The 57,671-nt window shown below is 69.7% G+C and carries 50 protein-coding genes and 1 pseudogene (2 of these 51 only partly in view); 19 read left to right on the top strand and 32 right to left on the bottom strand.

Annotated elements, in window-relative coordinates; translation table 11 throughout:
* A protein-coding gene (dapA, locus tag ACIOEW_RS05545) for a 4-hydroxy-tetrahydrodipicolinate synthase (protein ID WP_401961443.1) crosses the window boundary here: on the top strand, positions 1-420 show its final stretch. The gene continues 474 nt to the left of window position 1, outside the view; the window shows 420 of its 894 coding nt (coding positions 475-894); its start codon lies off the left edge, out of view; it ends in the stop codon at positions 418-420.
* Between the two features lie 154 nt (positions 421-574).
* Here dapA and dapD read toward each other — a convergent pair whose 3' ends face one another.
* The 3 genes from dapD to ACIOEW_RS05530 form a co-directional block, all read right to left on the bottom strand.
* Positions 575-1,564, bottom strand: a complete 990-nt coding sequence (dapD, locus tag ACIOEW_RS05540) for a 2,3,4,5-tetrahydropyridine-2,6-dicarboxylate N-succinyltransferase (RefSeq protein ID WP_362546790.1) — start codon at positions 1,562-1,564, stop codon at positions 575-577.
* Between the two features lie 166 nt (positions 1,565-1,730).
* Positions 1,731-2,267, bottom strand: a complete 537-nt coding sequence (locus ACIOEW_RS05535) for a TetR family transcriptional regulator (protein WP_362546787.1) — start codon at positions 2,265-2,267, stop codon at positions 1,731-1,733.
* Positions 2,267-2,587: a multidrug efflux SMR transporter gene (locus tag ACIOEW_RS05530; RefSeq protein WP_148015904.1), complete on the bottom strand. Its 321-nt coding sequence runs from the start codon at positions 2,585-2,587 to the stop codon at positions 2,267-2,269. Before ACIOEW_RS05530 ends, ACIOEW_RS05535 begins: the two co-directional genes overlap by 1 nt.
* Positions 2,588-2,794: 207 nt before the next feature.
* On the opposite strand from ACIOEW_RS05530, the gene ACIOEW_RS05525 reads away from it, so the two are divergent.
* Positions 2,795-3,814, top strand: coding sequence for a hypothetical protein (locus tag ACIOEW_RS05525; protein ID WP_401961575.1), 1,020 nt, complete (start codon positions 2,795-2,797; stop codon positions 3,812-3,814).
* Positions 3,815-4,013: 199 nt separating this feature from the next.
* Positions 4,014-6,230, top strand: coding sequence for a protein kinase (locus tag ACIOEW_RS05520; RefSeq protein WP_401961439.1), 2,217 nt, complete (start codon positions 4,014-4,016; stop codon positions 6,228-6,230).
* Positions 6,231-6,411: 181 nt separating this feature from the next.
* Here ACIOEW_RS05520 and ACIOEW_RS05515 read toward each other — a convergent pair whose 3' ends face one another.
* Positions 6,412-8,880 (bottom strand): hypothetical protein, encoded by a 2,469-nt coding sequence (locus ACIOEW_RS05515; RefSeq protein WP_401961436.1) that lies wholly within the window; start codon positions 8,878-8,880, stop codon positions 6,412-6,414.
* Between the two features lie 170 nt (positions 8,881-9,050).
* A complete protein-coding gene (locus tag ACIOEW_RS05510) occupies positions 9,051-9,776 on the bottom strand; it encodes a DUF6333 family protein (protein ID WP_401961434.1) in 726 nt (241 codons plus the stop codon).
* A 344-nt stretch (positions 9,777-10,120) separates the two neighbouring features.
* On the opposite strand from ACIOEW_RS05510, the pseudogene ACIOEW_RS05505 reads away from it, so the two are divergent.
* The 3 genes and pseudogenes from ACIOEW_RS05505 to ACIOEW_RS05495 all read left to right on the top strand — a co-directional run.
* Positions 10,121-10,435, top strand: a pseudogene (locus tag ACIOEW_RS05505) (alpha/beta hydrolase); the annotation flags it as partial.
* Between the two features lie 6 nt (positions 10,436-10,441).
* Positions 10,442-10,660 carry a hypothetical protein gene (locus ACIOEW_RS05500; RefSeq protein WP_401961432.1) on the top strand — a complete coding sequence of 73 codons (219 nt, stop codon included), beginning with the start codon at positions 10,442-10,444 and terminating at the stop codon, positions 10,658-10,660.
* Positions 10,661-10,733: 73 nt separating this feature from the next.
* Positions 10,734-11,174 (top strand): hypothetical protein, encoded by a 441-nt coding sequence (locus tag ACIOEW_RS05495; protein ID WP_401961430.1) that lies wholly within the window; start codon positions 10,734-10,736, stop codon positions 11,172-11,174.
* Positions 11,175-11,637: 463 nt separating this feature from the next.
* On the opposite strand, the gene ACIOEW_RS05490 is transcribed toward ACIOEW_RS05495, so the two are convergent.
* From ACIOEW_RS05490 to ACIOEW_RS05450, 9 genes are all read right to left on the bottom strand, one after another.
* Positions 11,638-13,032 (bottom strand): DUF3616 domain-containing protein, encoded by a 1,395-nt coding sequence (locus tag ACIOEW_RS05490; RefSeq protein WP_401961428.1) that lies wholly within the window; start codon positions 13,030-13,032, stop codon positions 11,638-11,640.
* 149 nt (positions 13,033-13,181) lie between these two features.
* On the bottom strand, positions 13,182-13,520 hold the full coding sequence (locus tag ACIOEW_RS05485) for a metal-sulfur cluster assembly factor (RefSeq protein ID WP_056783575.1): 339 nt from the start codon (positions 13,518-13,520) through the stop codon (positions 13,182-13,184).
* Complete coding sequence (gene sufU / locus ACIOEW_RS05480; protein WP_024492621.1) at positions 13,517-13,972, bottom strand: Fe-S cluster assembly sulfur transfer protein SufU; 456 nt, start codon at positions 13,970-13,972, stop codon at positions 13,517-13,519. The genes ACIOEW_RS05485 and sufU overlap by 4 nt, the downstream gene beginning before the upstream one ends.
* Positions 13,973-13,993: 21 nt before the next feature.
* On the bottom strand, positions 13,994-15,262 hold the full coding sequence (locus tag ACIOEW_RS05475; RefSeq protein WP_350988841.1) for a cysteine desulfurase: 1,269 nt from the start codon (positions 15,260-15,262) through the stop codon (positions 13,994-13,996).
* Positions 15,259-16,023: a Fe-S cluster assembly ATPase SufC gene (gene sufC / locus ACIOEW_RS05470; protein ID WP_362546765.1), complete on the bottom strand. Its 765-nt coding sequence runs from the start codon at positions 16,021-16,023 to the stop codon at positions 15,259-15,261. Before sufC ends, ACIOEW_RS05475 begins: the two co-directional genes overlap by 4 nt.
* A 7-nt stretch (positions 16,024-16,030) precedes the next feature.
* Positions 16,031-16,348: a bifunctional 3-phenylpropionate/cinnamic acid dioxygenase ferredoxin subunit gene (locus ACIOEW_RS05465; protein ID WP_136328637.1), complete on the bottom strand. Its 318-nt coding sequence runs from the start codon at positions 16,346-16,348 to the stop codon at positions 16,031-16,033.
* On the bottom strand, positions 16,348-17,529 hold the full coding sequence (gene sufD, locus ACIOEW_RS05460; RefSeq protein WP_362546762.1) for a Fe-S cluster assembly protein SufD: 1,182 nt from the start codon (positions 17,527-17,529) through the stop codon (positions 16,348-16,350). The genes ACIOEW_RS05465 and sufD overlap by 1 nt, the downstream gene beginning before the upstream one ends.
* 62 nt (positions 17,530-17,591) lie before the next feature.
* On the bottom strand, positions 17,592-19,013 hold the full coding sequence (sufB, locus tag ACIOEW_RS05455; RefSeq protein WP_326735542.1) for a Fe-S cluster assembly protein SufB: 1,422 nt from the start codon (positions 19,011-19,013) through the stop codon (positions 17,592-17,594).
* Entirely contained in the window at positions 19,010-19,750 is a 741-nt protein-coding gene (locus tag ACIOEW_RS05450; RefSeq protein WP_362546759.1) for a metalloregulator ArsR/SmtB family transcription factor, read from the bottom strand. Before ACIOEW_RS05450 ends, sufB begins: the two co-directional genes overlap by 4 nt.
* A gap of 136 nt (positions 19,751-19,886) precedes the next feature.
* Between ACIOEW_RS05450 and ACIOEW_RS05445 the strand changes: the two genes are divergently transcribed.
* The 3 genes from ACIOEW_RS05445 (at position 19,887) to ACIOEW_RS05435 (ending at position 22,687) form a co-directional block, all read left to right on the top strand.
* Entirely contained in the window at positions 19,887-20,834 is a 948-nt protein-coding gene (locus ACIOEW_RS05445; RefSeq protein ID WP_401961425.1) for an ABC transporter ATP-binding protein, read from the top strand.
* Positions 20,831-21,598 carry an ABC transporter permease gene (locus tag ACIOEW_RS05440; protein ID WP_362546753.1) on the top strand — a complete coding sequence of 256 codons (768 nt, stop codon included), beginning with the start codon at positions 20,831-20,833 and terminating at the stop codon, positions 21,596-21,598. Before ACIOEW_RS05445 ends, ACIOEW_RS05440 begins: the two co-directional genes overlap by 4 nt.
* 75 nt (positions 21,599-21,673) lie before the next feature.
* Positions 21,674-22,687 carry a heme A synthase gene (locus ACIOEW_RS05435; RefSeq protein ID WP_401961423.1) on the top strand — a complete coding sequence of 338 codons (1,014 nt, stop codon included), beginning with the start codon at positions 21,674-21,676 and terminating at the stop codon, positions 22,685-22,687.
* Positions 22,688-22,781: 94 nt separating this feature from the next.
* On the opposite strand, the gene ACIOEW_RS05430 is transcribed toward ACIOEW_RS05435, so the two are convergent.
* Both ACIOEW_RS05430 and ACIOEW_RS05425 read right to left on the bottom strand, forming a co-directional pair.
* Positions 22,782-23,138: a hypothetical protein gene (locus tag ACIOEW_RS05430; protein ID WP_362546747.1), complete on the bottom strand. Its 357-nt coding sequence runs from the start codon at positions 23,136-23,138 to the stop codon at positions 22,782-22,784.
* 94 nt (positions 23,139-23,232) lie between these two features.
* Positions 23,233-24,186: a heme o synthase gene (locus ACIOEW_RS05425; protein ID WP_401961421.1), complete on the bottom strand. Its 954-nt coding sequence runs from the start codon at positions 24,184-24,186 to the stop codon at positions 23,233-23,235.
* A 467-nt stretch (positions 24,187-24,653) separates the two neighbouring features.
* Between ACIOEW_RS05425 and tkt the strand changes: the two genes are divergently transcribed.
* The 6 genes from tkt (at position 24,654) to ACIOEW_RS05395 (ending at position 31,666) form a co-directional block, all read left to right on the top strand.
* Complete coding sequence (gene tkt / locus ACIOEW_RS05420) at positions 24,654-26,741, top strand: transketolase (RefSeq protein WP_362546743.1); 2,088 nt, start codon at positions 24,654-24,656, stop codon at positions 26,739-26,741.
* 34 nt (positions 26,742-26,775) lie between these two features.
* A complete protein-coding gene (tal, locus tag ACIOEW_RS05415; RefSeq protein ID WP_401961418.1) occupies positions 26,776-27,894 on the top strand; it encodes a transaldolase in 1,119 nt (372 codons plus the stop codon).
* 5 nt (positions 27,895-27,899) lie between these two features.
* Positions 27,900-29,432, top strand: coding sequence for a glucose-6-phosphate dehydrogenase (zwf, locus tag ACIOEW_RS05410; protein ID WP_401961415.1), 1,533 nt, complete (start codon positions 27,900-27,902; stop codon positions 29,430-29,432).
* Positions 29,429-30,445 carry a glucose-6-phosphate dehydrogenase assembly protein OpcA gene (opcA, locus tag ACIOEW_RS05405; protein ID WP_401961412.1) on the top strand — a complete coding sequence of 339 codons (1,017 nt, stop codon included), beginning with the start codon at positions 29,429-29,431 and terminating at the stop codon, positions 30,443-30,445. Before zwf ends, opcA begins: the two co-directional genes overlap by 4 nt.
* Complete coding sequence (gene pgl, locus ACIOEW_RS05400) at positions 30,442-31,227, top strand: 6-phosphogluconolactonase (protein ID WP_401961410.1); 786 nt, start codon at positions 30,442-30,444, stop codon at positions 31,225-31,227. Before opcA ends, pgl begins: the two co-directional genes overlap by 4 nt.
* A gap of 79 nt (positions 31,228-31,306) precedes the next feature.
* A complete protein-coding gene (locus ACIOEW_RS05395) occupies positions 31,307-31,666 on the top strand; it encodes a VOC family protein (RefSeq protein WP_401961409.1) in 360 nt (119 codons plus the stop codon).
* Between the two features lie 7 nt (positions 31,667-31,673).
* On the opposite strand, the gene ACIOEW_RS05390 is transcribed toward ACIOEW_RS05395, so the two are convergent.
* The 13 genes from ACIOEW_RS05390 to ACIOEW_RS05330 all read right to left on the bottom strand — a co-directional run bounded on the left by ACIOEW_RS05390 (position 31,674) and on the right by ACIOEW_RS05330 (position 45,592).
* On the bottom strand, positions 31,674-33,134 hold the full coding sequence (locus ACIOEW_RS05390; RefSeq protein ID WP_401961573.1) for a PH domain-containing protein: 1,461 nt from the start codon (positions 33,132-33,134) through the stop codon (positions 31,674-31,676).
* Positions 33,135-33,235: 101 nt separating this feature from the next.
* Positions 33,236-33,748 carry a PH domain-containing protein gene (locus tag ACIOEW_RS05385; RefSeq protein ID WP_401961407.1) on the bottom strand — a complete coding sequence of 171 codons (513 nt, stop codon included), beginning with the start codon at positions 33,746-33,748 and terminating at the stop codon, positions 33,236-33,238.
* A gap of 4 nt (positions 33,749-33,752) precedes the next feature.
* A complete protein-coding gene (pgi, locus tag ACIOEW_RS05380; RefSeq protein WP_401961405.1) occupies positions 33,753-35,405 on the bottom strand; it encodes a glucose-6-phosphate isomerase in 1,653 nt (550 codons plus the stop codon).
* Positions 35,406-35,578: 173 nt separating this feature from the next.
* Entirely contained in the window at positions 35,579-35,914 is a 336-nt protein-coding gene (locus ACIOEW_RS05375) for an RNA polymerase-binding protein RbpA (protein ID WP_078617917.1), read from the bottom strand.
* A 108-nt stretch (positions 35,915-36,022) separates the two neighbouring features.
* Positions 36,023-36,259, bottom strand: coding sequence for a preprotein translocase subunit SecG (gene secG / locus ACIOEW_RS05370; protein ID WP_018104607.1), 237 nt, complete (start codon positions 36,257-36,259; stop codon positions 36,023-36,025).
* 109 nt (positions 36,260-36,368) lie between these two features.
* Complete coding sequence (gene tpiA / locus ACIOEW_RS05365) at positions 36,369-37,145, bottom strand: triose-phosphate isomerase (protein WP_362546724.1); 777 nt, start codon at positions 37,143-37,145, stop codon at positions 36,369-36,371.
* A gap of 6 nt (positions 37,146-37,151) precedes the next feature.
* Positions 37,152-38,363, bottom strand: a complete 1,212-nt coding sequence (locus ACIOEW_RS05360; protein WP_362546721.1) for a phosphoglycerate kinase — start codon at positions 38,361-38,363, stop codon at positions 37,152-37,154.
* A 108-nt stretch (positions 38,364-38,471) separates the two neighbouring features.
* Positions 38,472-39,482, bottom strand: coding sequence for a type I glyceraldehyde-3-phosphate dehydrogenase (gene gap, locus ACIOEW_RS05355; RefSeq protein ID WP_326735564.1), 1,011 nt, complete (start codon positions 39,480-39,482; stop codon positions 38,472-38,474).
* 258 nt (positions 39,483-39,740) lie between these two features.
* Positions 39,741-40,730, bottom strand: a complete 990-nt coding sequence (gene whiA / locus ACIOEW_RS05350; RefSeq protein ID WP_024494235.1) for a DNA-binding protein WhiA — start codon at positions 40,728-40,730, stop codon at positions 39,741-39,743.
* Positions 40,721-41,755, bottom strand: a complete 1,035-nt coding sequence (gene yvcK / locus ACIOEW_RS05345; RefSeq protein ID WP_401961404.1) for a uridine diphosphate-N-acetylglucosamine-binding protein YvcK — start codon at positions 41,753-41,755, stop codon at positions 40,721-40,723. The genes whiA and yvcK overlap by 10 nt, the downstream gene beginning before the upstream one ends.
* Positions 41,752-42,717 (bottom strand): RNase adapter RapZ, encoded by a 966-nt coding sequence (gene rapZ / locus ACIOEW_RS05340; protein WP_362546714.1) that lies wholly within the window; start codon positions 42,715-42,717, stop codon positions 41,752-41,754. The genes yvcK and rapZ overlap by 4 nt, the downstream gene beginning before the upstream one ends.
* A complete protein-coding gene (gene uvrC, locus ACIOEW_RS05335; RefSeq protein ID WP_401961402.1) occupies positions 42,714-44,903 on the bottom strand; it encodes an excinuclease ABC subunit UvrC in 2,190 nt (729 codons plus the stop codon). Before uvrC ends, rapZ begins: the two co-directional genes overlap by 4 nt.
* Positions 44,904-45,028: 125 nt before the next feature.
* Positions 45,029-45,592, bottom strand: a complete 564-nt coding sequence (locus ACIOEW_RS05330) for a hypothetical protein (RefSeq protein ID WP_401961401.1) — start codon at positions 45,590-45,592, stop codon at positions 45,029-45,031.
* A gap of 379 nt (positions 45,593-45,971) precedes the next feature.
* Here ACIOEW_RS05330 and ACIOEW_RS05325 point away from each other — a divergent pair, with 379 nt between their 5' ends.
* Both ACIOEW_RS05325 and ACIOEW_RS05320 read left to right on the top strand, forming a co-directional pair.
* A complete protein-coding gene (locus ACIOEW_RS05325) occupies positions 45,972-49,829 on the top strand; it encodes a S8 family serine peptidase (RefSeq protein ID WP_401961398.1) in 3,858 nt (1,285 codons plus the stop codon).
* 230 nt (positions 49,830-50,059) lie between these two features.
* On the top strand, positions 50,060-51,076 hold the full coding sequence (locus ACIOEW_RS05320; protein ID WP_362546703.1) for a helix-turn-helix domain-containing protein: 1,017 nt from the start codon (positions 50,060-50,062) through the stop codon (positions 51,074-51,076).
* 288 nt (positions 51,077-51,364) lie between these two features.
* Here the strand turns inward: ACIOEW_RS05320 and ACIOEW_RS05315 are convergent, their stop codons facing one another.
* Both ACIOEW_RS05315 and uvrA read right to left on the bottom strand, forming a co-directional pair.
* On the bottom strand, positions 51,365-51,793 hold the full coding sequence (locus ACIOEW_RS05315) for a Rieske (2Fe-2S) protein (protein WP_362546701.1): 429 nt from the start codon (positions 51,791-51,793) through the stop codon (positions 51,365-51,367).
* A 250-nt stretch (positions 51,794-52,043) separates the two neighbouring features.
* On the bottom strand, positions 52,044-55,103 hold the full coding sequence (gene uvrA / locus ACIOEW_RS05310; RefSeq protein WP_362546698.1) for an excinuclease ABC subunit UvrA: 3,060 nt from the start codon (positions 55,101-55,103) through the stop codon (positions 52,044-52,046).
* A gap of 175 nt (positions 55,104-55,278) precedes the next feature.
* On the opposite strand from uvrA, the gene ACIOEW_RS05305 reads away from it, so the two are divergent.
* On the top strand, positions 55,279-55,968 hold the full coding sequence (locus ACIOEW_RS05305) for a maleylpyruvate isomerase family mycothiol-dependent enzyme (protein WP_401961394.1): 690 nt from the start codon (positions 55,279-55,281) through the stop codon (positions 55,966-55,968).
* Positions 55,969-55,978: 10 nt separating this feature from the next.
* On the top strand, positions 55,979-56,635 hold the full coding sequence (locus ACIOEW_RS05300) for an MBL fold metallo-hydrolase (protein WP_362546692.1): 657 nt from the start codon (positions 55,979-55,981) through the stop codon (positions 56,633-56,635).
* A 58-nt stretch (positions 56,636-56,693) separates the two neighbouring features.
* Here ACIOEW_RS05300 and ACIOEW_RS05295 read toward each other — a convergent pair whose 3' ends face one another.
* A protein-coding gene (locus ACIOEW_RS05295; protein WP_362546690.1) for a TerC family protein crosses the window boundary here: on the bottom strand, positions 56,694-57,671 show its 3' portion. Its footprint extends 36 nt past the window's final position; the window shows 978 of its 1,014 coding nt (coding positions 37-1,014); its start codon lies beyond the right edge, outside the window; the stop codon is at positions 56,694-56,696.

Here is a 57,671-nt window from a genome sequence, read left to right as displayed (position 1 = left end):
CTGAGGCTGGCGGAGCACCCGCGCATCGTGGCGGTGAAGGACTGTTCGTACGACCTGCTCGGTGCGACGAAGGTGATCACCGCCACCGGGCTCGCGTACTACTCGGGCTGCGAGGAGCTCAATCTGCCGCTGTACGCGGTGGGCGGCGCGGGTTACGTCAGCACGGTCGCCAATGTGGCGCCACGCCCCCTGCGGGCCGTGCTGGACGCCTTCGACGCCGGGGACACCGCCGGGGCCGCGCGGCTGAACGGGCTCCTGGCCCCGATCACGGAGCTGATGATGGCGTCCGGGCTGCCGGGCACGGTGACGGCGAAGGCACTGCTGGACGCGGGCCCGGTCCGGGAACCGCTGCAGCCCGCCGGGCGCGAGGCGTCCGACGGGCTGCGGAAGGCGTACGCGGAACTGCTCGCCGCCTGCTGACGGGCCTCGTGCGCCGATGGGCGTCACCGCTGGCCGGCGGCTTGCGTCGTCGCGGCGCCCGAGCCGTTGACCTGCACGGACGCAGCGACGGTTCCTATCGCGCACGAGGTCGTAAGACTGTCCCGCAATTGCTGGCGGGACAGCCCTCAGTCGTTCAGTCGTTGTTGTGCAGGACGTCGTTGAGGCCGCCCCAGACCGCGTTGTTCGGGCGGGCCTCGACGGCACCGCTCACCGAGTTGCGGCGGAAGAGGATGTTCGAGGCGCCGGAGAGCTCGCGGGCCTTGACGACCTGACCGTCCGGCAGGGTGACGCGGGTGCCGGCAGTGACGTACAGACCGGCCTCGACGACGCACTCGTCGCCGAGCGCGATCCCGACCCCGGCCTCCGCGCCGACCAGGCAGCGCTCGCCGATCACGATGCGCTCCTTGCCGCCGCCGGAGAGCGTGCCCATGGTGGAGGCGCCGCCGCCGATGTCCGAGCCGTCCCCGACGACGACGCCGGCGGAGATCCGGCCCTCGACCATGGAGGTGCCGAGGGTGCCCGCGTTGAAGTTGACGAAGCCCTCGTGCATGACGGTGGTGCCGGCCGCGAGGTGCGCGCCGAGCCGCACCCGGTCGGCGTCGGCGATCCGGACGCCCTTCGGCGCGACGTAGTCCGTCATGCGCGGGAACTTGTCGACCGAGGTGACCTGGAGGTGCAGGCCCTCGGCGCGGGCGTTCAGCCGCACCTTCTCCAGGTCGTCGACGGCGACCGGGCCGAGCGAGGTCCAGGCCACGTTGGTGAGGAGGCCGAAGACGCCGTCGAGGTTCTGCCCGTGCGGCTGGACGAGGCGGTGCGAGAGCAGGTGCAGGCGCAGGTACGCGTCGTGCGCGTCGAGCGGCTTGTCGTCGAGCGAGGCGATGACCGTGCGGACGGCGACGACCTCGACCCCGCGGCGGGCGTCCACGCCGATGGCCTTGGCAGCGCCCTCGCCCAGCAGGTTGACGGCACGGTCGGGGGTGAGCCGCTCGGTACCGGCCGGTCCGGGCTCGGCGGTGAGCTCGGGCGCGGGGAACCAGGTGTCGAGAACGGAACCGTCGCCGGCGATGGTGGCGAGGCCGGCGGCGACGGCGCCGGTGGTACGGGGGGAAGTCGTGTCGGTCATGACCAGAACCTAACCGGCCGGGGGCGGCCCGGGCCAACCGGTCTCAGCGTCCGGGCGTGGCCACGACCGCGCCGCCGGGGCCGGACCGGCCGTCCGCACGCGGCGTGTCATCCGCTGTTGCCCGGAGCGGCCTTCCGGGTGCACGGACGGGGCCGCAGGGACGGGATCAGCTGCTGATCCGGCCCAGCATCTCCCGTGCATACGCCTCGTCATAGACCCCGCCGGTGAGGAGGACCTGCAGACAGATCCCGTCCATCAGCGCGATCAGCGCACGCGCCGTCGCCGGGCCGGTGCGCGGCGCCAGGAGTGCGGCGGTGTCGTCGGTCCACTCGGCGGCGACCGGGCGCAGCGCGGGCCGGCGCAGGGCGGCGAGGTAGAGCTCGTACTCAAGCTCCGCCCGGCCGCGGCCGGCGCCGAAGAACTCCCCGAGCAGCCGGGCCAGTTCGGTGGCGAGATCGGCGGCCGGGTCGGCGAGTGCCCGGCTCTTGCGCATGAGCGTGGCGAAGTTCTCGTTCGACCGGCGCAGGGCGGCGATCAGCAGTTCGTCGAGCGAGGCGAAGTGGTACGTCGTCGAGCCGAGCGGCACATCGGCCTCGGCGGCGACGGAGCGGTGGCTGAGCCCGGCGATCCCCCTGGCGCCGACGACCCGGATCGCCGCGTCGATGATCCGCTCGCGCCGCTCGGGGTCGTACCGTCGCGCCATCAGTGGGCTCCGCCCAGATTGAGGACCACCACACCCGCGATGACCAGGGCGATGCCCGCCGCCTTGACCGGGCTGCCGGACTCCCCCATGAACAGCATGCCGATGACGGCGACGGCGGCGGTGCCGATCCCGGCCCAGATCGCGTATGCCGTCCCCATCGACATCGTCTTGAGCGTCTGCGCGAGCAGCGAGAAGGCGAGCAGGTATCCGACGACGGTGATCAACGAGGGCCACAGCCTGGTGAATCCCTCGCTGTACTTCATGGCGGTCGTCCCGGCGACCTCCGCCGCTATGGCCGCGGCCAGCAGTCCGTATCCCATGTGTACGAGTGTACGCATCGCCGGTGCGGGAGGCCCGGGGCCGGGACAGCCCCGGGGGCGCTACCGTGGTCCGTCCAGTACATGCCAGTTCATGATCGACTGACCGACGGAGCAGCAGTGGCGCAGGACGCGGGGTGGGGTGGCGGTGCCTACGAGGGCGCGCCGTACGGGGGACCTGGGGGGCCGCCCGGCTGGGGCGGCGGCTGGATGTTCCCGAAGCCCGGAGTGATACCTCTGGGCCCGCTGCGGCTCGGGGACGTCCTGGGCGGTGCGTTCGCCACCTTTGGCCGTTACGGCAAGCAGTTGCTCGGCGTCGGCGCTGCCGCGTACGGCGGGGCGCTGGCCGTGGTGGTGGTGTCCGCCGTGATCGCGTACTCCGCCGTCGCGGACCATCTGGACCGGGTGCTTTCGCTCGGTTCCGACGAGAACCCCCGTACGGAGGACTGGGTCCCGCTGGTCATCGCGTTCGGCTCGGTCGCGGTGGTGGGCCTGATCGCCGCCGTGATCTCCACGGCCATGATGTACACGGCCGTGCCGGCGGTCCTCCAGGAGGCGGTCCTGGGCCGCCCGGCCACGTTCTCCGCCGTCTGGCGACGTGCCTGGGCGCGGATGCCCGCCGTGATCGGGACGGTCCTGCTGACCTGGCTGATCGCGCTGGTCCCGCTGCTGCTGGCCTGGGCCGGCTTCCTGGCCTTCGTGATCGGCATGCTCAGCATGGACGGCGGCAGCGGACCGGTCGTCGCGATCCTGATCGGCGTAGTGGGCGCCCTGGCGACGGCCCCGCTGGCGACCTGGCTCTGGGTGAAGTTCAGTCTGGCCCCCTCGGCCGTCGTCTTCGAGAACCAGGGCCCGATCGCGGCGATGCGCCGCTCGTCCAGGCTGGTGCGCGGGGACTGGTGGCGGATCTTCGGGATCACTCTGCTGGCCGGCGCCATCGCGATGGTCGCGAGCTATCTGATCCAGATACCGTTCTCGTTCCTCGGCATGTTCTCCGGCGTCCTCGGTTCGATGAATCTGGGCGACGACCCGAATCCGGCCTCGGTCATCGTCGCGATGAGCGGCTACGTGGTGTCGATACTCGTCGGCCAGCTGGTCAGCCAGATGGTCGTGGCCACCTTCCCGCCGCTGGTGGCAGGACTGCTGTACGTCGACCGCCGGATCCGCACCGAGAACCTGGGCCCGGTCCTCGCCGAGGCCGCCGCGATGCCGCCGCAGTACTCGGCCTGACGCGGCATCCGCAGGGCGGGAGCCGGGAGCACGCCCTTGCGGATGCGCCCGGTCGCCGCACGGCCCCGGGCGGCGCCGGCGGGCGCCTGTGCGTCCCCCGCTTTGCTCTGCGGTACCGCCGTGCGGCTAGTTTGTGTGCAGGAACAGGTACGCGGGCCCGTGATGACAGAGGTTCACGGGGGACGGGAGGTCGGGAAGAGTGTCGCTGCGCGGAGGTGATCCAGCCGAGATCGGCGGTTATCCGCTTGAGGCACGGCTGGGCTCGGGTGGCATGGGCACGGTCTTCCTGGCCCGTACGAGCTCGGGAAGACCTGTCGCGATCAAGCTGATCCACCAACAGTTCGCGGGGGACGACGAGTTCCGCATCCGCTTCCGCCAGGAGGTGGCGGCGGCGAGGCGGGTGAGCGGCGCGTTCACCGCCGCTGTGGTCGACGCCGCCCCTGAGGCCGAGCAGCCGTGGATGGCCACGACCTATATCGAAGGGCCCACGCTCGCCCAGCACATCGCCGCGGAAGGCCCGTTGAACGGGGCGGAGCTGCGGAGGCTCGCCATCGGGCTGGCAGAGGCGCTGCGCGACATCCACCGGGTGGGGGTCGTCCACCGTGACCTGAAGCCCTCGAACGTCGTGCTCTCGCCCGAGGGCCCGCGCGTCATCGACTTCGGCATTTCGCGCGCCGCGGACCAGCAGACGCTGACGATGACGGGTCGGGTCATCGGCACGCCGCCCTTCATGTCGCCGGAACAGTTGCAGGCTCCGCGCGGTGTGGGGCCCCGGTCCGATGTCTTCTCGCTGGGGACACTGCTGGTGTACACGGCGACGGGCCACGGGCCCTTCGACGCTGACAGCCCGTACATGACGGCGTATCAGGTGGTGCACGAGGAGCCGTCGCTGGATGCCGTTCCGATGGCTCTGCGCGCGGTCGTCGAGTCGTGCCTGGCCAAGGAACCCGAGGGCCGCCCCTCGGCGGACGAACTCCTCGTGCTGCTGCGGGATCTGCCGGCCGATCTCGGCGGAACCGGCGCGGACGGGGCCGGAGCGGGCCGTACCCGCGACATGAACACCCACCATCACCTCGTGACGCCGGCCGGCCCGGCCATCGGTGCCCCCGGTGCCGGGAGCACCGACACCTCCATCGGCCGCCGGCTGCGCCGCCGCTGGCGTCCCGTGCTCGCGGCCGCGGTCGCCGTGGCGGCGATCGGCGGCGGGGCGGCCGCGCTGAAGGCGGGCGGCTCCGGGGGAAACGGCGACGAGGGCAAGAGCGTCGCAGCTCCGGCTGCCGCGCTTCCGGCCGGTTTCGGCCCGTGGCGCACGACTGTGCAGGGCGGCCGTGCGGACATCTCCGACGAGCTGCGGTGCGTCGCCCCGGGCGACGCGCTGTTCTGCGGGGGCGGCGGTGTCATCGCGACCCGGGTCAGGCCGCAGGACGGCTCGCGGGTGTGGACGGCGAAAAGCCTGGGCGTCCCCGTCCAGGGCATGCACCTGGTGGGCGCCACCGACGACACGGTGCTCGGTTACCGCTTCGCCGCCGAGAACGACCCGCAGGGACCTCCCAGCGAGGTGGTGGCCCTCGACGCGGACACCGGCCGGGAGCTGTGGTCCGTGGCGTCCGGCTCCCAGTCGACGGCCGTCACGGGCCGGACCCAGGACGCCGTGGTGGCCGGCACCGCCGTCGTGACGGTCGACGCCTCCAACTCCCGCTTCGAAGCCCGGGACGCGCACAGCGGCAAGACCGCCTGGACGACGCCGTTCCCCGCGGACACGCGGTGCGCCGCCGTCCCGGCGGGTTCGCGGCTCTTCGCGATGTGCGCGCAGAACGCGGAGCTGAATGCCTCGGAGGTACGCCACCCCACCTTGTTCACGGTCGACCGCGCCTCGGGGGCGCTGGGCAGCCCACTCGCCGTTGACGGCCCTGCCGTACCCGTGGGCGTCGACGACGGCGGCCTCGTACTCCTGAAGGAACACCTGGAGGGACCGGCGTCGGTCGGCTACGACGCGGTGGCGCGGGTCGACCCGAACTCTCCGAAAGTCACGTACTCCCGGCTGGCCAAGACGTACACGGGAACGCCCGGCATGGTGAACGGCACCGTCTACGTGAGCGGGCAGACCGGCCTCGTCACGGCGATCGACCCCGCGACCGGCCGGCAGAAGTGGTCGCGGCAGACGTCCGTGGAGGGTGCTTCGGGCCCCGCGGCGGGAGACGACGCACTGTACTTCAGCTCGGCCACCGGCCGGGTGGTCGCCCTGTCGCCGCGCGACGGGAAGCCCCTGTGGACGACAGATCCGCAGGCCGAGGGTCTGACGGGCGAACAGGGCGCAAGCCCACGCGTGACCGTCGCGGGGCGTGCGGTGATCGTGGCCGCGGCCGACAACACGCTCTTCGCCTTCGACGCGCAGAAGCCGCCGAAGTCGGGCTGACTCCGGCGGCACCGGATGCCGGACGTCCGAAGCCGGTCGTCGGAAGCCGGAAGTTGGTCGTCCGAAGCCGGTCGTCCGAAGCCGGAAGCCAACTGCATTCGGACCGAGATAAGCCTCACCCCCGCGCCTTTCGGGGGGTGAGGCTCATTCCGTGTCAAGCGTGCGAATCACCGCTGGTCAGTCAGCCGGTGACGTCCTGACGCCTGCGTCGCATCCACCACACCAGCGCCGCGCCTGCGACGACGACCGCTGCGGCGATGCCGGAGATCAGCCCGACCGGGGTGTCGGAGCCGGTGTCGGCGAGGCCGCCGTCCGGGTCCGGCATGTTCGCCGGAGGCTGGGTGTTCCCGCCCGTCGGGGCCGGGGCCGAGGCCGACGGATTGCCACCCGGTTCGGTCGGCTCGGGACCAGGCTTCGTGGGAGTGGGCGTGGGCTTGGGAGTGGGCTTGGGAGTGGGCTTGGGGTCCTCGCCTTCGCCTGCCGTCACCTTGCCGCCGCCCAGGAAGAGGGTGTCGGTGTCCCGGTACGAGACGTCATCGGACTGGAGGGACGTCTTGGTGGTGGTGTCCAGGGTGCGGTGTTCGACGTTGAACCGGGTGCGAGAGATGTTCTGCTTGGGCTGCTTGGAGAAGTCCACGCCGCCGACGCCCTGGTTGTAGACCTTGCCGCCGTACTCCAGCTCGAACCACTCGATGCCCTTTTTGATGGAGTCCATGTAACGCCCGTGGACGCTCTCGCGGGTCCACTTCTCGTTGGGGGCGCGCAGCGGCCACGCGGAGACGTCGTTCGAGTTGATGATCTTGTGGAAATCGCTCGGCGTCTTCGCGTCCTGCTGGCGGATGTACTCGGCGGCGACACGAGCGGTGTAGACGGCGCGCAGGTCGGCGTAGTCGGGGTCGGTGTTGACCCGCTCCTCCACCACCGGCATCACGTTCGTGCGGATGCTCGCCTCGATGGCGTGCTTCTGCGTGTCGGTCAGGCCGGTGCACTCGGTGGAGCCGGGCGCCTGCCACTCGACGTCCAGCCACTGGCTGGACACCTTCAGGGGTGCGTCGAGGATGTAGATTCCGCCGTCCTGCTCGCGGACCTGGGCGGGCTTGGGCTCGATCCACATGCGCACGCCCGGGAAGCAGGGCATGCCGTTCTGGCGGGGTGCGGTGTCCCAGTACCGCCTGGCGCCGGCGTGCTTGTCGGGGTTGAGGGCCTCGGAGAAGTCGTGCTTCATCTCCAGGTCCGATTCGAGCAGGACGCGGCCCGCGTCGGTCTTACCGAACGTGGCGTCCATGACCCGGTCGGGCTCGTCCGGGTTGAGGTTGACCCAGAACTTCTCCGGGGTCAGTGCGAGCCAGGTGAACAGGGCGTCGGAGGAGAGTTGCATGCGCGCCTCGCCACCGAAACCGGGGTTCTCGTCCGGGTTGGGCATCTGGTCGGCACGCATGGAGTACTGCATGCCCTTGCCCTTGCCCAGGCCACCGACGTAGCGGAGTTCGAGGGTGGTGAAGTCGACGCCGCCCGGGCCACCGCGCGGGAGGGTGCCCCGGGAGTCGAACCGGCGTGCGTCGGCCTGGATCCTCTTGGCCTCCTCCAGCGTCTTGCCGGAACCATTGATGCGGTCGTTCAGCGAGCCGCGGGTTCCGCAGTTGGAGGCGGCGGCCAGTTGCATCCGGCCCTGGCCACCCTGGCAGCCCGGGGCAAACCACCTCTGGTAGTCGGAGTAGCCCCTGATGGGTTTGGTCCGCGGGACGGGATTGTAGATCCGCTGATTGCCGCGGACCTGGTTCGTCTGGCCCGGCCGCAGCCGGTTGACGTACTTGTTGAAGTTGTCGATCTTCTTGCGCTGGGTGTCGGTGAACGCCTTCGCGCCGGTGACCCGGAACTTGTGGTCCGGCATGAGCCGGGCGACCTTCCGGTCCTTCGCGAGCTGCTTGTTCGTCAGTTCCGAGTTCGACTTGAACTCGTTGAACTCCTTGGTGCGCTGGTTGTAGGCGTCGTACCGGCGCGTGTCGACCACATTGCCCTGTGCATCGATGAGTTCGACGGTGACCTCGCACAGCCAGTCCGGCCCGACCAGACGGAAGTCACGGACGAGCTGGCTTTCGAACGACGAGCCCTTGTGGTTGTTGACCTGGTTGCGGATGTACCGGTGCTCGAACCAGTGGTCGAAACTCAGGCCCTCGTTGTTGTTGAAGTACCGGGCGTAGATCTCGAACCTGCGGTCCTCCGGGTCACCGGACTTGTCCGCGGCCTTCTGCCACGCCTTGTAGTTCTTCTCCGTGTCGCCCGGGACCTTGGACAGGGCCTTGGTCTTGTTGGCGGCAGTCGGCGCCTTCACCCCGTCGTACGCCTTGCCGGGCAGGTCGTAGTTGAAGTTCTTCGGGTTGCCCTGCCAGGCGGAGAAGTTCGAACCGGTGGGGTCGTTGGGGAATCCCGAGTTGGTCGGCGTGCTCTGTTCCGTGCGTCCCAGGTTCTTCTTGTCGCAGCGCTGAGCGCCGGGCTTGATCCTGGCCGAGACAGCGCGTGGCGCTGCGGAGGCGGTGTCGGTCTCGATGCCGGGAAGTCCGGTCACGGTGATCGCCGAGGCGATCCCTAACGCGGCGAGGACGCGGCCGGCCGTACGCCACCGCTCGGATATGCGCAGTGCTCTGTTCAAGAGTGAACATCCCTCACGTGGGGCCTTGAGGGGATAGGGGCGGCGCGTGAGGCCCCCGTGACGTGTACGCGCCGCCCATTCACCCTAGACCGGCCCGTCGTCACGTAAAAAGTGGTTAAGGGCGTGTCCCCGATCCACCCAAGGTGCTCACAAAGGGAGTTGATGTGTGCTCAGTCCGTGAAGTGCAGACTCTCCATGTGGCTCGTCGCGTGCTCACTGTGCCGCACCCTCAGCGAGGAGGCGTCCAGATCGGCCCGCCCCCACGGGTCCGCCTCCCCGAGGCATGCCGTGGCGAGGGCGCCCCAGTCGTTCTGGTTCGGGTCGTCGTCCAGGTCCACGTACGCATCGAGGTCTTCGAGGCCTTCAGTAGTGATCCCGAGGGCGGACATGACCCCCTGCGGATCGCCGGTCACGACGAACGGTTCGTCGCCGGGCCAGCCACAGGCATGGAACATGGTGCCGTCCGGCAGCCACACGAGGTCCTCGGTGTGCTCGGCACCGCAGTGCACCTCCACCCTGCCCACGATCCGCGCGTCGGGGAAGCGCTCACGCAGCCGAGTGGCCTCCGCGAGCAGCGGCATGTCGTTGCCGTCGTCCGCGAACGCCGGATCGGAGACCGACATGACGTTTCCCCACACCCCCACCTGGACGATGTCCAGATCGGCCCTCGTGGCAACCGTGAGTATGTCGCTCCGTTTACGGGGGCCGAGGTCTTCGATCACCTCGTCGATCGCTTCCAGGGAGCGGGCGAACTCCACCGCCCTCTCCACGTCGTTGGGCGGGAGCTCGCCGACCGCCCCTCTGAACGGAGGCTGAAGGACGGTCAGTTCGTAACGGCTGCCACTGCCCCGGGTTTCGCGGTCGGGAGGCAAGGTCCAGAAGTCGGTGTCAGACATGCCCGTCACCGTAACGGGTCCCCGGCCGATCCCGTGGCGCCCGCCGAATCGGCCATACCCGCCGGCCCGTCTGGCAGGCGCGGCCGCGCGCGGGGGTGGAATCACTCAACCCGCCCGGCAGGATCAGCCGTTGAGGGCAGGTCGAGCAGTTTGACCGGCCCGGCTGGCGCAATCCAGCACGCGTGTTTGATTGCGCTCGTCCATCCGGGAATGCTGGCGCCTGTTGGGCCCAACGGGCATCCCGGTTCGGCACCGGGCCCAAGGGATAAGGGGACACGGGGAGGACGCAGTGACGACACGGGACGAGTGGGAGCAGCTCAAGGCCGGACCGGCAACATCGTCTCTCCACCATCCTGTGGCTCGACTACAACGCGCCGGACAACGTCGTTCCCCAGGCGACGCGCGGGGAGCACGCGGAAGAGGGGGGCCCGCGGCTCCACGATTTCCTGGAGGGGAACAGAGTCGCGCAGCAGGCGGACGACGGCACTCGCTCACACACGACTGTCCTCGGGCACAGTTACGGCAGCACGGTCGTCGGCGTCTCGGCGCAGTCGGGAAGCTGGGACGACGCCAAGACCACCGACGACTACGTCTTCGCGGGCAGTCCCGGTGTCCAGGCCGATCACGCGGCGGACCTGGGCGCCGGAGCCGACCACGTCTGGGCCATGGGCTCCGACTCCTGGGACGACCAACTGGTCCGCCAGGGGGGCCGAGTGCTGGGGCTCGGTGACAACGGGAACATTCCCACCGACGAATCCTTCGGCGGGAAGATCATGGCAAGCGACGCCGGCGGACACACCGAATTCTACGATGAAGACTCCCTAAGCCTGCGCAATCAGGCGGCCGTCATCGCCGGCAAATATGGCAAGGTGGAACTTGAATAGGCGAGTTCATCAACTGGGGTTCATTATCGCGATATGCGCGCTGGCGGTGGCGTGTTCAGGAAAGGAGGATGCGGTGGAGACACGGGACAAGGACACCGTGAAAGCGGATGCCGAGAGGGCATCCAGCCAGATTCTCGAGCTGATCGACATCAAGGGCACGGTCACGGAGCCGGGGGCCATGACGATGCCCTGCTCGGGCTACGACTCCGCAGAGGTCTACCGCGCACGTCACCCCTGGAGCATTTACAAGGCCCCCTTTACCGATATGCAAAAGGCCATGAATCGCCTGCGGGTGGGGCTCCCGAAAGACGGCTGGAAGATCGTCAAGGACGGTCCGGACAGGAGCCAGGGCAAAAGTCCACAGATCATCGCGGAGTCCGAGGGGCGGGAACTAGCAATCGACGTGAGGTTGCACAAGGAGGTCAAAGCCGAAAACTCCCCGCCCATGCTGGAGCTCACCGTCGAATCGCGTTGTTACCGGTCGCCGGCCACCCCGACTGCATCGGAGGGATAGCCCGCCGGCAAGCGTGGCCAAAACTCGATCGGGCCCCCGGCAGGCTCGCGCCGGGGACCGTTAACACGCGCACGGTGTGCACTTGGGGTGACCTGCCAGTGTGTGCAAAGGGTGGACCGCCTGCTGGCCGATCTCCCGAAAGACGGCTGGAAGATCGTCAAGGATTGCGTGGACCGCGTTCAGAACCGGGCAGGCCGGGCCCTTGGAGTCGCGGACCGGCCGTCGACGTCCTCGGTCCGGCCATCGCCCTCACGCTCCGGCTCAGTTGGTCCTCGGCACCTCGATGTCACAGACCAGCGCATACAGGATGTCCCGGGCCCGGCGCAGGTCGTAGTCCGTCGCGTTCACGATCGTTCCCTCGCCCTGGTGAAGAGCGCCGGGCGGCGCGTGCGGTCGGGCCGCGCCGATGGCGGAGGACGAAACGGCCGTGCGGAGGGCGAGCCGTGGGGCTCGCCGCTCCGGTTCAGGCGTTGACGGTGAACCAGGTGGCGCGGGACTTCTTCCACTCGTCGTGGTCGAGGTCCTTGGCCTCCGTGCCGTCTCCGTACAGGTCGGCCGAGCCCGCGTCCGTGAGCAACTGGGCGCGTGCGCCGGGCGTGTTCAGGTCGGGGACGGCGACGACGGCCTCCCAGCCGCCCGGGTCGGCGGTCGGCAGGTCGAGCCGCTTCTGCGGTGCGTGTCCCGCGATACCGTCCCAGGAGTAGAGGGCGTACGGGTCGGAGTTGTCGTCCGCCGCCCAGGAACCGGCCACGATCAGGTACTGGTCGGCCGAGTTCTTGCGGATGTCGCGGATGCTGAGCCCGCCGAGATCCAGCTCGATCGGGGTGCCGATCGTCGCCTTCGCCCCTGAGCCGGCCACCTTGTCGAAGTTGGTGACGGGAACGATCAGCGCCTTGCCGCCCTCCTTCGGCGGGACGAGCGGGGCGCGGAAGCCGAGGTAGGCGGTGGTCGTGGAGCCGGGGGCGAACTCCAGGCCCTCGATGTTGAACCCGTCGATCTGCTTGGGGGCTTCGCCCTCCGCCGTCCCCGCAGCGAATCCGTACCGGTTGCCGTTGGCCTTGTCCCAGGCGACGAGATCGTCCCTGAGCTTCTTGTACGAGCCTCCGACGGTCAGCTGGGTAGCGGAGCCGGAGCCGTTCACCGTGGTCGTGAAGACGGTGTTGCGGTCCGCCTTGTACTCGCCGTCCTTGTTGTTGCCCAGGGAGCCGGTCCAGTAGATCGTGTTCCCGACCCGGGCCGCGCCCTCGATGTCGATCTCCTTGGAGACGCCCAGCTTCGAGGCGACGTCCCAGGTCCGCACGGGGGCACCTGAGATCGAACTGTCGTAGAGGCGAAGGGTGTTGGACTCGTCGTCCGCCACCACCAGGTACCCGCCGCCGACGTCGACGGCAGCCGAGGCGTCCGAGGAGCCGGTGAGGTAGCGGGTGTCGGCCGCGTTCTGCACGGCGGCGGAGGCCGCGAAGTGCAGGGACTTGGTGGCGGTCTTCCCGCCGAGGCCGGTGACCTTGATCGTGAGGTCGGTGTAGCCACGGGCATGCGCGGCGACCCGGAGCTGCCGGGTGGTGCCCGTGCCGGTCACCGTCACATCGCCGGTCGCGGCGACGGACGACTTGGAGCTGGCCGACGCCGCCACGCCGAGCGCCGACACATCCGCACCGCTCTGCCCGACGGTGACCGTCACCACCGGGTCGGCGCTCGCGCCGACGGCGCCGGAGAGGTAGCCGGACGACAGCGTGATCGTCGGCGTCCCGTAGCTCGCCGCATGCGCGGGCGCGGAAAGACCGAGGGCTGCCAGCGCCAGCGCACCCCCTGCGGCGGCGACGGTCCGGCGGTGAGGGAGGACAAGCTGATGCAGCACGGTGTGCCTCTCGTCGGCGTGGTGTCGAGGAGTAGGTTCCGGTTCCCGTGCCAACGGGCGGCGCACGCCAGGAGTACGGCGGACGAACAACGTCGAACGGCCCCCGGCAGGCTCGCACCGGGGGCCGTTCAGGTCGTACGGGGTGGGACTCAGACGTTGAAGCCCAGCGCGCGCAGCTGCTCGCGGCCGTCGTCCGTGATCTTGTCCGGGCCCCACGGCGGCATCCAGACCCAGTTGATCCGGAGCTCGTTGACGATGCCGTCCGTGGCGGACTTCGCCTGGTCCTCGATGACATCGGTCAGCGGGCAGGCCGCGGACGTCAGGGTCATGTCGAGGGTCGCGATGTTGGCGTCGTCGACGTGGATGCCGTAGATCAGCCCCAGGTTGACGACGTCGATGCCCAGCTCGGGGTCGACGACGTCGTACAGCGCCTCGCGGACCTCCTCCTCGGAGGCCGGCTTCGTGGTGAGAGTCTCGTTGTCGCTCATGCCGTCTTCCCTTCGGACAGCGCCTTCGCCGTCGCGTCCTTCCACGCCATCCAGCTCAGCAGCGCGCATTTGACCCGGGCCGGGTACTTGGAGACACCGGCGAACGCGACCGCGTCCTCCAGCACCTCCTCCATCGCATCGTCCGGCTCCAGCTGTCCCTTGGACTGCATCAGCTCCAGGAACGCGGCCTGGATCTTCTGCGCCTCGCCCAGCTCCTTGCCGACCAGCAGCTCGTTCAGCACGGAAGCGCTGGCCTGGCTGATGGAGCAGCCCTGGCCCTCGTAGCTCACATCGGCGATGGTCTCGCCGTCGTACCGCACCCGCAACGTGATCTCGTCACCGCACGTCGGATTGACGTGGTGCACCTCGGCGTCGCCGTCCCGCAGGCCGCGCCCGTGGGGGTGCTTGTAGTGGTCCAGGATCACTTCCTGGTACATGGAATCAAGCTTCACCAGTCAACCCTCAGCCGCTGTCTAACCGAAAAAGTTCCGGACGTGTTCCAGACCGTCCACCAGGGCGTCGACCTCGGCGGGCGTGGAGTACAGATAGAACGACGCTCGCGTCGTCGCAGGAATTCCGTACCGCAGGCAGACCGGTCGTGCGCAGTGGTGTCCGACCCGGACCGCGATGCCCAGCTCGTCGAGAACCTGACCCACGTCGTGCGGGTGGATGTCGCCGAGCGTGAATGAGATCGTGGCGCCGCGGTCCTCAGCGGTGGCGGGGCCGATGATCCTGAGGTCAGGCACCTCCAGCAGACGCTTCACCGCGTACTCGGTGATGGCCTGCTCATGGCGGTGGATGTTCTCCATGCCGATCGCCGAGAGGTAGTCCACGGCCGCGCCGAGGCCCACGGCCTGGGCGATCGGGGGCGTACCGGCCTCGAACTTGTGCGGCGCGGGGGCGTAGGTCGACGAGTGCATCGACACGGTCTCGATCATCTCGCCGCCGCCGAGGAACGGCGGCAGGTCCTCCAGGAGTTCCTGCCGTCCCCAGAGCACGCCGATGCCGGTCGGGCCGACCATCTTGTGACCGGTGAAGGCCACGAAGTCGGCCTGGAGCGCCTGCACGTCGAGCACCATGTGCGGGGCGGCCTGCGAGGCGTCGATGCAGACCAGTGCGCCGACTTCCTGGGCGCGCCGGACGATCTGCTCGACCGGGTTGATCGTGCCCAGGATGTTCGAGACCAGCGTGAAGGAGACGATCTTCGTCTTCTCGGTGATGATCTCGTCGATGTTGGACAGGTCGAGCCGGCCGTCATCGGTGATGCCGAACCACTTCAGCTTCGCGCCCGTGCGCTGCGAGAGCAGCTGCCACGGCACGATGTTGGAGTGGTGCTCCATCTCCGTGGTGACGATCTCGGTCTCGTGATCGACCCGGTAGGGCTCGTCGGCCCAGCCAAGCATGTTCGCCACGAGGTTGAGCGACTCCGAGGCGTTCTTGGTGAAGATCACCTCGTTGCGGCTGGGCGCGTTGATGAACGCGGCGACCTTGTCACGGGCGCCTTCGTACAGCGCCGTGGCCTCCTCCGCGATCGTGTACACGCCGCGGTGCACATTGGCGTTGTGCCGCTCGTAGTACTCGTTGACTGCATCGAGCACCTGGCGCGGCTTCTGCGAGGTCGCCGCGCTGTCCAGGTACACGATCTTCTTGCCGTCGTGGACCGTGCGGTCCAGGATCGGGAAGTCCTTGCGGATCGCCTCGGTGTCGAGGAGGCCGGAGAGCCCCTGTCGGGCGTCAGTCACGCGGAAGCGCCACCCTTCGTGTAGGCCTCGTAGCCCTCGTCCTCCAGCTTGTCGGCGAGCTCGGCACCGCCGGACTCGGCGATGCGGCCGTTGGCGAAGACGTGCACGAAGTCGGGCTTGATGTAGCGGAGGATCCGCGTGTAGTGCGTGATCAGCAGGGTGCCGACCTCGCCGGACTCGCGGACCCGGTTGACTCCTTCGGAGACGGTCTTCAGCGCGTCGACGTCCAGGCCGGAGTCGGTCTCGTCGAGGATCGCGATCTTCGGCTTGAGGAGCTCCAGCTGAAGGATCTCGTGCCGCTTCTTCTCACCGCCGGAGAAGCCCTCGTTGACGTTGCGCTCGGCGAACGCCGGGTCCATCTGGAGACCGGCCATCGTCTCCTTGACCTCCTTCACCCAGGTACGCAGCTTGGGTGCCTCGCCGCGGACGGCGGTGGCGGAGGTACGCAGGAAGTTGGAGACCGAGACACCGGGGATCTCGACCGGGTACTGCATGGCGAGGAACAGGCCGGCACGGGCGCGCTCGTCGACGGTCATGTCCAGGACGTTCTCGCCGTCCAGGGTCACCGTGCCGGCGGTGATCGTGTACTTGGGGTGGCCTGCGAGGGAGTACGCGAGGGTGGACTTGCCGGACCCGTTGGGGCCCATGATGGCGTGGGTCTCGCCCTGCTTCACGGTCAGGTCGACGCCCTTGAGGATCTCCTTCGTGGCGTTGTCGGCCTCGACGGTGACGTGCAGGTCGCGGATTTCAAGCGTTGCCATGGGTGACTCAGGACTCCTGGGTGACGGAGACGAGCACATCGTCCCCTTCGATCTTGACGGGGTATACGGGGACGGGGCGCGTCGCGGGAAGGCCGGACGGCTTGCCGGTGCGGAGGTCGAAGCTCGATCCGTGCAGCCAGCACTCGATCATGCAGTCCTCGACCTCGCCCTCGGACAGGGAGACGTTCGCGTGCGAGCAGATGTCGTTGATCGCGAACACCTCGCCTTCGGTGCGAACGACGGACACCGGCGTGCCGTCGAGCTCCACCCGCTTCGGGGTGTCGTCCTCCAGCTCGCTCAGCGCGCACGCCTTGACGAAGGTCATCAGACCGACGCCTTCAGCTCGGTCTCGATCTTGTCGAGGAGACGGGCCTCGACGTCGGGCAGGCCGATCTGCTGGACCAGCTCGGCGAAGAAGCCGCGCACGACGAGGCGGCGGGCCTCCTCGGCCGGGATGCCGCGCGACTGGAGGTAGAAGAGCTGCTCGTCGTCGAAGCGGCCGGTCGCGGAGGCGTGGCCGGCGCCGACGATCTCGCCGGTCTCGATCTCCAGGTTCGGCACCGAGTCGACCCGCGCACCGTCGGTGAGGACCAGGTTGCGGTTCATCTCGTAGGTGTCGGTGCCCTCGGCACGTGCCTGGATCAGGACGTCGCCGATCCATACGGCGTGGGCGCCGTCGCCCTGCAGCGCGCCCTTGTAAGCCACGTTGGACTTGCAGTGCGGGGCGTTGTGGTCGACCAGGAGGCGGTGCTCCTGGTGCTGGCCCTTGTCGGTGAAGTACAGACCGAAGAGCTCCGCCTCGCCGCCGGGGCCCGCGTAGGCGACCCGCGGGTGGAGCCGGACCACGTCGCCGCCGAAGGTGACGACGATGGACTTGAACGAGGCGTCACGGCCGACCAGCGCGTTGTGCTGGCCGACGTGGACGGCCTGCTCGTCCCAGTCCTGGACGGAGACGACGGTCAGCTTCGCACCGTCGCCCAGGACGTAGTCGACGTTGGCGGCGAGCACCGCGTCACCGGTGTGGTCGATGACGACGACGGCCTCGGCGAAGGCGCCCAGCTCGATGACCTGGTGGCCGTAGGCCACACCGCCCTCACCGTGCACGGCGATCCGGATCGGCTCGGTGAGCACGGCTTCCTTGCCGACGGTGACGACGGAGGCCTGCTCGAAGGACGAGTACGCCTGCGCGGCAACCCGGTCCACCGGCGTACCGGCCTTGCCGAGGCGGGCGTCGTCACGGCCGACGGTCTCGACCGTGACACCCGCGGGGGCCTCGATGGCGACCTTCACACCGCTGCCGGTGGAGACGGCCGTGCCGTCGTGCAGGCCGCGCAGCCGCTCCAGCGGCGTGAACCGCCACTCCTCCTCGCGGCCGTGCGGGACGGGGAAGTCCGCGACGTCGAAGGACGGGGGCGCGCTCATGCGCGTGGCGACGGTCGACTCGGCGGCCACCGCGATGGAGCCGGCAGTGGTGGATCCCGCCGGGATGTTCTGAGCCTCAGCCATGGCTGTCGTAGTGCTCGCTTTCTCAGTCGGACAGATGTCAGGGGGATTCGGTCGTCGGCGTACTAGCCGACCGAACCCTCCATCTGGAGCTCGATCAGCCGGTTGAGCTCGAGGGCGTACTCCATGGGGAGCTCCTTCGCGATCGGCTCGACGAAGCCACGCACGATCATCGCCATCGCCTCGAACTCGGTCATGCCGCGGCTCATCAGGTAGAAGAGCTGGTCCTCGGAGACCTTGGAGACGGTCGCCTCGTGACCCATCGACACGTCGTCCTCGCGGACATCGACGTACGGGTAGGTGTCGGAGCGCGAGATGGTGTCGACCAGCAGCGCGTCACACAGCACGTTGGACTTCGAACCGGGCGCGCCCTCGCCGATCTCGATCAGACCGCGGTAGGAGGTGCGGCCGCCGCCTCGTGCCACCGACTTGGAGACGATGTTCGACGAGGTGTTCGGGGCCATGTGGACCATCTTGGCGCCGGCGTCCTGGTGCTGGCCCTCGCCCGCGAAGGCGATGGACAGGGTCTCGCCCTTGGCGTGCTCGCCCATCAGGTAGACGGCCGGGTACTTCATGGTGACCTTGGAGCCGATGTTGCCGTCGACCCACTCCATGGTCGCGCCCTCGTAGGCGACAGCGCGCTTGGTCACCAGGTTGTAGACGTTGTTCGACCAGTTCTGGATCGTCGTGTAGCGGCAGCGGCCGCCCTTCTTCACGATGATCTCGACGACCGCGGAGTGCAGCGAGTCCGAGGAGTAGATCGGTGCGGTACAGCCCTCGACGTAGTGGACGTAGGCGTCCTCGTCGACGATGATCAGCGTCCGCTCGAACTGACCCATGTTCTCCGTGTTGATACGGAAGTAGGCCTGGAGCGGGATCTCCACGTGCACGCCCTTCGGCACGTAGATGAACGAGCCACCGGACCACACGGCCGAGTTCAGCGAGGCGAACTTGTTGTCACCGACGGGGATGATGGTGCCGAAGTACTCCTTGAAGAGCTCCGGGTGCTCCTTCAGCGCGGTGTCGGTGTCCATGAAGATGACACCCTGCGCCTCCAGCTCCTCGTTGATCTGGTGGTAGACGACCTCGGACTCGTACTGCGCGGCGACACCGGCGACGAGGCGCTGCTTCTCCGCCTCCGGGATGCCGAGCTTGTCGTACGTGTTCTTGATGTCCTCGGGCAGGTCCTCCCAGGACTCCGCCTGCTTCTCCGTGGAACGCACGAAGTACTTGATGTTGTCGAAGTCGATGCCCGACAGGTCCGAGCCCCAGTTCGGCATGGGCTTCTTGCCGAAGAGCTTGAGGCCCTTGAGCCTCAGCTTCAGCATCCACTCGGGCTCGTTCTTCTTCTCCGAGATATCGCGGACGACAGCCTCGGAGAGGCCGCGCTTGGCCGCTGCGCCTGCCGCGTCGGAGTCGGCCCAGCCGAATTCGTACGTGCCCAGGCCATCGAGCTCAGGGTGGGCAGTCTCCGTAGGGAGCGTCATGCGGGGTTCCTCCCGGCCGTGCTTGCAGATGCGGAATCGGTGGTCTGTGGGGTGGGGTGGCCGCTGCGCGGAATGTACGTCGTACACACCCCGTCGCCGTGGGCGATGGTGGCCAGACGCTGCACATGGGTCCCCAGGAGGCTGGAGAAGATCTCCGTCTCCGCCTCGCACAGCTGCGGGTACTGCTCGGCGACATGCGCGACCGGGCAGTGGTGCTGACACAGCTGCTCACCCTGTTGCGGGCCCGGCGCGCTGCGCGCCGTAGCAGCGTACCCGTCGGCGGACAAGGCCTTGGCCAGCGCCTCCGTACGGGATTCGGGATCCGCGGCCTCGATGGCCGCGCGGTAGGCCGCCGACTGGCCGGCGATCCTGGCCCGGGCGAAAACCATGACCGCTTCGTCGCCCGAGGTCTCGGCGATCCAGCGCAGGGCGTCCGCGGCGAGCTGGTCGTACGACTGGTCGAAGGCGTCCCGGCCGCAGTCGGTGAGGGCGAACACCTTGGCCGGGCGGCCGCGGGTCCGCGCCCCGTACACCCGCTGCTCGCGGGCCTCGACGACGACGTCGGAGACGAGGGCGTCGAGATGCCGGCGGACGGCGGCCTGAGTGAGCCCCAGGCGCTTCGCCAGATCGGCGACGGTGGACGGGCCGTGGTCCAGGATGGAGCGCGCGACCCGGTTGCGCGTCGAGCGCTCGCCGGTCGCGAGTTCCTCCTGCGGAGCCTCGCCAACGTATTTCACAACGCCATTGTTGCGTAATTCCCTCGACTCTGACAACCACGACCCGGAACGATCAAGGGTGGAATCCGTCACTTAGGGTTACCTAATCAAGCCCCCGGACCGGGCCCCGGCAGGCGGCTGCCTAGACTTACCGCCCATGAAGAGCGAGCCCGCCCCACCCCCCTCCGGCCCGGCTGTCCAGGTCCGCGGCCTGGTGAAGCGGTACGGCAGCAAAGCCGCGGTGGACGGCCTCGACCTGGATGTCCGGGCCGGCGCGGTCACCGCGATCCTCGGCCCCAACGGTGCGGGCAAGACCACCACGATCGAGACCTGCGAGGGATACCGCCGTCCGGATGGCGGGACGGTCCGGGTCCTCGGCCTCGACCCGGTCGCCGACGCGGCGCGCCTGCGCCCCCGCATCGGCGTGATGCTCCAGTCCGGCGGCGTCTACTCCGGCGCGCGCGCCGACGAGATGCTCCGCCACATGGCGAAACTGCACGCCCACCCCCTTGATGTGGACGCCCTCATCGAACGTCTGGGCCTGGGCAGCTGCGGCCGCACCACCTACCGCCGGCTCTCCGGCGGCCAGCAGCAGCGGCTCGCCCTGGCAATGGCCGTCGTAGGCCGCCCGGAGCTGGTCTTCCTGGACGAGCCGACCGCTGGCCTCGACCCGCAGGCCCGCCGCTCCACCTGGGAACTCGTACGCGAAATGCGCGCCGACGGAGTCTCCGTCGTCCTCACCACCCACTTCATGGACGAGGCCGAGGAGCTCGCCGACGACGTCGCCATCATCGACGTCGGCCGGCTCCTCACCCAGGGCAGCCCCGAGGCTCTCTGCCGCGGCGGCGCCGAGAACACCCTGCGCTTCACCAGCCGCCCCGGCCTCGACCTCGGCTCCCTGCTGAAGGCACTGCCCGACGGCACGGAGGCGGCCGAGCTCGCCACCGGCGCGTACCGCATCACCGGCGACGTCGACCCGCAGCTGCTGGCCACCGTCACCTCCTGGTGCGCCCAGCACGGCGTGATGCCCTCCGGCATCTCCGTCGAGCGCCACACCCTGGAGGACGTCTTCCTCGAACTGACCGGCAAGGAGCTGCGCGCATGAGCGCCGGTACGTACGTCCCCCGGCCGGGCGCCGCCCCGCTGCCGCGCATGATCGCCGCGCAGACCGCGCTGGAGACCCGGATGCTGCTGCGCAACGGCGAGCAGCTGCTGCTGACGGTGATCATCCCGGCGCTGCTGCTCGTGCTGTTCAGTGCGGTCGACGTCGTGGACACCGGCTCGGGCGAGTCGGTCGACTTCCTGACCCCCGGCATCCTCGCCCTCGCCGTGATGTCCACGGCCTTCACCGGCCAGGCCATCGCCACCGGATTCGAGCGGCGCTACGGCGTGCTCAAGCGGCTCGCCGCCTCGCCGCTCCCCCGATGGGCGCTGATGACCGCCAAGACGCTTGCGGTCCTGGTCACCGAGGTGCTCCAGGTCGTCCTGCTGACGGTGATCGCCTTCGCGCTGGGCTGGTCGCCGCACGGCAATCCGTTCGCCGTACTGCTGCTCCTGGTACTGGGGACCGCCGCCTTCTCCGGGCTCGGTCTGCTGATGGCCGGGACGCTGAAGGCGGAGGCGACGCTGGCCGCCGCCAATCTGGTCTTCCTGCTGCTGCTGGTCGGCGGCGGGGTCATCGTGCCGCTGGAGAAGTTCCCGGACGCGGTGCAGTCCGTACTGGCGCTGCTGCCGATCGCGGCCCTCTCCGACGGGCTGCGGGACGTCCTCCAGCACGGTGCGGCGATGCCGTGGGGCGACCTGGGAATCCTGGCGGTGTGGACGGTGCTGGGGCTGGGCGCGGCGGCGAGGTTCTTCCGCTGGGAGTGAGCCCCCGGATGCGTTGCGTTGCCGTTTCGGGCAACTGGTCCCCCTCGTGAAAGCTTGCACAAGCGGCCGCCTACGATGGTGCGCGTGCCCAAGCTGACCCGAGCCGATGTCGCTCAAGCCGTACGGAACCCGCTCCTTTACATCGCCGAACGCTGGACGCCGTCCCCCCGGACGGTCCGCCGTGCGGCCATGTCGGCCGTCGTCATGACCGTCGTCATCGTCGTCACCGGCGGTGCCGTACGGCTGACCGGTTCCGGCCTCGGCTGCCCGACCTGGCCCAAGTGCACCGACGACAGCCTGACGGCGACCGGCGCGATGGGCTTCCACGGCGCGATCGAGTTCGGCAACCGGATGCTCACCTATGTCCTGTGCGCGGCTGTCGGGTGGGCGATCATCGCCGCCCGGTCCGCCAAGCCCTGGCGCCGCAGTCTGACCCGGCTCGGCTGGACGCAGTTCTGGGTGGTCATGGGCAACGCCGTGCTCGGCGGCATCGTGGTGCTGGTCGGCCTGAACCCGTACACCGTCGCGGCACACTTCCTGCTCTCCACCGCACTGCTCACGATCGCCCTGGTGACCTGGCAGCGGGCCGGGGAGGGCGACACGGCGCCGCGCCCCCTGGTGGGCAAGGCCGTCTCGCAGCTCACCTGGCTGCTGGCGGTCGCGGCGGGGCTGCTGATCGCGGTCGGCACGGTGGTCACGGGGGCCGGGCGGCACGCCGGTGACTCCAGCGACGTCCACCGCATCCCGATCGACTGGAAGATGATCAGCCAGCTGCACGCCGACCTGGCCTGGGTCGTGGTGGCGCTGACCGTCGCGCTCTGGTTCGTCCTGAAGGCCGTCGACGCGCCCGTGGGCCCGCTGCACCGCGCCCGGGACCTGTTCGTGATCCTGATGGCGCAGGGGCTGGTCGGGTACGTGCAGTACTTCAACGACACCCCCGAGATCCTGGTCGGGGTACACATGCTGGGCTCGTGCCTGGTCTGGATCGGTGTGGTCCGCGTCCTGCTGTCGCTGCGCGAGCGGCCGGTGGCCGTGGCCCCGCTGTCCGGCCCGGCGGCCGAGCAGCCTGAGCCCGCTGTGGCGGGCTGAGCGCCCGCACCTCCTCGTCACACGTCAGGGGCTCCCCCGCACGGCTTGCACGCCGTCCTGCGGGGGAGCCCCTGTTCGTGTTGCGGGCCGTTCCTCAGGCCTTGCCGGCCCGGCCGCCGATCTGGATGCCGGCCATGCGGGTCCACTCGTACGGGCCCGTCTGGACCTTCGCCGCGAACTCGCCGTCGAAGGACTCGTGCATCGTGATCCCGGACTTCTGTGCGGCGCTCTCGGCGACCGCGTACGAGGGGGCGACGAGATCGCCCCAGCCGCCGTCCTCGCCGACGAGAACGATGCGGGTGCCCATCTGCCCGATGTAGGCCAGCTGCCCCTCGGCACCGCCGTGCGCCTTCGCGAAGGCGCCGATCTGCTTGGCCAGCCTGGCCGCCCTGCGCTCCGCGCGCGCCGCCTGCTTGCCGTCCACCTGCTGGGTCTCAGCCGTCTCTGCCATGCACAGGATGCTACCGATGGGTAGACCAACGTGCGACGGGCGGGGAGCGTGGCCTGTGCCACGCTCCCCGCCCGTCGGCAGGCCGCGAGAGGTGCTACCTCAGGAAGGGGTCCACCGCCACCGCCACGAACAGCAGCGACACATAGGTGATCGACCAGTGGAACAGCCGCATCTCCTTGAGCTTCCCGCCGGTCGCGCCGGCCTTGGCCCGGTTCAGCAGCCCGTGCGCCTCCCAGAGCCAGAAGCCGCCGGTCAGCAGCGCCACGGCCGTGTAGAACCAGCCGGTGTAGCCCAGCGGGGTCAGCAGCAGCGAGACGGCCACCATCACCCAGCTGTAGAGGACGATCTGGCGGGCCACCACCCGGTTGGAGGCAATGACCGGAAGCATGGGAACGCCGACCCGCGCGTAGTCGTCCTTCACCTTCATGGAGAGCGGCCAGTAGTGCGGCGGCGTCCAGAAGAAGATGACGGCGAAGAGGATCACCGCGGCCCAGGACATCGAGTTCGTCACGGCCGACCAGCCGATGAGCACCGGCATGCAGCCCGCGATGCCGCCCCAGACGATGTTCTGCGAGGTACGGCGCTTCAGGATCATCGTGTACACGACGACGTAGAAGAGCAGGGCACCGAGCGACAGGGCTGCCGACAGCCAGTTCACCAGCAGGCCGAACCAGACCGTCGAGATCACCGCGAGGGCGATACCGAAGGCCAGGCACTCGCGCGGGCTCACCATGCCGGTGACCAGCGGGCGCTGCGACGTACGGTCCATCAACGCGTCGATGTCGCGATCGATGTACATATTCAGTGCATTGGCACCGCCGGCGGACAGATATCCGCCGATGGTGGTAGTGAGCACGAGCCACAGGTCGGGTACACCCTGAGCGGCCAGGAACATCACCGGAACAGTGGTGATCAGCAACAGCTCGATGATCCGAGGCTTGGTCAGTGCCACGAATGCCTTGACACGGGCCCCGAATGGGCGATGGCCCCCTGGGCTCGGAGTCAAGGCGACCCCTGCGGGTCGGGACTCGACGGCCGTCACGCACACCCCTGACAGAGAAATCCCAGCAAGCTCCGGGCGTGAAGACCCAGTAAAGACTTGCGCGAACCAGACCACTGTAGACGTTGGGGACAGGGCGCCCTTCGCGGGGGTGGGGTCGTGTTGATGTGGCGCGGGACGTTGCCGCAGCACATGCACGAACCCTCTCGCACCTTTCCGCGGGACGCCGGTGCGCACCGGCGCGCGCACCTCTCGCACAGATGTGCCCGGGCGCACTCGCCGGAGGTCTCAGGAGTGGGCCGGGGCGCTCATCGGAGGCCTCAGGAGTGAGCCCTCTCGCTCATCGGAGTGAGCCCATCGGCGAGCCTCCGCGCTCATACGGGAGGCGGATTCGACGGGCCGCCCGCACCCTGGAAGCAGCCGGAAATTGCGGGTCGGGACGGGGGTAGGCTCGACAACGCCCGGTGCGGACACAGTCACCGGTTTACGACAGTGGAGAGGAGCCCTGACTCAGGGTGAGCACCAAGCCGACCACCACAGACCTCCAGTGGACCGAATTGGACCAGCGGGCCGTGGACACCGTCCGCGTCCTCGCCGCGGACGCCGTACAGAAGGTCGGAAACGGCCACCCGGGTACGGCCATGAGCCTGGCTCCCGCCGCGTACACCATCTTCCAGAAGGTGATGCGGCACGACCCCGCCGACGCGGACTGGACCGGTCGCGACCGGTTCGTGCTCTCGGCGGGCCACACCAGCCTGACCCTCTACATCCAGCTCTACCTGGCCGGGTACGGCCTGGAGCTCGATGACCTGAAGGCCTTCCGTACCTGGGGCTCCAAGACCCCGGGGCACCCGGAGTACGGCCACACCACGGGCGTGGAGACGACGACCGGCCCGCTGGGCCAGGGTGTCGCCAACGCCGTGGGCATGGCCATGGCCGCCCGCTACGAGCGCGGCCTGTTCGACCCGGAGGCGGCCCCCGGCACCTCCCCGTTCGACCACATGGTGTGGGCCATCGCCGGCGACGGCTGCCTCCAGGAGGGCATCTCCGCGGAGGCGTCCTCGCTGGCCGGGCACCAGAAGCTGGGCAACCTGGTCCTGCTGTGGGACGACAACCACATCTCCATCGAGGGCGACACGGAGACCGCGGTCTCCGAGGACACCCTGAAGCGCTACGAGGCGTACGGCTGGCACGTCCAGCGCGTCGAGCAGCTGCCCAGCGGTGACCTGGACCCGGCGGGTCTGTACAAGGCCCTGCTGGCCGCCAAGGCAGAGACCGGGCGCCCGTCGTTCATCGCGGCCCGCTCGATCATCGCCTGGCCCGCGCCGCACGCCCAGAACACCGAGGCCTCGCACGGCTCCGCGCTCGGCGACGACGAGGTCGCCGCGACCAAGCGGGTGCTGGGCTTCGACCCGGAGAAGACCTTCGAGGTCGCCGACGAGGTCATCGCGCACACCCGTGAGGCGCTGGACCGCGGCCGTGAGGCCAAGGCCGAGTGGGAGAAGACCTTCGCCGCGTGGCGCACCGCCAGCCCGGAGCGCGCCGCCGAGTTCGACCGGATCTCCGCGGGGGAGCTGCCCGAGGGCTGGGAGGACAAGCTCCCGGTCTTCGAGCCCGGCAAGGGCGTCGCCACCCGAGCAGCCTCCGGCAAGGTGCTCCAGGCGCTCGGCGAGATCGTCCCCGAGCTGTGGGGCGGCTCCGCCGACCTCGCGGGCTCGAACAACACCACGATCGACAAGACGTCGTCGTTCCTCCCGGCCGGCAACCCGCTGCCGGGTGCGGACCCGTACGGCCGCACGATCCACTTCGGCATCCGCGAGCACGCCATGGCCGCGGCCATGAACGGCATCGCGCTGCACGGCAACACCCGCATCTACGGCGGCACCTTCCTGGTGTTCTCCGACTACATGCGCAACGCCGTGCGCCTGTCCGCGCTGATGCACCTTCCGGTGACGTACGTGTGGACGCACGACTCGATCGGTCTCGGCGAGGACGGCCCGACCCACCAGCCGGTGGAGCACCTGGCCGCGCTGCGCGCGATCCCGGGCCTGAACGTCGTCCGCCCGGCCGACGCCAACGAGACCTCCCTCACCTGGCGCGAGATCCTTCGCCGCTACACCAAGGTGTTCGGCAAGGGCGCCCCGCACGGTCTGGCGCTGACGCGGCAGGGCGTGCCCACGTACGAGGCGAACGAGAACGCGGTCAAGGGCGGCTACGTGCTCTTCGAGGCCGAGGGCGGCGAGCCCCAGGTCCTGCTGATCGGTACGGGCTCCGAGGTCCACCTCGCGGTCGAGGCGCGCGAGGAGCTCCAGGCCGCCGGCATCCCGACCCGTGTGGTGTCGATGCCGTGTGTCGAGTGGTTCGAGGAGCAGGACCAGGCGTACAAGGACAGCGTCCTGCCGCCGTCGGTGAAGGCCCGGGTCGCCGTCGAGGCGGGCATCGGTCTCACCTGGTACCGGTACGTCGGGGACGCCGGCCGGATCGTGTCGCTGGAGCACTTCGGTGCCTCGGCCGACGCCAAGGTCCTCTTCCGCGAGTTCGGCTTCACCGGCGAGGCCGTCGCGGCCGCCGCCCGGGAATCTCTCGCCGCCGTCACGCGCTGACGCCGTTATACGACTAGTAGGAGATGCAATTCTCATGACAGACGCACTCAAGCGCCTCTCCGACGAGGGCGTGGCGATCTGGCTCGACGACCTGTCCCGCACACGGATCACCTCCGGCAACCTCGCCGAGCTGATCGACCAGAGTCACGTCGTGGGTGTCACGACCAACCCGTCGATCTTCCAGAAGGCGATCTCCCAGGGCCACGGTTACGACCAGCAGCTCACGGACCTCGCCACCCGCAAGGTCACCGTGGACGAGGCCATCCGCATGATCACGACGGCGGACGTCCGTGACGCCGCCGACATCCTGCGTCCCGTCTTCGACACCACGGACGGCCAGGACGGCCGGGTCTCCATCGAGGTCGACCCGCGTCTGGCCCACCACACGGCCCCCACGGTCGCCGAGGCCAAGCAGCTGGCCTGGCTGGTGGACCGGCCGAACACGCTCATCAAGATCCCGGCGACGAAGGCCGGCCTGCCGGCGATCACCGAGGTCATCGGCAAGGGCATCAGCGTCAACGTCACGCTGATCTTCTCGCTGGAGCGCTACCGCGAGGTCATGGACGCCTACCTGGCGGGTCTGGAGAAGGCGAAGGCCGCCGGCCTGGACCTGTCCAAGATCCACTCGGTGGCCTCGTTCTTCGTGTCCCGCGTGGACTCCGAGATCGACAAGCGGCTCGACGCGATCGGCACCGACGAGGCCAAGGCACTGAAGGGCAAGGCGGCTCTCGCCAACGCCCGGCTCGCCTACCAGGCGTTCGAGGAGGTCTTCTCGTCGGACCGCTGGGCCGCGCTGGACAAGGCGCACGCCAACAAGCAGCGCCCGCTGTGGGCCTCCACCGGCGTGAAGGACCCCGCGTACAAGGACACCCTGTACGTGGACGACCTGGTCGCCCCCGGCACGGTGAACACCATGCCCGAGGCCACCCTGGACGCCACCGCGGACCACGGACAGATCACGGGCAACACCATCGCCGGCACCTACGAGCAGGCCCGTGCCGAGCTCGACGCCGTCGAGAAGCTGGGTGTCTCGTACGACGACGTCGTCCAGCTCCTTGAGGACGAGGGCGTCGAGAAGTTCGAGGCCGCCTGGATCGACCTGCTCAACTCGACCGAGGCAGAGCTCAAGCGCCTCGCCCCTTCGGAGGGCTGACCACTTTGTCTGGTGTTCCCGGAGCCAACCCGCTCCGTGACGCCCAGGACCGACGGCTCCCGCGTATCGCGGGGCCGTCGGGCCTGGTCATCTTTGGCGTCACGGGCGATTTGTCCCGTAAAAAGCTGATGCCCGCCGTCTACGACCTGGCCAATCGCGGCCTGCTGCCGCCGGGCTTCTCGCTCATCGGTTTCGCGCGCCGCGAGTGGCAGGACGAGGACTTCGCACAGGAGGTCCACGACGCCGTCAAGCAGCACGCCCGTACCGAGTTCCGTGAAGAGGTCTGGCAGCAGCTCATCCAGGGGATGCGCTTCGTCCAGGGCAACTTCGACGACGACGAGGCCTTCGAGACCCTGAAGGCGACCATCCAGGAACTCGACCAGGCACAGGGGACGGGCGGCAACTTCGCCTTCTACCTCTCCGTGCCGCCGAAGTTCTTCCCCAAGGTCGTCCAGCAGCTCAAGAAGCACGGGCTCGCGGACCAGAAGGAGGGCTCCTGGCGGCGTGCCGTCATCGAGAAGCCCTTCGGTCACGACCTGAAGAGCGCGCAGGAGCTCAACCACCTCGTGCACGACGTGTTCCCGCCCAACGAGGTCTTCCGGATCGACCACTACCTGGGCAAGGAGACGGTCCAGAACATCCTGGCGCTGCGGTTCGCCAACACGATGTTCGAGCCGATCTGGAACCGGAGCTACGTCGACCACGTCCAGATCACGATGGCCGAGGACATCGGCATCGGCGGCCGGGCCGGCTACTACGACGGCATCGGCGCCGCCCGTGACGTCATCCAGAACCACCTGCTCCAGCTGCTGGCCCTGACCGCGATGGAGGAGCCCGGTTCCTTCCACCCGAAGGCCCTGGTCGCCGAGAAGCTCAAGGTGCTCACGGCAGTCGAGCTGCCGGACGACCTCGGCAAGCACACCGTGCGCGGTCAGTACGCGCACGCGTGGCAGGGCGGCGAGGAAGTCCTCGGCTATCTGGAGGAGGACGGCATCGACCCCAAGTCGAAGACCGACACCTTCGCCGCGATCAAGCTGACGATCAACAACCGCCGCTGGGCGGACGTGCCGTTCTACCTCCGTACCGGAAAGCGGCTCGGCCGGCGGGTCACGGAGATCGCGGTCGTCTTCAAGCGCGCCCCGTACCTCCCCTTCGAGTCCGGGGCGACGGAGGAGCTGGGCGGCAACGCCCTGGTCATCCGGGTCCAGCCGGACGAGGGCGTGACCGTGCGGTTCGGCTCCAAGGTGCCCGGCACCTCGATGGAGGTCCGGGACGTGACGATGGACTTCGCCTACGGCGAGTCCTTCACCGAGTCCAGCCCGGAGGCCTACGAGCGGCTCATCCTCGATGTGCTGCTCGGCGACGCCAACCTCTTCCCCCGCCACCAGGAGGTCGAACTCTCCTGGAACATCCTCGACCCGATCGAGGAGTACTGGGACAAGCACGGCAAGCCCGCGCAGTACCCGGCGGGCACCTGGGGCCCGGCCGAGGCGGACGAGATGCTCGCACGAGACGGACGGAGCTGGCGCCGGCCATGAAGATCGATCTCACGGAAACCACTTCCAGCAAGATCAACCAGGCGCTGGTGTCGGCCCGTCGTGCCATCGGCACCCCGGCGATCGGCATGGTGCTCACCCTGGTCATCGTCACCGATGAGGAGAACGCCTACGACGCTCTCAAGTCGGCCGGCGACGCCTCGCGCGAGCACCCCTCGCGGATCATCGCGGTGATCAAGCGGGTCAGCCGCTCGCCGCGCAGCCGGCGCGACGCCCGGCTGGACGCCGAGGTCCGGGTCGGCTCCGACGCGGGCACCGGTGAGACCGTGGTGCTCCGGCTCCACGGCGAACTGGCCAACCACGCCCAGTCGGTGGTCCTGCCGCTGCTGCTGCCGGATGCCCCGGTCGTGGTCTGGTGGCCCGAGGCCGCGCCCGCCGATCCGACGAAGGACCCGCTGGGCGCGCTCGCCCAGCGCCGGATCACGGACACCTACTCGGCGGAGCGCCCGATCGACGAGCTGGCGGTGCGCGCCAAGTCGTACACCCCCGGCGACACCGATCTGGCCTGGACCCGGATCACGCCCTGGCGCTCCATGCTGGCGGCCGCACTCGACCAGCAGGCCGTGGACGTCATCTCGGCGACGGTCGAGGGCGAGTCCGAGAACCCGAGCTGCGAGCTGCTGGCCATGTGGCTCGCGGACCGGCTCCAGGTCCCGGTCGAGCGCACCATGTCCGGCGGCCCCGGTCTGACGGCCGTCCGGATGGAGACCAAGTCCGGCACGATCGTGCTGGACCGGGCCGATGGTTCACTGGCCACGCTCTCCATGGTGGGACAGCCGGACCGTGCGGTGGCGCTCAAGCGCCGGGAGACCGCGGAGCTGCTCGCCGAGGAGCTGCGCCGGCTCGACCCGGACAACACCTATGAGTCCTCCGTGAAGTTCGGCGTGGAGCGGCTCGGGGAAGCGGCGAAGCCCAAGGCCGCCGCAGCCGCGGCGCCGGCCGCTCCCGCCGCCAAGAAGGCGACGCCACCGGCGAAGAAGGCGGCGTCGAAGTGAGCGTCGTCCCGCAGCTCGTCGTGCACCGCGACAAGGAACTGATGGCGCAGGCCGCGGCGGCCCGGCTGATCACGAAGATCGTGGACGCCCAGGCCGCACGCGGTCACGCCTCGGTGGTGCTCACCGGCGGCCGTAACGGCAACGGCCTGCTGGCCGCACTCGCCGAAGCACCCGCCCGCGACGCCGTCGACTGGTCGCGGCTCGACCTGTGGTGGGGCGACGAGCGGTTCCTGCCCGAGGGCGACCCGGAGCGCAATGTCACGCAGGCCCGCAAGGCCCTGCTGGACTCGGTGCCGCTGGACCCGTCCCGAGTGCACGCGATGCCCGCGTCGGACGGGCCGTACGGCCAGGACGTCGATGCGGCGGCCGCCGCGTACGCCGCCGAACTGGCCGCCGCGGCCGGTCCGGAGGACCACGGACCGGTGCCGGTGTTCGACGTGCTCATGCTGGGCGTCGGCCCCGACACCCATGTCGCCTCGCTCTTCCCGGAGCTGCCCGCGGTACGGGAGACCGAGCGCACCGTCGTCGGTGTGCACGGGGCGCCCAAGCCGCCGCCCGTCCGCGTCTCGCTCACGCTGCCCGCCATCCGGGCGGCGCGCGAGGTGTGGCTGCTCGCGGCGGGCGAGGACAAGGCGGAGGCCGCGGCCATCGCCCTGTCGGGGGCCGGGGAGATCCAGGCCCCGGCCGCCGGCGCGTACGGTCGCAGCCGCACGCTGTGGCTGCTGGACGCGGCGGCGGCCTCGCAGCTGCCGCGCGCCCTGTACCCGCCGGCCTCGGCCTGAACGACTGTCAGCGGTACTGCCCGCAGGCCCGGTTCGCTCCTCGGAGCGGACCGGGCCTGCGTCGTGAAAGGCTCGGTCCATGGTGCACATCGGAAGCGTGGTGATGGGCGCGTCGGACGTACGGCGCGCGGCGGCCTTCTGGAAGGCCGCGCTCGGTTATGTGGAGCGCGAGCCGCAGGCGGACGACTGGGTGGTGCTGGTCCCGGCCGAGGGGCCGGGGGCGGGGGTCTCACTGGGCCGGAGCGATGCCCCCGTGCAGGAGGCCCCCCGGGTCCACCTCGACCTCTACACCGACGAGCAGGACGCCGAGGTGGCGCGGCTGCTCGCGCTCGGTGCCACGGAGACCGACTGGAAGCTGTACCCCGAGGACCCGGACTTCGTGGTCCTCGCGGACACCGAGGGCAACCGCTTCTGCGTCATCGACACGACGCACGGCTGACCGGGCCTCACTCCCCCTCGGCCCGCTCCAGGAAGGGCGCGAGCAGGCCGGGGACGGCCTCGGAGGCGAAGGTGAGTCCCTCGGACGCGTCCGCGTCGTACACCGTGTACGCGCCGGCTCCCGCGGCCGTCGTCGCGGCGATGTCCAGTACCCCGGCCCGTCGCTGGAAGTACGACTGCCGGACCGTCCAGCCGATCACCCCGGCCCGCTCCAGTGCGGCGGTGGAACGGCGCAGGGTGCCCGAACGGGTCACCAGATAGACGCCGCTGAGGGCGTGACCGAGGCTGCGGTAGGCATCGCGGGCCAGGAGCACCCCGGCGGGCAGCCCCACGGCGGCGCAGCCGAGAGCGGTCCAGAGCAGGACGGGCGTCAGCAGGGCGCCGAGCAGGGCCAGGACCAGGACGGGCACCAGGACCGCCCAGTACGCCCTGCGCAGGCGCCGGCCGCGCGCGGCGGGCGGATGCGCGGTCAGCGGGGCACCGGTCGGGGACACCGTCGCACGCAGCACGGCGGCGGCGACCTCGTCGGCGACCGGCCGGGGCGCGGCGGGCAGCAGGGTGTTGTGGTCGCCGCGCTGCTCCTCGTCGTCCTTGGCCAGTCCGGTGGTGATGGCGTCGACCCGGGCGGCGCCCAGCAGCCGGACGCCGAGCGGCTCGACAAGGTCGACACCGCGCAGCCGCCGCTCCTCGATGGAGACGGACCGGGAGGTGAGCAGTCCGCGACGGATGCGCAGGGTGCCGCCCGGTTCGCGTTCGAGGCGGTAGTTCCACCACATCTCGACCCAGAGCCCCAGTGCGCCCACGACGCCGGCGAGCGAAGCGGCCACGGCGAGGAGCAGGATCACGGAGAGCAGGGAGGAGTCCCGGTACCGGTCGCCGGCCCACTCGATGACCTGGCCCTGCACCCCGAACCAGTCGCTGACCTGCATCACCGCTCCGGCCGCAGCGCCACCGAGGGCCGGGGCGACGAACGAGACCGGTGCGTAGCGGATCCAGCGCGGGTCGAGAGTGACGAGCTCGCCCTCCCGGTGGCTGCCGGGCGCCTCGGCCGGACCTCGCTCCAGGAGCGCGCGGCGCAGCCGTTCGCCCTCGGCGCGCAGGACCGGGTCGAGTTCGAGGGTGGAGTCGTCACCGGTGTGCTCACCGGTGCCGATCCGGACGGTGACCAGGCCGAGGACGCGCTGGAGCAGGTGGGCGGTGAGGTCGACGCTGCGGATGCGTTCCCGGGCCAGGGAGCGCCTCCTGACGAGCAGGAGGCCGGTGCGGAGCTCGACCCGGTCGGCGCCGACGCGGTAGCGGGTGCGGCGCCACCGTACGTAGTCGGCGCCCGCGCTGCCGCCGATCAGCAGGGCCGCGCCCGCAAGCACCCAGGCGACGGCGGCGGCGAACCCGAACCGTCCGGAGAGCCCGAGCGTGGTCGGCACGGCTGCCCCGGCCGCCACGCCCGCCGTGACGAGGGCGGTGGCCAGGACCGTACGCCGGTCGAGGCGGCGCCATTCGACGGCGGACGACCCGCCCCGGTCACCCGCACCGTCCGGGGCGGTGGTGTCCGGGGCGGTGTCCGCCGTGCTCACGTGGCGTCCCCGGGGGTGTCCTGCGTGATCCGGGTCAGCCGCTCGGCGAGCTCGGCCGCCAGCTCGTGGTCGAGGCCCTCGATCCGCACCGCGCCCTTGGACGAGGCGGTGGTGACGGTGACCGTGGCGAGCCGGCAGAGCTGTTCCAGGGGGCCGCGCACGGTGTCCACGGTCTGGATCCGGGACATCGGCGCGATCCGCCACTCCTGCCACAGCACCCCCGTGCGGACGTACACCGCCTGGTCGGTGACCTCCCAGCGATGCGTACGGAACCACCACAGGGGGACGACGACGGCGCAGCCGATGCCGAGGACCGCGAGCACCGCGGCGGCCGGCAACAGCCAGAACCGGGCGGACGCGAGGAACGCGCCCAGCACGGTCAGGACCATCACCGGCGCGGCGGTCAGCAGCAGCCACTGCGCCCGCCACCACCCGATGGCCCGCGGGTCCGGCGTGTGGGCCGGAGCCCTGAGACGGACCGGCCGTACCGCCCCCTCCCCCCTGGCCACGGGCTCAGCGCCCCCGCAGCTCGCGGTACGCGGCGACGAGCGCGGCGGTCGAACTGTCAAGCTGTTCGGCCCCCTTGCCCTCGGTCAGCACCGGCTCGATCCGCTTGGCGAGGACCTTGCCGAGCTCGACTCCCCACTGGTCGAAGGAGTCGATGTTCCAGACGGCTCCCTGGACGAAGACCTTGTGCTCGTACAGCGCGATCAGCTGGCCGAGCACGGACGGGGTCAGCCGGTCCGCGAGGACCGTCGTCGTCGGGTGGTTGCCGCGGAACGTCTTGTGCGGCACCAGCTCCTCGGGAACGCCCTCGGCGCGCACCTCGTCCGGCGTCTTGCCGAAGGCCAGCGCCTGGGTCTGGGCGAAGAAGTTGGCCATCAGCAGGTCGTGCTGGGCGACCAGGCCGGGCAGCAGGGAGTCGACCGGCTCGGCGAAGCCGATGAAGTCGGCCGGGATGACCTTGGTGCCCTGGTGGATCAACTGGTAGTAGGCGTGCTGCCCGTTGGTGCCGGGGGTTCCCCAGACGACGGGGCCGGTCTGCCAGTCGACCGGATTGCCGTCCCGGTCCACGGACTTGCCGTTGGACTCCATGTCGAGCTGCTGCAGGTACGCGGTGAACTTGGACAGATAGTGGCTGTAGGGCAGCACGGCATGCGACTGGGCGTCGAAGAACGCGCCGTACCAGACGCCCAGCAGGCCCAGCAGCAGCGGGGCGTTCTCCTCGGCGGGGGCGGTGCGGAAATGCTCGTCGACGAGGTGGAAGCCGTCGAGCATCTCGCGGAACCGGTCCGGACCGATGGCGATCATCAGCGAGAGGCCGATGGCGGAGTCGTACGAGTAGCGGCCGCCGACCCAGTCCCAGAACTCGAACATGTTGGCGGTGTCGATGCCGAAGTCGGAGACCTTCTCGGCGTTCGTCGACAGGGCCACGAAGTGCTTGGCCACCGCGTCCTGACCTGCCATCAGACCGGTCAGCAGCCAGTCGCGGGCCGAGGTGGCGTTGGTGATCGTCTCGATCGTGGTGAAGGTCTTCGACGCGATGACGAAGAGCGTCTCGGCCGGGTCGAGGTCCTGCACCGCCTCGTGCAGGTCGGCGCCGTCGACGTTGGAGACGAAGCGGACGGTGAGCGAGCGGTCCGTGAAGGAGCGCAGCACCTCGTACGCCATGGCGGGGCCGAGGTCGGAGCCGCCGATGCCGATGTTGACGATGTTCTTGATGGGCCGGCCGGTGTGACCGGTCCACTCGCCCGACCTGACGCGGTCGGAGAAGGCGGCCATCTTGTCGAGGACCGCGTGCACGGCGGGCACCACGTTCTCGCCGTCGACCTCGATCACGGCGTCGCGCGGGGCGCGGAGCGCGGTGTGCAGGACGGCGCGGTCCTCGGTGGTGTTGATCTTGTCTCCGCGGAACATCGCGTCCCGCAGCTCGGCGACACCGGTGGCCGCGGCGAGCTCACGGAGCAGCCGCAGCGTCTCTTCGGTGACCAGCTGCTTGGAGTAGTCGACGTACAGGTCGCCGACGCGCAGGGTGTACCCGGTACCGCGCTCCGGATCGTCCGCGAAGAGCTCTCGCAGATGGGTCGTCCCGAGCTGCTCACGGTGCTTTCCCAGCGCGGTCCATTCCGGCGTCTGGTTGAGCCTGGCTCGGCTTTGTGCGTTCATCCCGGACATCAGCCCACTTCTTCTCGTAACCGCAGTTCCCCGCTGCCCCTCCAACTTAATTGATCAGGGCGGTGGACGGGACAACGGCGGGCTGCGGCACGGCAGAAGCGTTCCGGCCGGGCACCCTGGGGGTGTCCGGCCGGTGAACAGCTTCTACAGAGGCACGAGAGGTGTCAGATCTCGCCGCGGAGTTTCGCGAGGGCTTCGGCAAGGATCGCCTCGCCGTCCTCGTCGCTGCGCCGCTCGCGTACGTACGCCAGATGCGTCTTGTACGGCTCGGTGCGCGGCGGGTCCGGCGGGCTGTCCCGGTCCTGGCCGGCCGGGAATCCGCAGCGCGGGCAGTCCCAGGTCTCCGGTACCTGCGCGTCATGGGCGAAGCTCGGCTGCGTCTCGTGCCCGTTCGAGCACCAGAAGGAGATGCGGGCCCGTGGCGCGGACTCGCCGCGCTCGGCCTCCCCCATCGGCCCCGCTCCGACCCGGCTTCCCCGGATCGCGTTGCCACTTGCCACGGTCGTAACTCCCTGCGTGATGGTGCTCGAAGATGCCCCAGTCTACGTAAGGCCCAACGCGCGTCCAGTGGTTGGAGTTACACCCTCACCGGAATCGCGTACGACGGGTCAGTTGTCCAGCTTGATGAGCAGACCAAGCACCACGATGCACGCGAACCAGCCCAGACCGACCACGACGGTGATCCGGTCGAGGTTGCGCTCGGCAACCGAGGAACCGCCGACGGACGACTGCATGCCGCCACCGAACATGTCGGAAAGACCGCCGCCCTTCCCCTTGTGCATCAGCACCAGCAGCATCAGCAGCAGGCTGAAGACGATCAGGGCGATCTCGAACCCCAAAATCACGGCTGGTCCCTACTTTCCGGAATTCCTGACTGCATGTGCGAACAACGGGGGCCGGGAGGCTGCCCTCCTGGCCCCCGCAAGGGTACGACGGATCCGCGCTACCGCATACTCACTGGTCGCGGAAGCGGACGATCTTGACGAACTCGTCGGCGTCCAGCGCGGCGCCGCCGATCAGCGCGCCGTCCACATCGGGCTGCGCCATGATCGCGGCCACGTTGCCGGACTTCACCGAGCCGCCGTACTGGATGCGGACCGCGTCGGCCAGCTCCTGCGAGTACAGCTCGGCGAGGCGGCCGCGGATCGCACCGCAGACCTCCTGCGCGTCCTCGGGGGTGGCGACCTCGCCGGTTCCGATGGCCCAGACCGGCTCGTAGGCGACCACGATGGTCTCGGCCTGCTCGGCCGGGATGTCCTTCAGTGCGCCGTCGAGCTGCGCGAGCGTGTACGCGACCTGGTCCCCGGCCTTGCGGATGTCCAGGCCCTCGCCGACGCAGAGAATCGGGGTCAGACCGTACTTGTACGCGGCCTTCACCTTGGCGTTGCAGACCTCGTCGGTCTCCGCGTGGTACTGGCGGCGCTCGCTGTGGCCGACGGCGACATAGGTGCACTTCAGCTTGGCGAGCATCGGGCCGGAGATCTCACCGGTGTACGCGCCGGAGTCGTGCGCCGAGATGTCCTGGGCGCCGTACTTGATCTTCAGCTTGTCGCCGTCGACCAGCGTCTGGACGGAGCGCAGGTCAGTGAAGGGCGGCAGGACGGCGACCTCTACGGCGTCGTAGTCCTTGTCGGCCAGGGCGAAGGCGAGCTTCTGGACGTGTGCGATGGCCTCGAGGTGGTTGAGGTTCATCTTCCAGTTGCCCGCCATCAGCGGGGTGCGAGTGGTCATGAAAGGTCAGTCCTCCAGAGCGGCGAGGCCGGGAAGCGTCTTGCCCTCGAGGTACTCGAGGCTGGCGCCGCCACCGGTCGAGATGTGTCCGAACGCGTTCTCGTCGAAGCCCAGGATGCGGACCGCGGCGGCGGAGTCGCCACCGCCGACCACGCTGAAGCCCGAGGAGTCGACGAGTGCCTGGGCGACGGCCCGGGTGCCCTCGGCGAAGTCGGGGTGCTCGAAGACGCCCATCGGGCCGTTCCAGAAGACGGTGGCCGCGTCGGCGAGCTTCGATGCGTAGAGCTTGTTGGTCTCCGGGCCGTTGTCCAGCCCCATCTGTCCGGCCGGCATGGCGTCGGCGGCGACGGTGGTGGGGTGGGCCGGAGCCTTGGTCTTGAGGTCGGGGAACGCCGGGGCGACCACGACGTCGACGGGGAGCACGAACTCCACGCCCTTCTCCTCGGCGCGCTTGAGGTACTCCAGCACCACCGGGATCTGGTCCTCCTGCAGCAGTGAGCTGCCGACCTCGTGGCCCTGGGCCTTGAGGAAGGTGTACGCCATGCCGCCGCCGATGAGGATGCGGTCGGCGCGCTCCAGGAGGTGGTCGATGACGCCGAGCTTGTCGGAGACCTTGGCGCCGCCGAGAACCACGGCGTACGGGCGCTGCACGTCGTCGGTGAGCTTCTGCAGGACACCGACCTCGGTGGCGATCAGGTCACCCGCGGCGTGCGGAAGGCGGGCCGGGAGGTCGAAGACCGAGGCGTGCTTGCGGTGCACGGCACCGAAGCCGTCGCCCACGTACACGTCGGCGAGCTCGGCCAGCTGGTCGGCGAAGGCGCCGCGCTCGGCGTCGTCCTTCGACGTCTCGCCGGCGTTGAAGCGGAGGTTCTCGATGACGGCGACCTGGCCGTCGGTGAGCGCGGCGACGGTGGCGCGGGCGGACTCGCCGACCGTGTCGGTCGCGAAGGCGACGTCGGTCCCGAGCAGCTCACCGAGGCGGGTGGCCGCGGGGGCCAGCGAGAACGCCGGGTCCGGGGCGCCCTTGGGGCGGCCCAGGTGCGAGGCGACGACGACCCGGGCGCCGGCCTCGGCCAGCTTCCGCACGGTCGGCTCGACGGCGCGGATACGGCCGTCGTCGGTGATGGTGGTCCCGCTGAGCGGCACATTGAGGTCTGCGCGGACGAATACGCGCTTGCCGGTGACCCCTTCGGCGAGAAGTTCGTCGATCGTCTTCATCTGTCTGGACTCCTTGGAGGACGAGGGAGCATGCAGCGGGGCTCGAACGGCGCTGCGTTGCGCTGTTCGAGCCCCGTGCTCACATCGAGGTGCCTGCCGATCCGAGGATCAGAGCTGGCCGCCGACGAAGACGGTCAGGTCGACGAGGCGGTTGGAGTAACCCCACTCGTTGTCGTACCAGCCGAGGATCTTCACCGTCGTGCCCTCCTGGACCATGGTCAGGGAGGAGTCGAAGGTGCAGGACGACGGGTCGCTCACGATGTCCGAGGACACGATCGGGTCCTCGGTGTACGTCAGGAAGCCCTTGAGGTCGCCGTCGTCGGACGCCTTCTTGAACGCGGCGTTGACCTCGTCCTTGGTGACCTCGCGCTGGAGGGTCACGACGAGGTCGGTGGCGGAACCGGTCGGGACCGGGACGCGCATCGCGATGCCGTCGAGCTTGCCCTTGAGCTGCGGCAGGACCAGGGCGGTGGCCTTGGCGGCACCCGTCGTGGTCGGAATGATGTTCTCCGCGGCGGCGCGGGCGCGACGCAGGTCGGAGTGCGGGAAGTCCAGGATCCGCTGGTCGTTCGTGTACGCGTGGACCGTCGTCATCAGGCCCTTGACGATGCCGAAGTTCTCGTCGAGAACCTTGGCCATCGGCGCCACACAGTTGGTGGTGCAGGAGGCGTTGGAGATGACGTGGTGGTTGGCCGCGTCGTACTTGTCCTGGTTGACGCCCATCACGATGGTGATGTCCTCGTCCTTGGCCGGAGCCGAGATGAGGACCTTCTTGGCGCCACCCGCGATGTGCTTGGCGGCGTCGGCCTTCTTGGTGAAGATGCCGGTCGACTCGATGACGATGTCGACGCCCAGCTCGCCCCACGGGATGTCCGCCGGGTTGCGCTCGGAGAGCACCTTGATGGTGTGACCGTCGACGGTGATGGTGTCGGCGGTGTGGCTCACCTCTGCCTTGAGACGACCCAGAATGGTGTCGTACTTCAGCAGGTGGGCCGTGGTCGCAGTGTCACCCAGGTCGTTGACAGCCACGATCTCGATGTCCGCACCCTGCTCCAGCAGCGCGCGGAAGTAGTTACGACCGATGCGGCCAAAGCCGTTGATGCCTACGCGGATCGTCACGAACCGATCTCCTCGTTAGGTACGCCGGTTTTCGACGCCGGCGAGTTGTATGGGATGTCCCCGACCGCCTCCGACCCTACCTCTCCGAAGCCCTCGGGGTGACATCGAGCGGGGCCGCAGGAACGATCGAGGCCCGTACTCCCCAGTAGGAGTACGGGCCTCCGGTTGTCCGCCCCCGCCTGCTGGGACGATTACACAGCGTCAACACCCGCGGGTGCGCGGCGCGTTCTCCCCGCGGCTCGTCGGCGGGGGTGCGGATCAGCCGACCAGGCCGTCGGCCAGCTCTTCGCTGAGGGTGGATTCCGTGCTCGGGATTCCGAGGTCCTGGGCCCGCTTGTCGGCCATCGCCAGGAGACGGCGGATCCGGCCGGCGACGGCGTCCTTGGTCAGCGGCGGGTCCGCGAGGGCGCCCAGCTCTTCCAGGGAGGCCTGCTTGTGCTCCATCCGCAGCCGTCCGGCCGCCGCCAGGTGCTCGGGGACCTCCTCGCCGAGGATCTCCAGCGCGCGCCCCACCCGGGCGCCTGCCGCCACCGCGGCACGGGCGGACCGGCGCAGGTTCGCGTCGTCGAAGTTGGCGAGCCGGTTGGCGGTGGCGCGGACCTCGCGCCGCATCCGCCGCTCCTCCCAGGCCAGCACCGACTCGTGGGCGCCGAGCCGGGTGAGCAGGGCGCCGATCGCGTCGCCGTCCCGGACGACGACACGGTCCACGCCGCGCACCTCACGGGCCTTCGCGGCGATGGAGAGCCTGCGGGCGGCACCGACCAGCGCGAGCGCGGCCTCCGGGCCCGGGCAGGTCACCTCCAGTGAGGAGGAGCGGCCCGGCTCGGTGAGCGAGCCGTGTGCCAGGAAGGCCCCGCGCCAGGCGGCCTCGGCATCGCAGGTGGCCCCCGAGACCACCTGCGGGGGCAGCCCGCGGATGGGACGGCCGCGGCCGTCCACGAGGCCCGTCTGACGGGCCAGCTGGTCGCCGCCCGCCACCACCCGCACGACATAACGCGAGCCGCGTCGCAGCCCGCCGGGAGCCATCACGATCAGCTCCGAGCTGTGCCCGAAGATCTCGAGAATGTCCCGCTTCAGCCGGCGCGCCGCCATCGCGGTGTCCAGCTCCGCCTCGATCACAATCCGGCCGCTCACCAGGTGCAGCCCACCCGCGAACCGAAGAATCGCCGAGACTTCTGCCTTCCTGCAGCAGGTCCGGGTTACGGGAAGCCGAGAGATTTCGTCCTTCACCGCTGGCGTCATCGCCATGGGCCGATCCTTCCATGCATCCGAAAAATACGGTCGTACGCGGCAGCCAACAGCTCCGGATCATGAATCGGAACGCCGTCGGGTGAGGCCACGGGCGCCAGCTCGACCGCGGCGCCGAGCCGTTTTGCGGCATCGGCGAGGGACTCGCGGTCGGGCACGGCGGCCTCGTCGGCCAGCACCACGTCCAGGGCGAGTTTAGGGGCGTGTCGTCCCAAAACCTCCAAATGACGCTGCGGAGAGAAGCCATCTGTTTCACCGGGTTGCGGTGCGAGGTTCAGCGAGAGGACCTTCCGGGCCTTCGTTTCGATCAGTGCGTCCAGCAGGTCGGGCACGAGCAGATGCGGAATGACCGAGGAGAACCAGGACCCGGGACCGAGCACCACCCAGTCCGCGTCGAGGACCGCGGCGACCGCTTCGGGTACGGCAGGCGGGTCGTGCGGGACGACGTGCACGGACTGCACCTCACCCGGCGTGAGCGCCACGGTGGCCTGGCCGCGCACGGTGTCCACCTCGTTCGGGCGCGCCGGGTCGTGCCCCTTCACGAGCGCCTGGAGCTCCAGCGGCACGGCGGACATGGGCAGCACCCGGCCGTGCGCGCCGAGAAGCCTGCCGACCAGGTCGAGGGCCTGTACGTGGTCGCCGAGCTGCTCCCACAGGGCGACGATCAGCAGATTGCCGACCGCGTGCTCGTGCAGGTCGCCCTTGGACTGGAAGCGGTGCTGGATGACCTGGGCCCAGGTCTGGCCCCACTCGTCGTCGCCGCACAGCGCTGCCAGCGCCTTGCGCAGGTCGCCGGGGGGCAGGACGCCCAGCTCCTCGCGGAGCCGGCCGCTGGACCCCCCGTCGTCGGCGACGGTGACCACGGCGGTCAGGTCGCCGGTGATCCGCCGCAGCGCGGTGAGCGAGGCGGACAGGCCCATGCCGCCGCCGAGCGCGACGACCTTGGGCTGTGCGCCGCGCTTGCGGCCGGACAGTGCGGAGGTGGCCCTGCTCAGCCGGCGCAGACGGAGATTGCGACTGGTCACTCGCGCCCCATGTCCCGATGCACGAGCACGGTCTCGATCCCTTCGGTGGCGAGCCGGGCCGCCAGCTTCTCCGACATGGCCACGGAGCGGTGCTTGCCGCCCGTACAGCCGACGGCGATGGTCACGTAGCGCTTGCCCTCTCGGCGGTACCCCGCGGCGATGAGCTGGAGCAGCTCCGTGTACTGGTTGAGGAACTCCTTGGCGCCCGGCTGGTCGAAGACGTACGCGGAGACCTCCTCGTTGAGCCCGGTGAAGGGGCGCAGCTCGGGGACCCAGTGCGGGTTGGGCAGGAAGCGGCAGTCCACCACCAGGTCGGCGTCGACGGGCAGCCCGTACTTGAAGCCGAACGACATCACGGTGGCGCGGAGCTCCGGCTCCTCGTCGCCCGCGAACTGGGCGTCCATCTTGGCGCGCAGTTCGTGCACGTTGAGGCTGGAGGTGTCGATCACCAGGTCGGCGTCGCCGCGCAGCTCGCGCAGCAGATCGCGCTCGGCGGCGATGCCGTCCACGATGCGGCCGTCGCCCTGGAGGGGGTGCGGGCGGCGAACCGACTCGAAGCGGCGGACCAGCGCGTCGTCGGAGGACTCCAGGAAGACGATCCGCCGGGTGACGCCCTTGGCCTCCAGGTCCGAGAGGGACTCCCGCAGATTGTCGAAGAAGCGGCGGCCGCGCACGTCGACGACGACGGCGATCCGTGCCACGTTCCCCTGCGACCTGGCGCCGAGCTCCACCATGGTGGGGATCAGCGCGGGTGGCAGGTTGTCGACGACGAACCAGCCGAGGTCCTCCAGACACTTGGCCGCCGTGCTGCGGCCGGCGCCCGACATTCCGGAGATGATCACCAGCTCGGGGATGGCCACCGTGCTGTCGCCCGTCTCGGTCGAGGTGCCCGTACTCACGTGTGCTGCTCCGTCTGCTCGGTCTGTGCGGTCGTGCCCGTGTTCATCTTCGCGCTCAGTCATGTCGTGCTGCCCCCGTCGTCCTCTTCAATGATCTCTCCTGTGGCCGTGTTCACGGCGGGCGTGGCCGGGGCGGCCGTGGCGAGGGCGACAGCCACTGATTCCGCCGTCCTGCGGCCTATCCCCGGAACCTCGCAGATCTCGTCGATTGTCGCCTGCTTCAGCTTCTTGACGGAGCCGAAATGCTTGATCAGGGCCTGTTTCCGGGTCTCTCCGAGTCCGGCGACCGCGTCCAGGGGACTGGAGCGGATGCGCTTGGCCCGTTTGGCGCGCTGGTACGTGATGGCGAAGCGGTGCGCCTCGTCACGGACGCGCTGGAGGAGGTAGAGGCCTTCGCTGGAGCGGGGCAGGACGACGGGGTCGTCGTCGTCGGGGAGCCAGACCTCTTCGAGGCGCTTGGCGAGGCCGCAGACGGCGATGTCGTCGATCCCCAGCTCGTCCAGGGCGCGCTTGGCCGCTGCGACCTGGGGCTGCCCGCCGTCGACCACGAGGAGCTGCGGCGGGTAGGCGAACCGCTTGGGGCGGCCGTCGTCCTCACGGGGCTCGGCGGGTTCGCCGTCCACGGGGCCGGCCGGTGCGGGGCCCGTGGGGGCGGGCGCGGCGGCTTCCCGCACGCCAACGGCTTCGGGGCCGGGTGCGGTGCTGGTCTGCGGGCCGGGCGGGACGGCTCCCGCGACAGCGGGGTCGGCGGCCCCGGGCGGGACGGCCGCCGTGGGAGCCGGGACGGCGCCCGTGGTGGCCGGGACAGCGCCCGTGGTGGCCGGGCCTTCCTCCCACTCCCCCGTCCGTTCCTTCTCCTGGAGGTAGCGCCGGAAGCGCCGGCTGATCACCTCGTGCATCGAGCGGACGTCGTCCTGTCCCTCGAAGCTCTTGATCTGGAACCGGCGGTACTCCCCCTTGCGGGCCAGCCCGTCCTCGAAGACCACCATCGACGCCACCACGTCGTCGCCCTGGAGGTGGGAGATGTCGAAGCACTCGATGCGCAGCGGGGCCGTGTCGAGGCCGAGGGCCTCGGCGATCTCCTCCAGGGCCCGGGAGCGGGTGGTCAGGTCGGAGGCGCGCTTGGTCTTGTGCAGCCCCAGGGCCTGCTGGGCGTTGCGCTGGACCGTGACCATCAGGTCCTTCTTGTCGCCGCGCTGCGGGATGCGCAGGCTGACCTGGGATCCCCGGCGGTCCGCCAGCCACTGGGAGACCGAGTCGGGGTCCTCGGGAAGGGCCGGGACGAGGACCTCCTTGGGAACGGAGTCGCCGGTCTCCTCGCCGTACAGCTGCTGGAGGGCATGCTCGACGAGGCCGGAGGTGTCGACGTTCTCCACTTTGTCGGTGACCCAGCCGCGCTGGCCGCGCACCCGGCCGCCGCGGACGTGGAAGATCTGGACCGCGGCCTCCAGCTCGTCCTCCGCGACCGCGATCAGGTCGGCGTCGGTGGCGTCGGCGAGCACGACGGCGCTCTTCTCCATGGCGCGCTTGAGCGCCTCCACGTCGTCGCGCAGGCGGGCCGCCCGTTCGTACTCCATGTCCTCGGCCGCCGCCATCATGTCCTTCTCCAGGCGGCGGATGTACGTGCCGGTGCGGCCGGCCATGAAGTCGCAGAAGTCGTCCGCCAGTTCGCGGTGCTCCTCGGGGGTGACCCGGCCGACGCAGGGGGCCGAGCACTTGCCGATGTAGCCGAGGAGGCAGGGGCGGCCGGACCTGGCGGCGTTCTTGAAGACGCCTGCGGAGCAGGTGCGCACCGGGAAGACCCGGAGCATCAGGTCGACCGTCTCGCGGATCGCCCAGGCGTGCCCGTACGGACCGAAGTAGCGCACGCCCTTCTTCTTGGCCCCGCGCATCACCTGGACGCGCGGGAACTCCTCGTTGAGCGTGACCGCGAGATACGGATAGCTCTTGTCGTCGCGGTACTTGACGTTGAACCGGGGGTCGAACTCCTTGATCCAGGAGTATTCGAGCTGGAGCGCCTCGACCTCGGTGGAGACCACGGTCCACTCCACGGATGCGGCGGTGGTCACCATCGTGCGCGTGCGCGGATGGAGACCGGACAGGTCCTGGAAGTAGTTGGCCAGGCGCTGGCGCAGGCTCTTCGCCTTCCCGACGTAGATCACCCGGCGGTGTTCGTCGCGGAATTTGTAGACCCCCGGGGAGTCGGGGATCTGTCCCGGCTTGGGGCGGTAGCTGGAGGGGTCTGCCATGTCTCCCACCCTACTTGCGGGCAGTGACAGCACGGCGTGCTCACGGGTGGCGCCGCGCTCCGGGACACGGGGTGGGGTCACGTGTCCCGGAGCACGGGGTCATCGGGTCCGGAGGGCCTGTGCGGTCACCGGGTCCCGCGGCGGGCCCCGGTGGCGCAGGGCAGTGACGCCGCAGGAGGGCGAGCACGGCGACAGCCCCGGCCGCCGCTGCCGTGGAGGTCGCGAAGGTCACGGAGGTCGCGGAGGTCGCGGAGGTCGCGGAGGTCGCGGTCAGGGCGGTGTCCGCGGTGGTGGTGTTCGCGGTGGCGTCCGCCGCGATGGCGGGCCCGGACCTCCGGTGGTGGGCTTCGCGCCGGAGGGGCCGTACGCGCCTGCGCGGTCTGCGCGGTCTGCGCGGTCTGCGCGGTCTGCCCGGCCTGCGCGGTCTGCCCGGCCTGCGCGGGCGTAGCCGGAACCAGGGGAGCTTGTCCGCGTACGAGGCCCGTACCCGGGTGCGGTGGACGGCCAGGGTGGTGCCCGCCCGCGCCGATGGCGTGTACGGCGTCCGTATCCAGCGGGAGCACCCGGCTGCCCTTCTGCACGCACCAGGCGCCGGTCTGCGGTTCCCGGAAGACCATGCCGCCGGGCAGTTTGCGGGCACTGGCGGCCGTGTACCGGGTCTTGTCGTCGCCGGTGACGATGTTCACCACCCGCCGACTCCCGTCCTCCCCTGCCCGGGAAGCATCCAGAGGGATGTCTTCTGTCCGTCCGAGGAGACCGCAGTGCCGGCGAGGTAGTCCAGAGCAGCCACGAAGGCCCCGGTTCGCCGGCGACGAAGAAGCGTGTGGCCGTCGGCCGTGAAGGCCGACGGCCCCTCACGTTGCGGAGCCGGACACACGAACAAGCTCGTGTGGCGTCAAGGCGCCATCTGACGCACAGCCGCCACTTCGCCTCTGGCTCTTGTCGCCTACATGCAACTAGGTTCCGGCGTGCGCGGCATCGTCCGGACGTTCGGTTGGTTCACTGTGGGGCGACCGAGTATCAGTTCCCCTGGCGCGCAAGCCTGTTGAGCCCGCGTAAGGAGTCCTGATGCGTATATCCCGCGAGAGACGGCGGCGTACCGCTGCCGTCGGTGCGGTGACAGCGGCAGTCGTCCTGTCACTGACAAGCCTGCCCGGGACGGCAGCAGCCGTGCCGTCGGCCGGCCCGAGCGCCTCGGGCGCACCGTCCACGCCGCAGAAGGGGTCGACCACCTCGACGGTAACCCTGGTCACCGGTGACACGGTCGCGCTGACCACCGGGCCGGACGGCAAGCAGTCGGTGAACATCCTCTCCGGTGCGGGAACGTCGAAGACGTTCCAGACCTCCAGCGGACAGAACGGCGACCTGTACGTCTACCCCGACGACACCATGGCCGCCCTCGCCTCCAACACGGTGGACGGCGAGCTGTTCAACATCAGCCGGATGATCAGGGACGGCTACGGCGACGCGAAGACCGACGAGGTCCCCGCCATTGTCGACTTCCAGGGGAAGCCGACCGCCGCTGCCCTGAAGCAGAAGACCGAGAACCTGCCGGGCAGCGACAGCGAGCGGGTCATGCCTCGGCTGGGGCTGTCCGCGGTGCATGTCGACAAGCGCAGTGCGAAGAGCTTCTGGCAGGCCGTCAAGCCCGCCCGTTCGCTCGCCAGGAGCGCCGGGCCGGCGGCCACGCCAGGCACCGCCGGGGTGAGCAAGCTGTGGTATGACGGCAAGGCGAAGGTCGCCCTGGACAAGAGCGTGCCGCAGATCGGCGCCCCGGAGGCATGGGCCAAGGGGTACGACGGCAAGGGCGTGAAGGTCGCCGTGCTGGACACCGGTGCCGACCTGAACAACGCCGACATCAAGTCCGAGATCGTCCAGAGCCAGAGCTTCATCAATGGCCAGACGGTCCAGGACGGTCACGGCCACGGCACCCACGTCGCATCCACCGTCGCGGGCAGCGGCGCCAACTCCGGCGGCAAGTACAAGGGCGTCGCCCCCGGCGCCGATCTGCTCATCGGCAAGGTGCTCGACAACAGCGGGCATGGCGCGGACTCCGGCATCCTGGCCGGCATGGAGTGGGCGGTCGAGCAGGGCGCCGACGTCGTCAGCATGAGCCTCGGCGGCACCGACACACCGGGTGAGGACCCGCTGACCAACGCGGTCAACTCGCTCAGCGCCTCCTCGAACACTCTGTTCGTCATCGCCGCCGGCAACGCAGGCCCCGGTGAGAGCACCCTCGGCACCCCCGGCGCCGCGGACGCGGCCCTCACCGTCGGCGCCGTCGACAGGTCCGACGCGCTCGCCGACTTCTCCAGCCGCGGCCCGCGCCTCGGTGACATGGCGATGAAGCCGGAGATCACCGCCCCGGGCGTGGACATCGTCGCCGCCCGCGCCGCAGGCACCATCATGGGCACCCCGGTGGACGCCAACTACACCTCGGCCAGCGGCACCTCGATGGCCACCCCGCATGTGGCCGGCTCCGCTGCGATCCTCAAGCAGCGCCACCCCGACTGGACCGGTCTGCGCATCAAGGACGCGCTGACCGCGCACGCCAAGTCCGCTGCCGACCAGACCGTCTACCAGCAGGGTTACGGCCGGGTCGACATCCCCGCCGCGCTCGACCCGGCGCTGGAGCTGTCCGGTACGGCTGACTTCCGCGTGATCCCGTGGCAGAAGGGTACGTACCCCACCCGCAGCCGCACCCTGACGCTGCGCAACGACGCCGCCACCGACACCGTGGTGACCGTGACGGCCGCCGCCAAGGACGCGAGCGGAACCGCGGTCCCGTCCGGCACGCTGTCGCTGTCGGGAGCGGCCCTGTCCGACGGCCGGGTCACCGTACCGGCCGGCGGCACCGCCGAGGTCGTCGTCACGCTCGACAACAACGGCCTGAAGGCCGGCCAGTACGGCGGGTCGGTCACCGCCACCTCCGACAGCGGGGAGTCGGTGCACGCCGCGCTCGGCTTCGTCACCTCCGTCGAGCAGCACGATGTCACGCTGAAGGTCACGGACCGCTTCGGGAAAACCCCCAGTGCGCTCAGGTTCACCCTGCACGGGATAGACAACCACTTCTGGCAGAGCCAGACCATGTACGCCAACGGCACCGCCACCCTGTCGGTGCCGCTCGGCAAGTACTCCATCGAGGGCTCGGTCTACTCGGCGGCACCCACCGGCGGCGCGGTCTCCTACGCGGCCGACCTGTTCAGCGTGCCGAACATCGAGGTGAGTGACCGGGACCAGACCTTCACCGTCGACGGCACCACCGCCACCGACCTCAGCGTGAAGATCAAGGGTGAGAAGCGGCCACTGGAGAACGGCCAGGTGACCACGTTCGTCGTCCGTGACCCCGGCACCGCAGACGGTTACTCGAGCTTCTCCGGCATCGCTAACCTGCTCAACCTCGCCGACATCAGGCAAGGTGCCATCCCCAGTGCCGGCGCCACCACCGGCGCGCTGCGCCTGGAGACCTCCCTGGCCCGGCGCGAACCGCTGGTCCAGCTGGAGGTGACAGGCCCCGGGCACGTGACCATCCCGCTGAAGTCTTCGGTGAACGCGAAGCGCTTCGAGGGAACCAAGCGCTCCGAGCTGGTCGACCTGGGCCCCGGCACCGAGCAGGACTTCGCCGGTACCGACGTCAAGGGCAAGACCGTTCTGGTCTCCGTGGCCGACGTCACCAAGGCCGACGACCAGGCCGCCAGGGCCGCAGCTGCCGGAGCCGTCGCGATGATCGTGGCCCCTGCCGTTCCCGGGCCGAGCGGAAGCGGCGTCCCCGCCGGCCAGACCATCCCGGTCGCCCACGCCACGTACGACAACGCCGCAACCCTCAAGGGCTTGCTGGCCAAGGGCAAGGTCCGGATCGCCCTGAAGGGCGTCCTGGAGTCGGGCTACACCTACAACCCGCACTTCACCGACGACCGGATCCCCGCCGACCTGGCCAAGACCGTCGACGTCAAGGACTTCGCCAAGGTCACCAATACGTTCCACTCCGACGGCGCCCGGCGCCTGGGCGCCGAGAACATGAACATCTGGGGTCCCCTGCAGGTGAGCACCGGCTCCGTCGGCCAGCCCCTCTACCAGGGCACCACCCGCGACGACTACTTCCTCGCCGGCACCGGGGTGACGTACCAGCCGAGCGTGTTGGCCAACTTCAACTCCTTCATCTGGACGATGAACGGCCAGAGCGCCACCTACCTCACCCCGGGCAAGTCCTACACCCGGAGCTGGTTCGACGCGCCGATGCGCCTGTCCCAGTACGAGTTCGGACCGTGTGCGTTCTGCCGCAGCGACGTCTGGCAGAAGCTGCCCGGCAACAGTGGTGCGGACAACGATCCCACCCACACCCTGTCAGGACTGACCGGGACCTGGAGCTACTACCTCAACGGGCAGCCGATCACCGGCTTCGGCCAGCTGGCACAGGAGAAGGCGGACTACCGGTACGTCCTCGACCAGAAGCTGGCCACGGACGTCCCGGGCGTCACCCTGGGCCGCCAGGTACACACGGAATGGAATTTCAGCCAGGCGGCCCCGACCACCATGGCCATCAAGGACTGCGACACGGCGTTCATCCCCACGCCCAAGGTCTGTGAGTCCATGCCCGTGCTCCTGCTCGACTACGATCTGCCGCTCGACGTGCTCAACCAGGCGCGGGCCGGACTGCCGTACACCTTCACCGTGAACGCGGGACGCCCCAAGGGCTGGGCCGGCTCCACCGCGGTCGCCGGCGCCAAGGTCTCCGTCTCCTACGACGACGGTGCCACCTGGAAGTCCGCCGCGATGCTGCGCAAGGACGACAACTCCTTCCAGGCGCTGCTGTGGCACCCCAAGCTGGCCGACACCAACGGTTTCGTGACCCTCAGGACCGAGACCTGGGACTCTGCGGGAAGCCGCACCGTCCAGACCATCACCCGGGCCTACGCCCTCAAGTGAGGACCTGAACCAGAAGTCCGTCGGACAGTACCTGGCGCCCGGTGCAGGGGGGAGAATCCCTGCACCGGGCGCCCTGCCTGCGTAAACGGGCCGTATTGTCATCGCGTTCACGGATGCACGAACCCGCCGCGATGCCGCCCGCCCGGGTGGAACGAGGCGCCCGAATACGCTGCGCCGCCATGTGACCGGGGCGGACGGGCCTTTCGGGAGCCTTTGAGGGAGATACGCAGATGCTGGAGACGCTCGGGTTGAGCAACGCCGAGTCGCAGGTGTACCAACTGCTCGTTCGCGCCGGACGAGCTGATGCGGACCGGATCCACTACCTGCTCCGCCTCAGTGCCGGACATGCCGCCGAGGCGATCGACGGACTCGTCGAGAAGGGGCTGGTGACCCTCACCGACGACCTGCCCGCACAGCTGATTCCGTCCCCGCCGGACATAGCGGGGGAGGTGCTGCTGATGGCGCGCATGAATGAGCTGAAGACAGCCCGGGGGGCCCTGGACCGGCTCGCCGGGGAGTACTACAGAGCGCCCCGCACCGATGGTACGGAGGGCGGGGCCGAGGTCACCCCCGACAAGGAGGTGGCTCTGCGCTACGAGCAGATCCAGCGCACGGCGCGCCGGGAGATCGTGCGGTTCGATGCCCCGCCGTATCTGGTGTCCGACCCCGTCAACTGGGTTGAGTTCGAGCAGCTGGCGGCGGGGGTGACGTACCGGACCGTCTACGACCGGCTGGCCCTGGAGCGCGACGGGGCACAGGAGGAGATCCGCCGGTACGCCGAAGCGGGAGAGCGCGCCCGGGTCCTTCATCATGTGCCGGTCAAGATGATCATCGTCGACGGGTCCACGGCCCTGCTCGCCGTGCGCACCGGCGCCTCGCGCAAACAGACGGTCGTTCACATCTACGCGGGCCCGCTCCTGGACGCGTTGGTCGCGCTGTTCGAGATGGCGTGGGAGTCCGCGCTGCCGCTGCACCCCACGGCCGATCAGTCGCGGTGCGACCTCGCCGACGACGACCTCGAGCTGCTGACACTGTTGCTCGCCGGACTGACCGACATCGGCATCGCCCGGCAGCTGCGGATCGGACGACGGACCGTGCAGCGCCGGGTGAGAGAGCTGATGGACCGTGCCTCCGCCTCCAGCCGGATCGAGCTGGGCTGGCAGGCTGCCCGACTGGGGTGGATCGCCGGGCCCGGCGATCGGGTCACGCCGCCGGAGTCGCTGTCGGAGACACACACGCGCGGGTAGCCGCGCGGAACGGCGGGCGACCGCCGTGGTCCGTCGCGGAACAGAGCCGTGAACCGCCCTGCCCGCGGCCGCGGACCGCTCCACAGCGACCAGTGCGCGAACTGGTGGAGCAGGGGGTGCGGCCTGGTCGGGATCGACCGGGCGCGAGGCGGAGCCCGGGTGTCCGGCCGGGGCGGGCGTCGGGCGTCAGAACGGCCGGGGTCGGGCGTCGGGTTAGCCGGGGGCGGGCGTCGGGTTAGCCGGGGGCGGGCGTCGGGTTAGCCGGGGGCGGGCGTCGGGACCGGCTACTCAGGCGTCGGGGCCGGCGATCAGCTTTCCGCCCTCGACCTTGACCGGGACGGAAGGCAGCGGCACCGTCGCCGGACCGTGCACAGCCTTTCCGGTCGTGGTGTCGAAGAGGCTGCCGTGACAGGGGCAGTGCCCCTCGTTCTTCTCGACCTTGTCCAGCAGGCAGCCCGCGTGGGTGCACTGGGCGCTGAACGCCTTGTACTGCCCCTTCGCCGGGCAGCTGACGATGACGCGCTGCTCGCGGTAGAGCTTGGACTCGCCGACCGGGATCTCGTCGGGGGCGCCGAGCTCGACGGGCGCGGTGGGGGTCGGCGTCTCGGCGTGCCCGAGCTTCGAGTCGGTCGAGCAGGCGGCCACTCCCAGCCCGGCGGCGCCCGCGAGAGCGGCGCCCTTCAGCACGGTGCGGCGGGCGGTGGGCTGGCCGGACATGCGGTCTCCACAGGTCAGAGGGGTAGAAGGTGCCATGGCTGCCCGGGCGCCCGAGGCGGCAGAGGCGGCGGTAACGTAACCGACGATACCGGCGGAGACGGACGCTCCTGCGCCCGGGCCGGGTGCACCCGGTCGTGCCTGGCCAGGGCCGGAACACGCCGAGGTGGCGGCCCCCTGTTCGGAACAGGGGGCCGCCACCTCGGGACGGGCATCACGCCGCGCCGTCGGTCCCGGCCGTCGGCCGGACTCGTCAGGCCTTGCGGGCGCGGGTCGCCTTCTTGGCAGCGGGCTTCTTCGCCGCAGCCGTCCCGGCGGCCTTCGCCGTCGTACCCCGGGCGGCCTTCGCCGTGGCCGTCTTCGCCGTCGCCGTCTTCCGCACGGGTGCGGCCTTCGCGGCGACCGCCTTCTTCGCGGCCGCCTTCCGCACCGGCTTACGGGCCGCGGGCACCGCCGCCTCGCTCACCCGGTCCGCGTCCAAGATGCCCTGGAGGAACTTTCCGGTGTGGCTGGCGGGGACGCCCGCCACATACTCCGGGGTGCCCTCGGCGATGACCAGGCCGCCGCCGTTGCCGCCCTCGGGGCCCATGTCGATGACCCAGTCGGCGGTCTTGACGACATCGAGGTTGTGCTCGATGACGATCACCGTGTTGCCCTTGTCGACCAGGCCGGAGAGCACCTTGATCAGCTTGGAGATGTCCTCGAAGTGCAGACCGGTGGTCGGCTCGTCCAGGACATAGACCGTGCGTCCGGTGGAACGCTTCTGGAGCTCACTGGCCAGCTTCACGCGCTGGGCCTCGCCGCCCGAGAGCGTGGGCGCGGACTGGCCGAGCCTGACGTATCCCAGACCGACCTCGTTGAGCGTCCGCAGGTGACGCGCGATGGTCGGGACGGCCTCGAAGAACTCCAGGCCCTCCTCGATCGGCATGTCCAGCACCTCGGCGATGGACTTGCCCTTGTAGTGGACCTCCAGGGTCTCCCGGTTGTAGCGCGCTCCGTGGCAGACCTCGCACGGGACGTACACGTCCGGCAGGAAGTTCATCTCGATCTTGATGGTGCCGTCGCCCGAGCAGTTCTCGCAGCGGCCGCCCTTGACGTTGAAGGAGAACCGGCCCGGCAGATAGCCGCGGACCTTGGCCTCCATCGTCTCCGCGAACAGCCGGCGGACGTGGTCGAAGACACCGGTGTACGTCGCCGGGTTGGACCGGGGCGTGCGGCCGATGGGCGACTGGTCGACGTGCACCACCTTGTCGACGAGGTCGTCCCCGTCGACCCGGGTGTGCCGGCCGGGGACCGACTTGGCGCCGTTCAGCTCACGCGCCAGGTGGGTGTAGAGGATGTCGTTGACCAGCGTCGACTTCCCGGAGCCGGAGACACCGGTCACGGCGGTCAGCACGCCGAGCGGGAAGGAGACGTCGATGTCCTGGAGGTTGTTCTCCCGGGCACCGTGCACCGTGAGCAGGCGCGAGGGGTCGACGGGACGCCTGATGTCGGGCATCGCGATCGACCTCTTGCCGGTCAGGTACTGACCGGTGATCGACTTGTCGTTGGCCAGCAGCTCCTTGAGCGAGCCGGAGTGGACCACCTTGCCGCCGTGCTCGCCGGCGCCGGGACCGATGTCGACGACCCAGTCGGCGACCTTGATGGTGTCCTCGTCGTGCTCGACGACGATGAGCGTGTTGCCCATGTCGCGGAGCCGGACCAGGGTCTCGATCAGCCGGTGGTTGTCGCGCTGGTGCAGCCCGATGGACGGCTCGTCCAGCACATACAGCACGCCGACCAGGCCGGAGCCGATCTGGGTGGCGAGCCGGATACGCTGGGCCTCGCCGCCGGACAGGGTGCCCGCCGCCCGGTTCAGCGAGAGGTAGTCCAGGCCTACGTCGACCAGGAACTTCAGCCGCTCGTTGACCTCCTTGAGCACCCGCTCGGCGATCTTCTTGTCGCGGGCGTTCAGCTTCATCCGGCCGAGGAACTCGGCGCACTCGCTGATCGACATCGCGGCGACCTGGGCGATGGACTTCTCCATCACCGTGACCGCGAGGACGATCGGCTTGAGCCGGGTGCCCTCACAGGTCGGGCAGGGCACTTCGCGCATGTAGCCCTCGAAGCGCTCCCTGCTGGAGTCGCTCTCCGCCTCCGAGTGCCGCCTCTTGACGAACTGCACGGCGCCCTCGAAGGAGGGCGTGGTGTAGGCGCGCTCGCGCCCGTACCGGTTGCGGTAGCGGACCTCGGTCTGGATCTTGTGGCCGAAGAGCAGGGCCTTCTTGGCGCGCTGCGGCAGCCCGGCCCAGGGGATGTCCGTACGGAATCCGAGGGCTTCGGCCAGGGCGTTGATCTGGCGGCCGAAGTACTCCTTGGTGTGGCCGTGCGACCAGGGGTGGATCGCGCCCTCGTCGAGGGACTTCTCCTCGTCCGGGACGATCAGCTCCGGGTCGACCTCCATGCGCGTGCCGATACCCGTGCAGTCGGGGCAGGCGCCGAAGGGGGAGTTGAAGGAGAAGGAGCGCGGCTCCAGCTCCTCGAAGGAGAGGTCGTCGTACGGGCAGTAGAGGTGCTCGGAGTACATCCGCTCACGCTCGGGGTCGTCCTCGGGGAGGTCGACGAAGTCGAGCACGACCATGCCGCCGGAGAGGCCGAGCGCGGTCTCGACCGAGTCGGTCAGCCGGCGCTTGGCACTGTCCTTCACCGTGAGGCGGTCGATGACCACCTCGATGGTGTGCTTCTCCTGCTTCTTGAGCGTGGGCGGCTCGGAGAGCTGGATGGTCTCGCCGTCGACCCTGGCCCTGCTGTACCCCTTGGTCTGCAGATCGGCGAAGAGGTCTACGAACTCGCCCTTCCGCTCACGCACCAGCGGCGAGAGCACCTGGAAGCGGCTGCCCTCGGGCAGGCCGAGCACCTTGTCCACGATGGCCTGCGGCGACTGGCGCGAAATGGGACGGCCGCACTCGGGACAGTGCGGCTTGCCGATCCTGGCGAAGAGCAGCCGGAGGTAGTCGTAGACCTCGGTGATCGTGCCGACCGTCGAGCGCGGGTTGCGCGAGGTCGACTTCTGGTCGATGGAGACGGCGGGCGACAGACCCTCGATGAAGTCGACGTCCGGCTTGTCCATCTGGCCGAGGAACTGCCGGGCGTACGAGGAGAGCGACTCCACGTAGCGCCGCTGTCCCTCGGCGAAGATCGTGTCGAACGCGAGGGACGACTTGCCCGACCCGGAGAGCCCGGTGAAGACGATGAGGGAGTCGCGGGGAAGGTCGAGCGAGACGTTCTTGAGGTTGTGCTCGCGAGCGCCACGGACGATGAGACGGTCGGCCACGCCGGTCCGCACCTTTCTAGAGAGAAGCGGGGGAACTGAGCCCCTGCCCCAGGGTATGGGGGGTGCCACAGCGATGTACGAAGCTTTCGACTCCGAGCGTATAGCACGCGCATTCGATTTACGGACGGCTGATGACTCCTTCACCCGAATGAGTGGCGAGGCTAGGCTCGGCCCCATGACTGATCATGTGCACGACCTGGCCGCACTGCGTGAAGCGACCGACCGACTGCTCAGCGCCACGGAGAAACTGGACGACGCGGCACTCGCCGAACCGTCGCGCCTCCCGGGCTGGAGCCGGGGTCATGTCATCGCGCACCTCTCACGTAACGCCGACGCGCTCGTAAATGTTCTCCAGGGTCGGCCCATGTACGCAGACAGCGAAACCCGCGACCGCGACATCGAGCGCGACGCGCCCCGGCCGCAGCCGGAGCAGCAGGCCGATCTGGCCGCGAGCGCGGTCCGCTTCACGGATGCCGCCGCGGAACCTGCGGACTGGTCACGCACAGTGGCGCTGCGCAACGGTGTGACGGACTCCGCGTCCCGGATCCCCTTCCGCCGCCGCGTCGAGGTCGAGCTGCACCATGTGGACCTGGGGATCGGTTACGAGCTGGAGGACCTGCCGGACGAGTTCGCCGCCCGGGAGATCGACTTCCTGGCCGAGCGCTTCGGCCGGCACCCCGCGGTCGTCTCGACGGGCGTGGCCGACGACACGGGCCGCATCTGGACGACCGGCGGCGGCGCGGAGGGCGGGCCCGTCGGGGTCCGCGGTACGGCGTCCGAGCTGCTCGGGTGGCTCAGCGGGCGGCGCGACGGGTCCGCTCTGACCGTCCAGGGCGGAGACCTTCCCGCACTGCCCCCGCTATAGGCTGAGAGGCATGACGTACAGCGGAGTGGTCAAGGTCGGCGGGCGTGCGGACGTACACGAGTTGACGGATCTGATGATCTCCAAGGTCGCCGTCGGCCCGATGAACAACAACGCCTACCTGCTGCGCTGCCGGGCCACCGGCGAGCAGCTCCTGATCGACGCGGCCAACGAGGCCGGGACCCTGCTGCGACTGATCGGCGACGACTCGATCGCCTCGGTCGTCACCACTCACCGGCACGGCGACCACTGGCAGGCGCTGGACGAGGTGGTCGCGGCGACCGGTGCGCGTACGTACGCCGGGCGGTTCGACGCGGAGGGGATCCCGGTCCCGACGGATGTGCTCGTCGAGGACGGCGACACGATCCGGGTCGGGCAGGTCGCACTGACCGCCCGCCATCTGACCGGCCACACCCCGGGCTCGATCGCGCTCGTCTACGACGACCCGCACGGCGCTCCGCACCTGTTCACCGGGGACTGCCTCTTCCCGGGCGGGGTCGGCAACACGTTCGAGGACCCCGAGGCCTTCGTGAGCTTGCTGCACGACGTGGAGACCAAGCTCTTCGACTCGCTGCCGGACGAGACCTGGGTGTACCCGGGACACGGGCACGACACCACTCTGGGCGACGAGCGCCCGCACCTGCCGGAGTGGCGGGCACGGGGCTGGTGACGACGGCGGGGTGACGGGCACGCGGTCCGCGCCCGTCACCCCGTCCTCCGCTCAGGCGTCAGCCGTCGATGCCGACGCCCTTCTTCGTGGACTCCTCGGCCTTTCCGGCCTCCGCCGCGGCCTCGGCGTCGGCCGTCTTCTTGTTGGCGATCAGGCTGGTGATCGTGGTGATCACCAGCACGCCGCAGATGACGCCCAGCGAGACCGGGATGGAGATCTCGGGGACGTGCACCCCGGACTCGTGCAGGGCGTGCAGCACCAGCTTGATGCCGATGAACCCGAGGATGACCGAGAGCCCGTAACTGAGGTGGACCAGCTTCTTGAGCAGGCCGCCGATCAGGAAGTACAGCTGTCGCAGCCCCATCAGCGCGAAGGCGTTGGCGGTGAACACGATGTACGGGTCCTGGGTCAGGCCGAAGATCGCGGGAATGGAGTCCAGCGCGAACAGCACATCGGTGGTCCCGATGGCGAGCATGACCACCATCAGCGGGGTCAGGACGCGCTTGCCGTTGTTGCGGATGAAGAGCTTGGTGCCGTGGTACCGGTCGGCGACTCCGAAGCGACGCTCGATGTTCTTGAGGAGGCGGTTCTCCTCGAACTCCTCTTCCTCCTCGTCGGCCCGCGCCTCCTGGATCAGCTTCCAGGCGGTGTAGATCAGGAACGCGCCGAAGATGTAGAAGACCCACGAGAAGTTGGCGATGACCGCGGCGCCGGCGGCGATGAAGATCGCCCGCAGCACCAGCGCGATCAGCACGCCGACGAGCAGCACCCGCTGTTGGAGGTGGGAGGGCACCGAGAACTTCGCCATGATCAGCACGAAGACGAAGAGGTTGTCGACGCTCAGCGATTTCTCGGTGATGAAGCCGGCGAAGAACTCGCCCGAGGCCTGGCTCTCGCCGAACACGAGCAGGCCGAGCCCGAAGAGGGCGGCCAGCGCGATCCAGACGACCGTCCAGATTCCGGCTTCCTTGGTCGACACGTCATGAGGCTTGCGCCCGATGAAGAAGTCGACGGCGATGAGGGCGCTCAGACCAAG

The sequence above is a fragment of the Streptomyces sp. NPDC087901 genome (assembly GCF_044742205.1).
In the GTDB taxonomy this organism is placed as follows: Bacteria; Actinomycetota; Actinomycetes; order Streptomycetales; family Streptomycetaceae; genus Streptomyces.
This window is presented reverse-complemented; position numbering and strand designations above follow the sequence as displayed.

Coding starts and splice junctions, on each gene's coding strand:
- dapD (WP_362546790.1), bottom strand. CDS start 1,564: ATGACCGACACGACTTCCCCCCGTACCACCGGCGCCGTCGCCGCCGGC.
- ACIOEW_RS05535 (WP_362546787.1), bottom strand. CDS start 2,267: ATGGCGCGACGGTACGACCCCGAGCGGCGCGAGCGGATCATCGACGCG.
- ACIOEW_RS05530 (WP_148015904.1), bottom strand. CDS start 2,587: ATGGGATACGGACTGCTGGCCGCGGCCATAGCGGCGGAGGTCGCCGGG.
- ACIOEW_RS05525 (WP_401961575.1), top strand. CDS start 2,795: ATGTTCCCGAAGCCCGGAGTGATACCTCTGGGCCCGCTGCGGCTCGGG.
- ACIOEW_RS05510 (WP_401961434.1), bottom strand. CDS start 9,776: ATGTCTGACACCGACTTCTGGACCTTGCCTCCCGACCGCGAAACCCGG.
- ACIOEW_RS05500 (WP_401961432.1), top strand. CDS start 10,442: ATGGGCTCCGACTCCTGGGACGACCAACTGGTCCGCCAGGGGGGCCGA.
- ACIOEW_RS05485 (WP_056783575.1), bottom strand. CDS start 13,520: ATGAGCGACAACGAGACTCTCACCACGAAGCCGGCCTCCGAGGAGGAG.
- sufC (WP_362546765.1), bottom strand. CDS start 16,023: ATGGCAACGCTTGAAATCCGCGACCTGCACGTCACCGTCGAGGCCGAC.
- ACIOEW_RS05465 (WP_136328637.1), bottom strand. CDS start 16,348: ATGACCTTCGTCAAGGCGTGCGCGCTGAGCGAGCTGGAGGACGACACC.
- sufD (WP_362546762.1), bottom strand. CDS start 17,529: ATGGCTGAGGCTCAGAACATCCCGGCGGGATCCACCACTGCCGGCTCC.
- sufB (WP_326735542.1), bottom strand. CDS start 19,013: ATGACGCTCCCTACGGAGACTGCCCACCCTGAGCTCGATGGCCTGGGC.
- ACIOEW_RS05445 (WP_401961425.1), top strand. CDS start 19,887: ATGAAGAGCGAGCCCGCCCCACCCCCCTCCGGCCCGGCTGTCCAGGTC.
- ACIOEW_RS05440 (WP_362546753.1), top strand. CDS start 20,831: ATGAGCGCCGGTACGTACGTCCCCCGGCCGGGCGCCGCCCCGCTGCCG.
- ACIOEW_RS05435 (WP_401961423.1), top strand. CDS start 21,674: ATGGTGCGCGTGCCCAAGCTGACCCGAGCCGATGTCGCTCAAGCCGTA.
- ACIOEW_RS05430 (WP_362546747.1), bottom strand. CDS start 23,138: ATGGCAGAGACGGCTGAGACCCAGCAGGTGGACGGCAAGCAGGCGGCG.
- tal (WP_401961418.1), top strand. CDS start 26,776: ATGACAGACGCACTCAAGCGCCTCTCCGACGAGGGCGTGGCGATCTGG.
- opcA (WP_401961412.1), top strand. CDS start 29,429: ATGAAGATCGATCTCACGGAAACCACTTCCAGCAAGATCAACCAGGCG.
- ACIOEW_RS05395 (WP_401961409.1), top strand. CDS start 31,307: ATGGTGCACATCGGAAGCGTGGTGATGGGCGCGTCGGACGTACGGCGC.
- pgi (WP_401961405.1), bottom strand. CDS start 35,405: ATGAACGCACAAAGCCGAGCCAGGCTCAACCAGACGCCGGAATGGACC.
- tpiA (WP_362546724.1), bottom strand. CDS start 37,145: ATGACCACTCGCACCCCGCTGATGGCGGGCAACTGGAAGATGAACCTC.
- ACIOEW_RS05360 (WP_362546721.1), bottom strand. CDS start 38,363: ATGAAGACGATCGACGAACTTCTCGCCGAAGGGGTCACCGGCAAGCGC.
- whiA (WP_024494235.1), bottom strand. CDS start 40,730: ATGGCGATGACGCCAGCGGTGAAGGACGAAATCTCTCGGCTTCCCGTA.
- rapZ (WP_362546714.1), bottom strand. CDS start 42,717: ATGACTGAGCGCGAAGATGAACACGGGCACGACCGCACAGACCGAGCA.
- uvrC (WP_401961402.1), bottom strand. CDS start 44,903: ATGGCAGACCCCTCCAGCTACCGCCCCAAGCCGGGACAGATCCCCGAC.
- ACIOEW_RS05325 (WP_401961398.1), top strand. CDS start 45,972: ATGCGTATATCCCGCGAGAGACGGCGGCGTACCGCTGCCGTCGGTGCG.
- ACIOEW_RS05320 (WP_362546703.1), top strand. CDS start 50,060: ATGCTGGAGACGCTCGGGTTGAGCAACGCCGAGTCGCAGGTGTACCAA.
- ACIOEW_RS05315 (WP_362546701.1), bottom strand. CDS start 51,793: ATGTCCGGCCAGCCCACCGCCCGCCGCACCGTGCTGAAGGGCGCCGCT.
- ACIOEW_RS05305 (WP_401961394.1), top strand. CDS start 55,279: ATGACTGATCATGTGCACGACCTGGCCGCACTGCGTGAAGCGACCGAC.
- ACIOEW_RS05300 (WP_362546692.1), top strand. CDS start 55,979: ATGACGTACAGCGGAGTGGTCAAGGTCGGCGGGCGTGCGGACGTACAC.